This is a genomic window from Streptomyces sp. LARHCF249 (assembly GCF_052871255.1).
This window is the reverse complement of record NZ_JBIXJQ010000014.1, coordinates 1-57,671: the sequence shown is the minus strand read 5'-3', so window position 1 is coordinate 57,671 and position 57,671 is coordinate 1. Positions and strand designations below refer to the sequence as shown.

Below are 57,671 nucleotides of genomic sequence, written 5' to 3'. Positions count from 1 at the left end.
GCCCTTATCTAATTACTTGCCAACAAACTTCTCAGTCTTTCTTGGAGATATGACGATCATCTCGACCCCCTTTGGGAGCATAGTCGGGAGCGTTCGACTGCACGTCGGGCAAGTACCGGTCGGGTAGTCGATGTACAGAACTGCCTTCCTGACGCCAGGGTTCACGCGCATGAAGGCTGCGGCATGGGCTTCCACGTGGTCGAAGTTCGCCTTCACTCTGCCGGGAACATTAGGCACCAGATGTGATTGCCCATCGGGTCCACTCAGCATCGGAATCTGTTCATTCCCGAGATCGAGAATCCCAGCAGTTCGGCGGTCTCGATCCTTGGGTAGAAGATCCTTGATGAGGGGGCCAAGGTTCCTGGGCGTACGGCCGATGGGTCCTTCTTTATGGGCCAGGACCGTACCGAGAATACCGACTCCGACGAAGGTCGCAGAGTTCGTGTCGACGCCATTTTCAAGCAGCCAGTGATCGAATTCACCGCCATAGTCACATCCAGGTGTTCCGGCGCCGCCTTCACCTCGGCAATCGCTGTCCGCAACCCAGCCGAAGAAGGATGTGGCATGAACCACATTACTGATTGCTGCGTAGAAGATTTGATCTACTGCGTTGGACGTGGACGTGTCGTATCCGGATTTGTCCCAACCATGGCCCCAGCTCTGGTAACTGCCGTCGGATGCATCCTTGCCATCTCCCGGGACGCCACCGTCGTGACCCTCGTGGATCGACTTAGGGCGCTTATCGTTTGGAGCCTTGTCGTCCCGCGGGTCGTAGTGTCCGCCGCACAGGCCGAGCTGGCAATCCTTCTCCTGCATTCCGGTGGGGTCACTGAGGGTGACTGGATTGTTGCTCGAGTACGTATAGCCGTTGAGCGACTGTAGATTCTCGGGGTCTAGGAGGGGGTCGACGCTGATAAATTGGCCAAGCTTGGTGTCGTAGTCCCGGGCCCCAATGTGGGTGAGGCCGGTGGTCCTATCGATGTCTCCCCCGACGAATCCCTTCTGGCTCGGCCAGGCTGCAGGGGGCGTACCGCGTTCGGCGCCGTAGGGCAGCTGCTTACGGCGGTTGAAGGTAAGAGTAGACGCGCTGATTGACAGCGTGTTGGTGCCGTGGTGGTCGGCGATCAGGAAGCGGACGCGTCCGTCGGCGCTGGTCCGCATAGCAGTGCCGCCGGGCACGCTGACGTATCGGGTACCCGAAACGATCTTGGTGGCTTTGTCCAAGACAAGTTCCTGGCCACCAGGAAGGTACAGAGTTGTAGTGGTGGGCTCCCGCCTGAGGATGCGGGTGCCTGCAGTGTCGTACAGGAACGATGTGGTGACGCCCGCAGTGCTGGATGAGGAGAGTTTGCCCTCGGCATCCCAGACCAGAGACTGGGCGCTGCCTGCAGCCGGGGTCTTGGCCGTCAAGTTGCCGGTAGCGTCGTATCCGAGGGTGTCTGTGCCAGTTGCGCCACCTGTGGCGGTGACGCTGCGGACCGCGTGCGCCTGGGCCGCACCGGCGATGGTGGGGTAGGCGTAGGTACGGGTTGTGTCCGTGCTGACGGGGCCGGCCTTGTGTTGTTTCTCGGTGGCGCGTTGGCCGGTGTCGGTGAAGGTCCAGCTGGTCCAGTACGGATCGACACTGCCCAGAGCGGGCGTGCCGGCGCCGTTGACTGGCTTGGTGGCGCAGTTGTCCCCGGAGGTCCAAGCCTCGGTCAGTCGGCGTGCCCAGTCATAGGTGAAGCACTGGTCGTCCTTGATGGTGCTGTCGTTCTGGTTGTCCAGGATCCGCGTAATGTTTCCAGCCGGGTCGTAGGTGTATGCGATGTTTGAGAGCTCGGTGGGAGCAGCTGCCTGACGGTCTGTGACGGCAGAAACGCCGCGTCGGGTGACGCTGTCATAGGTGAGGGTCTGGGTGACCATCGAACCCAGGTTGCCGAGCTGCGCTTGTGCCAGGTCACCGAACGGGGTGTAGGCGGCGCCACGCAGATATGCCTGGTTGAGGTTGCTGTCGACGATGCCGAGCTGGTCCTGCGCGCCGTAGTGATTCGTGATGGTCTCGGCAGGGAGGGCAGTTGTGGCGTTGCTGTTGGTAGTGCTGTAGGCAGTGGTTGCCGGCAGACCGTTCGTCTGGCTGGACGTGGCCTGGATGGCGTATGTGCCAGCAAGCTGCTCCTCGCCTGCAACTGACGGAACGGCGACGGTTGTACCGGTCGGCTTGCCCCATGCGTCGTATGCCGTGACCGTACTTGTGTAGGCGTTGGTTCCGTCGTAGCGGATGGAGGACGCGGGCAGGCCCTTCCCACCCACGGCGGTGTCGTAGGTCCATTCGGCGAGCTTCGGTCCAGTGAGCGAACCTGCGCGCAGGGCGGTCTTGCGGCCCAGTTCGTCGTAGGTGGTGGCCAGGGTGGCGTTGCGCGCGTCTGTCGTGGTTTGGGGCCGTCCATCGGATCCGTAGAAGGTGGTGCTCTTGCCCCTATCTGGGTCCGTGCTCTGGGTCAGGCGTCCCCGCAGGTCGTAGGTGTTCGTCCAGGAGTTGCGCCCTGAGGTGTCGGTCAACTTGGCGAGCTTGCCAGCACGGTCGTACTCGTAGGTGTGTTTCTGGTACTGCGTTGCTGCAGCTCCGAGGACGGGGTTGCGATCCTTGTACTCCCGCCGCTCGATGACGCGGCCGCGAGCGTCACTGATGGCGAGGGTCGCAGTTCCGCCCTGCGGTGGAACGGCAGCCTGCCAGTCAGGGCCGTAAGTGTTGGTAGTGCGCCACTTTTCCGTGTTCAGGGACAAAAGGACGGAAGCGGTCGCACGGTCGCGCGTGTCGTAGTGGGTTTCTGTCGCGCTGGGTATCTGGTTGTGGGGAACAATCAGCATCGTGGTGCTGGTCGGCTGGCTATTGTAGTAAGGGGCGTTGGTCCGTACGACGCGTCCGTGATCGTCATAGAAGGTGTCTGTGACAACCCGGCCGGCGGTGCCGATGGCGTCGGACTGCGTCTGCCGCGGATGCAGCTGCGAGTCGTAGAACGTTACGACAGTGCCCCACGTGTTGTTTTCGTAGAGCCTCTTCTTTACGACGGTTGACGGAGCAGCCGCAGAGAGGTTGTACGTGTATGTGATGTTGGGCTGCTGGGAGGTGAGGCGGCCCGCGCTCCAACCCTTGACTAGCCGGCCGAGTGCGTCGTACTCAGAGGTAACGATGTGGCCATTCGGGTTAGTGCCAGTTAGTTCCAGCCCGCGGAGACCGTCGTAAGTGCTGGTAGTGGCGTGACCCTTGGGGTTGGTGACCTTCACGCTGGTCGGCTGGGAGCTGGCTGCCGGTGTGTACGCGGTGGTGGTGGTCTGCTGGTCCTGGCCCGTAGAGGTCAGCACTCGGCCGTACGCGTCGTAAGTGGCTTTGCCGGCGGTCTCCCAGACGAGCTGATTGGCGGCGTCCAGCTTGAATGCCTGCTCGGTCGTGGTGATGTTGGCCTGGCCCGCCTTCGGCGCGGTGCCGTTGGCCTGCCCGTCGTAGAAGATCCGACCGGCGCTGGTGGCGGAAGGGACGGATGGCGTGCTCGTGCATGGCTTGCTGGACGTGCTGGTGACCTGTCGTGGATAGGCGATTAGCCAGTTCGCTGTGTCAGGTGTCACGTACTGCGTGACTGTGCACGTGGCTTCGGTTGTGTTCGCCCCGTCGTGCCCTTCCGCCAGGACGAGGCCGTACGTCTCGTCATGGGTGCGCTGGGCGGTGCTGTTGCGCCAGGTGCCGTCGGCTAGCAGGGTGCCGGTCACGGTGGTGTCAGTTCCGGAGAAGCGGGCTGTCTTTGACTCGAGGGTGGCTGCCTCGGTGCCGGGCTCCTTGGGATCGGTGATGCCGACGACGGGCTGCGTGGCGTTGTCCTTGGACAACCATGGGATCTGGGTGCTCTTCTCGACTGCCGCACCGGTTTCGGAGCTGTAGGTGCGGGTCTCGGCAACCTTGCCGGTGAAGTCGCGCCGGTCGGTGACACCGTTGATCGTCGCCACTGTACGAGGGGTGTCGTTGGCGAGGATGTCACCGGCCATGCCTGTGTAGTAGTCGGTCTCGGTCCTGGTTCGGTTGGTGGTGCCCGTCAGCGTGCGGACGGTGCGGTAGCCCCGGAAGTCGCCCCAGGTGCGGTGCTTGTCGAGGGTGAATTCGGACTGGTCTCGACGCCAGTTCGGGGAGCCGGGGTAGACGTAGGTGGTGGTCTTGGAGGGTGAGCCCGTGCCGGAGGTGGTGTCGCTCTCCTCGATGCTGGCGACCAGGTACTTGTGGAAGTAGTCCTTGACCTCTTCGGCGCCTCCGTCGCGGGTCCACCAGGATGGGTAGCAGCGCTTGGTGTTGGTGTCGTCGGCTCCGGGCAGATTGCTGGGGCTGCATTCCTGGTCTGTGTAGGTGACGAGGGTTGTGCCGCCGGTCGCGTTGGTGATCTGTGTGATGCGTTGCTTGTTGATCGGCGGGCGGCCGTCGGCCTTGTCCACGCGGTTGGCCATGAGCTCGCCGGTGAAGACGGTCTTGTCGACGCCAGGGATGTCTGTGAGCGCGCCGGCCTTGGCGGTGCGCTGGACGGAGTTCAGCCACAGGGCGGGCTTGGTCGTGTCGCCGGTGGGCGGGTAGGACTGCGTCAGTGCCCAGTTGTCCACGCCGACGTGTCCGGTGCCCATCAGGGCGTAGGTGTCGATAGAGGTCAGGCGCTTGCTGGACCAAAATGTAGGCGAGCCTTGCAGGCACTGCTGGCCGGCCTTGCAGTCCAGGTGGACTGGGACGTCGGTCCAGTCGTTGGCGTGAGCCTCGTCAAGGATGCAGGTGGTAGCCATGCAGCGGTCGGAGACCCAGAAGTTGACCTGGCCGGCAGCCTTGGCGGTCGTGTATACCTGTCCGTCGCGCAGGCCGTAGGAGATCCGGCGCAGGGTGCTGTCGCGGGTGTAGGTGACCGGCGTGTCCAGTTGCTTGTTCTTGGCGTAGTAGCCGGTGTACTTGGTGTAGTACATGGCCATGGCATTGCCGTGGGGGTCGACGACGTAGTCGAGGTTCCATCGCCAGCCCTGCATCCGGCTGGAGGAGGCGAAGTCGGCCCCGCGGCCAGGCTCGCCTGCATGGTTTCCGAAGACCGGGACAGCGTTGACCGAGGACGTCTCCTCCTTGCCGGCGCTCCAGCCCGGAAGGCGGTTCTTCCCGAACCAGTACTGAGTGCCGTCGGTGGTGGTGATCCGCCAGTACTCGGAGTCCTCATCCCCGGAGTTGTTACCGACAGAATCGTAGATCCGCTCGACACGGGAGCCGTCGTCGTTCGCCAGTTTCCACAGGCCCTTGCCCGCGTCCCAGACCAGCTCGGTGCTCGAGCCGTTCAGTGACATCGTCGCGTTCTCGGACTTCCAACAGAGGTCTCCGACGACCTCGGTGTTGCTGGCGCCCTGCTTGTCGTTCTCACAGGATGCGTACTTGCGTTCAATGAACCCGGGGCTGTACTCCCAGCCCTCACCGACCCAGGACGACTGGTTGTTGGTGGAGCCGGTGCGGCCATCGACCGAGGAGGAGCTGTAGGAGAAGCCCACCTTAGGCGCGAAGCCGCCCGGCACCGGCGGAACCGTGATCGGAACGTTCCAGCCGAAGCCACCGGAGTTCCCGCCTGCCGACCACGAACCCGACGCAGCGAGCGAGGTCGCCTTGAAGGAGCCCTCAGGCCCGTCGGCGCTGGCCACAGCAGCCAAAACGGTCATGCCGCCTGCCGCAGAGGCGACGGCGGCCGGCTTCGCGTCCAGGGCTGGCGCGACATTCGTCAGGTCAACGTCGGCCGTGAGCCTCGCGGCGCTCTGATGGTTGTACGTCGGGACGGAAGAACTCTTAAGGCACTCGGGCTTCGAGGGCGTCGTCAGCACACAGGCCGGCAGCTGGACGAGGTGCAGCGATGAGGCCCAGTTCGCGCCGTAGGCGTCCCTGATCTTGGAGTAGTCGACCTCGACCTGCACCCGGCCGCCTGAGATGCGGCTGTCCTTGCGCTGCACGGACAGCAGGAGGCCGTCGATGCCGGCCTTCTGGGCCGTCTTGCGGTCCGCGACGGTGACCTTGACCCGATCCACGCCTGATGGGTCATTCGCTGCGTCGGACCGCAGGAAGAGCGAGACCTTCGCCGACTTGGTGACGCGTACCGGCAGATTCGCCTGCGCCTTGCTGTAGGGGGCGGCGTCGGCCAGCGGCGCGGCGGCCGACAGGGTCACCTCCGCCGAGCCGGCGGCGGGCCACGTCACCTTCGAGGGCTTCCAGGAGGGAGTCGCGGCCGGAGCTTTCTTGCCCTGCGGCTTGAGGTTCTTGCCCGAGACAGAAGGCGTCTTCTGGGTGCCGCGGGGCTTGTACTCAGCCGGCCCCGCCCAGGCAGGGCCGGTCAGTAGGGAGACGGACAGGGCGACGGCTGTCGCACCGACAGTTCCGGTACGGAGCCGACGCTTTCTGCGAAAGCGACCACCTCCGAACAATTCGGGCATCACGTCCGACCGGATGGACACAGTAACCCCCCAAGGGAATAAAAGACAGATAAAACCGCAGCCAACACGCCTTCAGGCTCTTCGCGCAAGACCCGACTTCGACACATCTGACCTGCGAAAACGCCATCGAGCGATCCGAAACGGATCATTCCGGCTGTCATGATCCCGACAGGAATGGCGTGCCGACAAGTCCGTCTATGCGGATGTGAATTCCTTCGCTTACGCTGCGCTGACTCACAGCCTTGACGTTTTTTCAGAGAGACCAAAAAAACTCATGAACCACCGAAGAGCCGGCGCAGGCCTGACCCGCCCGCTGGCCGCCCTTCTGGCCCTCGCCTTCCCGCTCACCGCCCTGAGCGTGATAACCACCCCCGAGACCGCCACAGCCACCGAACAGACCACCGACGGCACAGACGGCACGCCACAAGCCGCATCGGAGGCCAGGGCCTACAGCCTCGCCAAGACTTCGGGCCAGCGCGTCGAGATCATCGACCGCCGCACCGAGTACTCCGAGACGTACGCAAACCCCGATGGAAACCTGACTTTGCGGCAGTCCACGCTGCCCATCTGGTCACGCCACAAATCCGTGTGGCGCAAGACCGACCCCACGCTCACCCAGCAGGAGGACGGAACACTCGGCCCGACAGCTTCCTTCGGCATCGCTTTCTCCCAGGGTGGAGACGGCCCGCTGGTCGCGATGGACCGCGGCGGCAAGAAGCTGGCCTTGTCCTGGCCTGGCACGCTCCCAGAGCCGGTGGTGGGAGGGAACACCGCGCTCTACAAGTCAGTGCTGCCCGGCGTCGACCTCAAGCTGATAGCCGAGGTCAACGGCTTCGCCCAGCACCTCCTCGTCAACACCCCCGAGGCCGCTGCCAACCCGGCCCTGAAGACCATCAAACTCGCCGTCACCTCCGACGGCGTGACGCTCGACGAAGACCACAGCGACCGGCTCCTGGCCAAGGACGCTGAAGGCAACGTCGTCTTCAGCGCGCCCACCCCCAAGATGTGGGAGCAGCCCGCCGCCAGCGACCCCGCCGGAGCCGCAGCAGGCCCCTGTGGGCGCGGACGTCACAGGAAACACGCTCACGCTGACGCCCGACCCCGCGCTGTTGTCTTCGGCGACGCAGTTCCCGCTGGTCATCGACCCCATCTTCACTGGCGGCTACACCGAGAAGTGGGCCGTGGTGTACTCGGCCACCCCGAACGCCGACTACCCCTGGGGCTCCGGCTGGAACTCCGGCAACCCCTGGGACGAGCCACGCGTGGGCTACAACGGCAGCGGCGACACCCAGTCGTTCTTCGCCATGAACACCCACGGCCTCAAAGGCGCCACCATCCTCGACGCCACCTTCGCCGTCGAACAGACCCACTCCTGGGGCTGTGACGCCTCCGCGGCCGGCCCCACCGAGCTGTGGACCTCGCAGGACATCACCACCACCCCGACCTGGAACACCCGCGGCAACTACTGGGGCTACAAACTCGCCCAGGGCAACTTCGCCCACGGCAACCCGACCTACTGCCCGGGCGTGGAAGGCTACGATTTCAAGTCCGCAGCGCTTACCTCCTACGTCCAGGAGGGGTGGGACCCGCTCGTCTTCGGCCTGCGCGTCCCCAACTCCTACCTCGGCAACGTCAACAGCTTCAAGCGCCTGCGCAACAACCCCGTCCTCGAGGTCACCTACAACTTCCCGCCCGAGGTCACTGCTAGCGGAGCCTACGAAGGCAGCTGGTCCCCGTCAGGCGAGGGCAACAAGCCGGTGCCCTGCGGCGCCACCATCGGCAACAGCGGCCTGGCCCTGACAGCCACCCTCCTCGACAAGGACGGCGGCACCGTAAATCCCGAATTCGTCGTCACCACCGCCGCAGGCGCCGCCGTACCCGTCTCCTACATCACCAACGTGGCCAGCGGCGGCACAGCCACCGCCACAGTTCTCGCGAACAATCTGCCCACCGGCACCTACAAATGGAAGGTCCGAGCCAAGGACGGCGAAGGACCCGACAGCCCCTACACGGCCGACTGCCCCTTCAGCGTCGACAAGACCGGCCCCACCAGCCCCGTCACCGTCACCAAAGAAGACGGCAGCGCACTGACCACACATATCCAGCAGGCGCGTACCAAGCTCCGCCTGAAACTCAAGAACGCTGCCGGCGATCTGGCCGGCTTCTGCTGGGCCCTCGACCGTCCGGTGTCGGTCTCGAGCAGCGGTTGCACGGACGCCTGGGTCCCTCTAGCCGCAGGAGTCACCGAGACGGTCATCGAAATAGTCCCCACCGGCAACCCCCAGAGCAAGCTCCACGTCCTCGCCTACGACATGGCGGGCAACCACTCACCGGTCGACGGCGACGCCGACAGCACCGTAATCAAGACCGCCCCTGCTGCTTTCGTTTACGCCCCAGGCCAAAGCCCACTGATCAAGCGCGCCACCCACGATCTCCTCGGCGACCTCAACGGCGATGGCTACACCGACATGTACGCCACCAGCACCGACACCAACGCCGAACTCCGATTCCACGCCGGCGACGGCACCGGCAAGCTCACCCCCTATACGGTCGGCTTCAAGGGCTGGTCGGGAGCGCTCATCGCCCACGGCGGCGACTTCACCAACCTCACCAGCCCCACCGCGGCACCCGATGGCTACGAAGACTCTCTCGTGCGCCTCCCCGACGGCAAGCTCTACCTCTACCCCGGCACCGGCAGAGGCGGCGCCCTGTACTGGACCCGCCAGACAATCGCACCGCCCTCCGACCTCGGCCCCCAAGGCTGGAATCGCCTCCTGCAGATCGTCATGCCCGGAGACATAGACCAACGCGCCGACACCGGCTTCGCCCACGGCAACGACCTCGTCGTCCGCGTCTGCCTCGACGACGCCTGCACCGATTCACGCCTGCGCATCTACTCCGGCCGCACCGTATCGGGGGGAGCCGCCGACCAGACCGAGCCGTTCGACGTGCAGCAGGGCAACCACATCAGCCCAGGCACGCTGTGGAAGGACTACACCATTCTTGCCGCCAGCGACCAGAACCGCGACGGGATCCAGGACATCCTCGCCCGCAACAAGGCCGACGGAGTCGCCTACCTCTACCCCGGCAAGATCACGGACGGCAAATTCAGCCTCGGCGCACGCACCGTCTTCGGCAGCGGCGGCTGGCAGACCACCATCCGCCCCCTGATCACCTCAAACGGCAACGCCCAAGGCACAGTCATTAACAAGAGCGTCAACGACGACGGCACTACCATCTCCTACCGCGAGTTCCAGCCCAAAACGGGTGATGACCTCGCCGACCTCTGGGCCACCACGCCAGCCGACCCCAACCACACCGTCACCTACGACGACGGAACCGGCACGACCAAAACCACCACATGCCCAACCGGCTGCCTCCTCTTCTACCCAGGCACTCTGACCGGCCACAGGACACCGCTGAAGGTTAGCGACAGCCACTGGAGCACCACGAGCACCGGAATCTTCTAACACCCACCAGAGCAAATCGTGGCCCCCGAAATTATTCGGGGGCCACGTGCGTATGAGGCCGATGCTCTGACCTGGAGTCAATAGGGCGGGCCGACACGCTGTCGGCCAGGCATGGGCATGCTTCTGGCTGCGACGGTCCTCGTCGCAGCCATCACCCCCACCGCAACCATCCTGACTACCCTGGGTGCCATCGCTCTCGCCGTTCCATGCTGACCGTCCTCTTCGCTCCCCGGCCCCGCCTCCACCGCACGTGCACGGCGGCTACTTGCCATGGGCCGACGGAGCACCAACGACTTCCCCGGTACATCGCCATCGTGAGTGTCGCCAATCCGCTGGTTCTGCTCATGCTGGAAGACCCCTTCGTGGAAGGCGGCGTTCCCGTGATTGCGGACCTGGAAGCATGCCCAATCAGGGACCTCCACCGCATGTACAAGGACAAGCAGCGACGAGGCTGCAACTCCTTCCTGGTGCCGCCAAGCGACGCACCCAACCAACCTGGCCAGTCCTATGCGGCACCAGGAACGTCGCGGTCGACGCAACAGCGAGGAGGTGCTCTGCCGGTGCCGGCATTCCCCCTACCCCGATGATCAGAAGTTGAGAGGGTATGCCCGTACGTCTCGGAGCCGAGGAAGACGGAGTGCCCCGCATTGATCATCCTGGACGCGAACATCCTCAAAGGGACCTCTTTGCGCGGTCCCGCTGCGGACGTACTCCGCGCCATTCGGGCCGCAGACAGCGAGCGCGTGGCTACCCCGTGGATCGCCCTTGAGGAGGTCGCCGCCCAGCAGGCCATCATCTACAAGACGAAGCACGATGCTGCCGTAGAAGCCATGGACGGCCTCCGGAAGGCCACGCCCTGGGATCACGTCGCCCATCCGAAGAAGTGGTCACCCGAGCACGTACGCGAGCACTGGCGGGAGCGGTACGCATCCATCACGGAGGTCATCGAGACATCCCCCACCGCCTACCAGCAGGCCATGTTCCGGGAGACGAACCTGATCGCCCCGTGCAAGACGGTCAACAGCGGCAAGGACAAGATCGGGGCCCGCGATGCCGCGATCTGGCTGACGGCGGTCGAGTACGCGCGCGATCACCCGGAAGAGACGGTGTACTTCGTCAGCAACAACACGAACGACTTCGGCGACGGCACGTCGTATCCGGAGCCGATGGACATAGATATCGCCGGGATGGAGAGTCGGTTCTTCCTGTTCACCTCGCTCGATGGCGTGCTGACGAAGTTCGCCACGGAGGTGAAGGCTAGCGCTGAGGACGTGCAGGGGCTTCTGGACACCGAGGAGACCCGTACGGCGATCCTGGAGGCTGCTCGTGCCGCGTCTAAGCGCTTTCGGGTGGTTGAAGGCGCGCGGCTGACCCCGGCCTCGAATGGAGACGCCTACAGGCTGACGATGATGCGTACAGCGCACTGGGCTCCTACGGCCGTGGCGCTCGACCGGGTGCTGGAAGTGAGCGGCCGGGAGGTGGACGGCCATCACTGGTTCACGGCCTCGGTCCGGTGGCTGCTCAGGGAGACCAGGCACGTCGGTGATGAGGCGCTTGATGGGGCGTACGCCTGGGAGACCCGAGTCCTGCTGAGCACGGCAGCGGACAAGGCAGTCCTTGACTCCAAGCGCCCGGTCCCCATCACCCCGGAGGACATTCCAGGGCTTCCTGAAATGCCCAGCCTGGACGAGGCACTGTCGTTGTCCTCAACGCAAGTCCAGGCCTTGATGAACCGCCCCTCGATGAGGGCAGCCATGGCTCGCCTCGATGAAATGTCTGCAGCGCGCGTTGAGGCGTTGGTGGACACTCCATCGATGCGGATCGCCTTGGCCCGCCTTGGTGAGCTCATGGCACCCGACCTCTCGCACATCGAGGCTGCGCTCATCAGTGTCGCCCGCAGGGATCAAGCGGCTGCGGAGGGCCTGCGTCAGATCCCAATTCAGGCGCCTGACCAGAAGCCGTAAGCGCACTGCTTCTCGTCGGCGGCTTCGACGTCATCTGCGGTTCCACCTGTGGAATGCTGCCGAGGGTGCCTTCGTCGAGGTCACTCCGGTGTGTAGGCGGGATTGGAGGCGTGCGGCGGCGGGCGATTCACCGTAGGTGTGCGGTCTGCCGTCCGGCGTACTTCAGCGTGAGCGGCTGGGCAGCCAGTAGGGTGCGGGGGGTGAATACTTCCTCCGTGCTCCCGCGTTCGTTCCGGCTGCTTGTGACGGGTGGAGGCACTGGCGGTCACACCTACCCGGCCCTGACGGCGATCCGTACCTTGCAGGGCCGTCTCTCCGATTCGGGCAGCACGTTGGATGTCCTGTGGGTCGGGACGGCGGACGGTCTCGAGGCGCGTGTCGCGCCGGCGGAGGGGATCGTGTTCAAGACGGTGGCCACGGGGAAGATCCGTCGCTCGTCGAATCCGCTCAAGATGCTGTCCGCCGCGAACGTGAAGGACATGGCGCGGGTGCCGCTCGGTGTGGCGCAGGCCCGGTCGATCGTGTCCGGCTTCCAGCCGGATGTCGTCCTGGCGACGGGCGGGTACGTCGCGGTTCCGGCCGGGCTGGCCGCGCGGCTGTGCCGCGTTCCGCTGGTTCTGCACGAGCAGACCGTTCGGCTGGGCTTGGCCAACCGCAAGCTCGCGAGTTCGGCGACGCGGATCGCGGTGTCCTCGGAGTCCTCGCTGTCGCTTCTGCCGGCCGAGGTGCGTGGGCGTGCGGTCGTCACGGGGAACCCGGTGCGGCCGGAAGTGCTGGCCGGCCACCCGGACAAGGCGGTGGAGGTTCTGGCCCTGTACGGGTTCGACCGGCGTCTGCCGACGGTCTACGTCACCGGCGGGGCGCAGGGTGCCCAGCAGATCAACGGTGTTGTTCGGGACGTGCTGCCCTGGCTCCTGGCGCACGCGAATGTAATCCACCAGTGCGGTCCGGCGAACGTGGACGAACTTCGGGCGGCTGCCGCCGGGCTGGACCCGGTTCTCTCCGACCGTTACCACCTGACTGGGTTCCTGGGGTCGGAGCTCCCGGACGTGCTGGCGCTGGCCGACGTTGTGGTGTCGCGGAGCGGTGCCGGGACTCTGGCGGAGCTGACCGCGCTCGGCAAGCCCGCGGTGTTCATCCCGCTCGCCACGTCGGCGGGGAACGAGCAGGCCCACAACGCCAGCCACCTGGCGGACGCGGGGGCGGCACTCGCCCTGCTCGGCGAGGTCACCGGCCCTGCTCTGCAGAGCGCGGTCGGTCCGCTCCTGACCGACCCCGCCCGGCGGATGGTGATGGGGGAGCGGGCACGGATGCACGGGCGACCGGATGCGGCGGACAGGCTCGTGGACGTGGTGCTGGCCGCCGCATCCGCCTGAATCAGCCGGACTGCTGGCGTCGGCGTCCGGTGTGCAGGGCTGTGCCCGCCTCGATCACCACGGCGCAGTCGTTGAACGTGTTCTCGTCCTGGCCCATCGGGTCGGGAACGTCGCGGCCGGGGAGGTAGAGGCCCAGCTTGTGGGTGTTGTGGCCGTCGTCGATCGCGCGGAGCGTGTCGAGGACGGCGGCGTCCATCGCCAGGACGTCATCCGCCCACTCGAGGTCCTCCAGGGTGATTTGTCGTCCGCGGTGGTGGGTGAGGTCGAGTCCGAGCCTCCGGGCCGCGTTGATCATGGACGGGTTGGCGGGCTGGTCCTGCCATTTGCCGATCAGTCCGGCGGAGCGGACCGTCACCGCCGTCCCGCCCCTGCGGGTGAGCGCGACCTGCGCGAACGGGCTTCGGCAGTAGTTCCCCAGGCATACGGTCAGGAGCTTGCGCATCACGATCCTCCGACGGACTTGAGGGCCTGCCCGAGCGCGGTCACCACGAGGTCGATGTCCGCCTCGGTGAGGTGCTGGTGGAACGGCAGACTGAGGAGCTCGCCGCCTACCTGCTCGGTGGTCGGCAGGGAGCGGTGCCAGGCGGCGAACGCGGGCTGGGTGTGGTTGGGCGGGTAGTGGACGCCGACCCCGATGTCTTGGCCCCGGAGGGTGGCGAACACCTCGTCGCGCTGGGGGACGCGGACCTGGCACAGGTGCGGCACGGCGTGCTCCACGTCAACGTCGATGAGCGTCGCGCCGTCCAGTGGGGCGAGGGCGTCCCGGTAGGTCCGCCACAGGTTGCGGCGGGTGTCCTCGGCGGCCTGGAAGCCGTCGAGCTGGACCAGGCCGATGGCGGCGTTGATGCCGGAGAGCTGGTAGCGCAGGCCGAAGCCCTCCACGCGGTAGCTGGTGGTGTTCGCGCGCTCGCCCTGGGACTGGACCACGCCCACGAGCCGGATACGGCGGATCGTGTCGGCTTCTGCGGGTGTGCGGGGGATGACCATGCCGCCCTGGCCGCAGGTGAGGTTCTTGATCGGCCCGAACGAGAAACAGGTCAGTGCCCCGCTCGCCCCGACACGGCGGGTGCCGTGTCGGGAGCCGAACGCATGCGCCGCGTCCTCGATGACGACGACGCCTCGTTCGTCGAGTTCCTCCTGGATGGCGGAGAGGTCGACGGGACGGCCGCCGAACAGGACCGGCATAACGGCGGCCGTCCTGTCCGTGACGGCGTCCATGACGAGTTGGTCGCTGACGCACAAAGTGGCCGGGTCGATGTCGACGAAGTGCGGGGTGGCGCCGACGGCCAGGATGGCCTGCACGGTCGCGCAGAACGTCATGGACGGCACGATTACCTCGCGGCCGGGGCCGATCCCGGCGGCGAGCAGGGCGGTGTGGAGGGCTGCGGTGCCGGAGGCGACGGCCACGGCATCGGGGACGCCAAGGAAGTCGGCGATCCGCCGCTCGAACTCCTCGGTGACGTCGGTGTGTCCGTACTGCCCGCCCTCCAGGACCCGGGCGATTGCCTCGGTCTCCCGCCCGTACAGGTACGGGCCGGCGTTGCGCCGGGCATCGGGCCTCGCTGATGCGCTCACGGTCCTTCTCCCTCTACTGCGGCCGTGCGCTCAAGCTCGGCGACGTCGCCGACGGCCAGGGTCTCGATGTAGTTGGTCAGGAACACGCCGCTGCGGTAAGTGAGGCAGCTGTGGTCGACCGGCAGTCCGAACAGGCCGTTGACCATCTGGCCGACGAGGTCCGCTCCGGCCGCTTCGGTCAGGGGGAAACCGCCGGCGATCCGCAGATTCAGCTCGGTAATCGTGATCGCACCGTCGGCGCAGACGAATCCCTGCACGCAGCAGAGGCCGCGGGCGCCGACGGCGCCCAGCGTCTGCTCCACGAGGTCGCGCACGTTCGGGTCGTCGAACGTGGAGGACACCGCGGCTAGGCCTGCCTTGACCAGATCCCGGCGCCGCAGAATGACCGAGGCGCGTCCGGCCCGGTCGACCAGGCAGTCCGCCGTGAACTCGAAGCCGTAGATCCGCTCCTGCACGATGGGCTCCGGGACAAGCTCGCACAGAACGCGCGCGTGCTCCCGGCGGCGAACGAAGTGGACGTTCTGCGCGCCGTGACCGCGCCGGGGCTTGACGACCAGCTCGGCGCCGTCGGGAACCTGGTCGATCTCCTGCGGCTGCCAGGTGCGCGGGGTCGCGATGCCATGCTCAGTGAGCACCTCGTGGAAGAGGGCCTTGTCGGTGCAGGCGCGCACCGACAACGCGTCCGGGAGCCACAGGCGCACGCCGTCGGCGTCCAGTTGGGGCACCATCTGAGTCAAGGGCTCCAGGTCCGGCTCGATGCCGGCCACCAGCGCCTCCACGCCCAGTTCCCGGCACAGGCGGAAAACGGCGCTGGGGTAGTCGGGGGCGCTGGCGAGGGGGATGATCTGGGGCACTACGGAGGGCAGCAGGAAGCCGGGGGCGAGCCGGTTCGCGTCGGCCGCGATGACCGTGTGGCCCAGGCGGATGAGGCTGCGGGTCAGCCCGAAGCCCGGGTTGGCGCCGACACCGGTTACCAGGATCCTGCGCGGGGGGTGCTGGTCAGTGGGCATGGGCTACCTCCCCGGCGGTTGCGATCGCGTGCGTGGCGCGGGATGCGTACGGGGTGCGCGTCAGCGGAGCCCAGCGGTCGGGGTTGCGCCGGTACCAGTCGACGGTCTCGGCCAGGCCCTCGTCGAGGTCACGGACCGGCCTGAAGCCGAGAGCGGCGATCTTGTCCCAGAGCATCGAGTACCGCAGGTCGTTGGCCTGCCGGTCGGGAATGTAGGTCACCGAGTCCCAGTCCTTGCCGCACAAGGCCAGGAGCTTGGCGGTCAGGCCCCGGACGGTGAGGTCCGTGCCACCGCCCAGGTTGTAGATCTCGCCGGGCTTCCCGTCGCACAGCACGAGTTCGACTCCGGCGCAGTTGTCCTCGACGTGCAGCCAGTTCCGCACGTGCTGCCCCTGGCCGTGCAGGGTGACCTTCTCGCCCTGCAGGAGGCGGGTGGTGAAGAGGGGGATGACCTTCTCGGGGAACTGGTGGGGCCCGTAGTTGTTCGAGCTGCGCGTCACGCAGACTGGCAGGCCGTAGGTCTGGAAGTGGCTCAGGGCCACGAGGTCGCTGGCGGCCTTCGATGCCGCGTACGGGACGCCGGGCTGTACGGGGTCGTCCTCGCTCGCCGAACCTTCCGCGAGCGATCCGTACACCTCATCGGTCGAGACGTGAACGAACTTGGCGATCCCGCGGCGGCCGGCGGAAGCGGCGAGTGTCTGCGTACCCAGGACGTTCGTCGTGAGGAAGCTGTCGGCCGTGGTGAGGGAGCGGTCGACGTGTGATTCGGCGGCGAAGTGGACGACGGCCGTGTGCCGGGCCATGAGCTCGTCCACGAGCGGGCCGTCGAGGATGTTGCCGTGGACGAACGTCAGCCTCGGGTCGAGGAAGGCCTCCCCCAGGTTCTCGGGGTGGCCCGCGTAGGTGAGCGCATCCAGCACGGTCACCCGGGACACGTCGTCCCGGCGCAGGATGCGCCGGACGAAATGCGAACCGATGAAGCCGGCACCGCCGGTGACGAGGACTTCGTACATCTGACACCCACCTTGGTCGTGAACCGGGAAGAGACGGCGCATCCCCGCAGCTCCGGCGTGCGAGCCTCCGCCTGCATCCAGAGAACCGCCGGAGCCGATGCGCGCGGGAGGCGAACTAAGAGGGCGAACAACGCACATCCCGTTCCTCGAGCCACCCCCGCGTCCTAGGCTCAGATCCCGCACCCGCGGCATCCACGTCGCAGGACACCGGCTGGCATGAGGGGGCTCGGTGGCGCCCACGAAGGACCGCCAGGGCGATCCCAACAAGGATCTGGCCCGGCTCATCAAGCAGGCCCGCGCGAGCCATAAATCCCTGGCCGCGCAGATCAACAAGATCGGGGCTGCGGCCGGTGTTCCACTCAGGTACGAGCACACCAGCGTCGCCAGATGGGTGAATCTCGGAATGATCCCGCGCGGCCGCGTCCCCGAGTTCCTGGCCGCTGCGCTGGGCGAACGCCTCGGCAGAGCGGTGAGCGTAGACGAAATCGGCATGTACAGCAGGTCGGGCGGAAACCCTGACATGGGGTTGGATTTCGCCCGCGACCCCGTCGATGCGATCCGCGTCGCCGCCACCTACTGGAGAACCGTGGACCGCTCCCGCCGCCAGCTCATCAGCAACGGCTTCGCCATCGCCGCCTTCGCCACCCCCGTCACCCGCTGGCTGGCCAAGCCGACTGACGCCCCGACCGCGCACGAAGGCGGTCGGCAGGTCGGCCGCAGCGACCTCGACGAACTGTGGAAGGCCGCCGATGAAGCCCGTCTGTGGGACTCCCGCTTCGGCGGCGGAAACTGGAAGGCCAGCTCCGTCACCGAATGCCTGCGCCTGAGCGCCGCACCGCTGCTGACCGGCACCTACACCGAGAACATCGGGCGCGAGCTGTTCGCGGCGACCGCTGAGCTGTCCCGCGTTGTGGGCTGGTCAGCAGTCGACACCGGCCACCACGACGTCGCCCAGCGCCACTTCGTCCAGGCCCTGCGCCTGGCACGGGCAGCGGGCAACGTGGAAAGCGGCTGCTACGTGATGGCCACCATGGCCCTCCAGGCCTTCCTGCGCGGCTGCCCCGAACAGGCCGCCGACATGGCCGAAGGCGCCTACGAGCGCGGTCTCGGACACGCCGCACCCCGGGTACTCGCCTTCGCCAAGCTAGCCGAAGCCCGCGCCCACGGGCGCACCGGAAACGCCAAGGCGGCCAAGGCCGCACTCGGCCGTACCGAGGAGCTCCTCGACTCCATCCGGCCAGGCAGCCACGATCCAGAGCAGCTCGCCTACATGACCCACGCCCGCCTCGCCGCCGACGCCACCGAAGTACACCGCGATCTCAACGACCCCAAGGGCGCCTTCACCTGGAACGAGCTGGCCGAGCCCATGCCGGCGGACCGCTTCACCCGAGCCACCGGAATCCGCATGGCCGTCCTGGCCACAAGCCACATCCAGAACCGCGAACTCGAACGCGGCCTCACCGCCGCGAACACCTCGCTGCGCATCCTCAGCAACGTCCACTCCAGCCGTGCCCACAGTTACCTCCACGACGTCACACACGCCCTCGGACCCTGGAAGGGGCACCCCGAGGTTGCCGACCTCATCCAGCGCACGCGCACCGAGCTGCCCGCCGCAGCTTGATTCCGGCGGACAACGGCTGGTGGATCACACCCCACGGCGTGTGTCCGTGACGCTGCACGAAAGACCAGACCCTCGTCAGAGGACGGCCGCTCAACGCGTGGAGCCGTCGCCCGTGCGTCTACGCCACGAGGCGTAGGCCGTTCAGCCAGCGCGGGTGATATCCCTCAAGCCGAAATCGAACATACGCACATCGTCTCAGGGCTGGTGCCAGGACCGGCGTCAGGCATCACAAGATCTGCGACAGAGCCACGGGAACGATCCGGTCGGAGAGGGCAGGGTGATCCTGCACCCAGACGATGTGGATACCGGGGTGCAGGCTATCGAGTCCGCCGACCGGACCGGCCTTGGCAGAAAGGCCCGGACACGGGCAGTGCCGCTGGTCCCGCCGTGTCTGCCCGAACTGGCTGCCACCGGGCTGACCCCAGCGACAGCCACCAGTTAGCGAGCCGCGTAGGCGGCCTGGACCTCATCAGCGCGGCCAGTCCACCAGTTCAGCAGGTCCTCGTCCATCAAGAACATCTCGCCGAAGGCGGGGTCCTGGCGGTCGAGGTAGAACTCCAGCTGCCAGAAGTCGGTCAGCCGCTTCCACCACAACCGCGTCACGGCGTCGCCAAGGTCCCCCTCCGACAGATCGATCACGGACGGTAGCCAGCGCAGAAAGCGGCGACGCGGTCGAGATCAAAGACGCCACCCACCCCGAACTGCACCTGCGCAGTCCGCGCCACCTCCTCCCCGTACGGACGGCCCCCGAGCCGGTCCCAGTCCAGGACCGCCACGACCCTGCCGTCCTGGCGCAGCAGGTTGCGGTACTGGAAGTTGCCATGCGTCCACCCATAGGGCCCAGCCGGCACCTCACCCTCCGGCGGCGCACCTGCGTTCCGCGCGAGGAGACCGCGCCTGTCCTGCAGCGCCTCGGCGGCGGCCTTGTCGAAGACGGTCACCGGATGAGCCGGGAGGCGGCCCAGGAGAGCGGCAGCCGTTTGGTCGGCCTCGGCCACACCACGGACCTTCGCAGCCGGTGCCCCCTCCGGGACTGGACCGGGGCCGTGCCGGCGCAAGCCCTCATGCGGCCCGGGAGTCCAGCCGTGAAGAGGTCAGCCGCCGTCGACGTAGGAGCGTGCCGCGACCATCACGTCTTTGTAGCGTCCTTCTGCGATGACGGTGAGGGGGGCTTCGTCCTCGAGCTGCGGGTTCATGCCGATCATCCAGGCGCGGGCGGTGTAGAGGCTTTCGGCGTCCTGGATGAGTTGGAACACCTGCAGTGCAGCCCTCAGCCTGTCTTCGGCGTCCTGGCGCGGTGCGGAGTTTCCCAAGGCCCACTTTCCGACCTGCCGGGGATCGCTGATGTTGGTGATCCGGGCGGTCAGGCGCTGGCCGAGGTTGTCCTGCAGGAAGCGGGCGATGTCCGCGATGGACATGCGCACAGTGACGGCGTGGGCTCGCTCGGCACTGGCGGTGCTCTTGGGGTCTGCAGAGGCGTTGGCGGCTGTGGTGGGCATGGGTGTCTCCCTCGTGTTCCGGCTACGCGCTGGCGTTTGGGGCCTTTGGTCGCGTGTCGGGCTACGGGTGCAGGATCGTGCGCGGTCCGTTCAGCTGCGGCACAGGTGAGGGTGCGGAGTGGACAGGTCGCGGGGTGCGGTGACGCTTCGAAGTGATGGTCCGGCGGGAAGCGTGACCGCTGCGGACTTTGGGGCGCGGAGCGCCTCGGTTCAGTGTCGCTGCGTACCGGTCGCGGAGGATCCGGTGCAGGGAGGACTGAGGGGGTGCAAGCGATGCAGGAGGACGGTGTCGTGCCTGCTGCTCGGCCGGCTGCTCACGGGCAGGTTCTGTCGGGGCATGAGGAGTTGCGGGGGTGGGGCAATGCTCCTGGGCCGTAAGAGGCAACGGGTTGCCATCATGAATCCTCCTCAGTAGTCGATGAGTTAAGACTACCCAGAATCCACCTCTAACTCCACTACTTTTGCGCATACATGCCGTATGTGATGCGCCGTCAAGACAGGGGTGTCGCGGGCGGGTTCGTGGTTTTGACCTGCGGCTTTCAGCTCAACGGGCGCAGTGGCCTGTCAGAAGCCAGGCCGGATTTTCGTTCGTTCGGGCTATGGCCTTCAGTGGGGTTTAGAGGGGGATCCGGGGAGGTCAGGAGCAGGAGTGGCTCGGGCTTCGCGTCAGCGGATGGTGAGTCCGTACTCTTTCGCGACGGTGCGCAGGCCTTCGGTTTCAGGCCAGATGGGCTGCTGTTCGATTTCTTCCAGGTCGACGTCGCTGAAGATGGCCCAGCACTGGCGCATCCCGAAGCGGGATCGGTAGGCGATCCCGTGGATGAGGCGTCCCTGTTCGGGGGTGCGCTGGGTGATCGCCCAGGCTGCGATCTGCCGCGTGACCCTGCGGTTCGAACCGCGGATGTGTTCTCGTGTCAGCGTGGGGACTCCCAGTGCTGCCAGCTCGTCCTTGAGTTCTCGGGACAGGAGGTGCAGGGCTTCTTCGTCGTCGATGTTGAGGAACCGTGCTTCCTTCGTCGGCTGCAGGCGCACCAGGGTGTGGCGGGTGCGCCAGTCCCGGGGAAGGGTTCCGGGGGGCATGAAGTCGGGCGTTCCCCAGTCTTCGGCGATCAAGGCCTGCAGTTCGGGGTGGACGCGGAAGGGCTCCAGTGCCTCGGCGAAGCATCCGTCGAGTTCAGAGGAGCAGTACAGGGTGCCGTAGCCCACCAGGCTCCACAGGTTGCCGCCGGTGCGATTGTTGTCTGCCTTGCTGATCTTGTTGTACTTCAGGGGGTCTTTCGCTTTTCCTAAGTGCCACACACCGTGCTCGGGTGCCGCGATCAGCTGTAACCGGGTTGCCTCGTTCACGCGCCACTCCTCACGCCGGCGGGTTTGGGCGGATAGGCCCACCGGATCTCGCTCGACATCTTTCGCGTCCGCCGGCGGCGGGGTCTTCGCGGCGGATGTCCCTTGCTGTGGGCGGGATGGATTCTGCCCTGGGGGATCTTGTCTCGTGCAGCGTGGTGCTGGGATCGGCTTGAGGTTCTGGAGAAGCCAGGGCCGACCGGCACAGGTGCTGCCGAACGATCATTTTCTGCTGCCTGACAGGCGGAAACAGACCTCTTACTGATCCATCAGGGGGCGCACGAAGGACTTCGGGGGGCGCACACCATGTCACAGCTTCTCCAGATCCAGACTGAAGACTGCGACTCCCGCTTCTCCGGCCATGGCCAGGACGATGCCGTCGGACTGGTCGCAGTGCTGCGCGGAAAGGGTGTACACGGGGCTGCACGTGGCCAGTTGCAGGACGCAACGTGATGTTTGAGCGTCCCAGAACCTGATCGTTCCGTCCCGGGAGGCACTGGCGACCCAGTTCCGCGGCTCATCTGCCACGGTCGTCCAGGTGGCAAGGGCTTCGACAGCGTCTGCGTGTCCCTGCAGGGGCTCACCAAGCGGTTCGTAGGTGGTTAGGTCCCACAGCCGCACGCTGCCGTCATTTCCACCGCTGGCGAGGAACGCGGGCAGCTGGCTGGGCCGGGCATTGACGGCTATGGCCTTGATGGGGCCCTGACTGCAGGACAGGACACGCTCGGGTGCGCCGTACTGGCCGTCCCACACTTTCACCATCCCGTCGAAACTGCTGGAGGCGAACCAGGTGCTGCTGCCATCGGATGCTGCAGCCACGCTGGTGATACGGAACTGGTGGCGCCAATGGTGCACCTTCAGCCCGTTGTCCAGATCCCAGAGGCAGACCCTGCAGTCGTCGCCGCCGCTGATGACGATGCGCTGCCGGGTGTGGGTGACGGCAGCGGCGAGGGACCGGACGGGTCGAGAGTGCCCCGCAAGGGGCACCGCTGTGCGGGTGTGGCCGCTGCTCAGGGGGTTCCAGGTGAGGATGCTGTGGTCGGCTGCCGCCCACAAGAGCAGGGGCTGGCTGCCTGCGCCGGACGGCGTCCAGGCGAGGGCGGGGACCGCGGGTTCCTGGGCGGCGCACAGAGTGCTGAGGGTCGTTCCAGTACTTGTGTCCCACAGCTGTACCTTCGCGTCCGCGCGGCTGACGGCGACAGCAGGAAGGGTGTGCGAACGCGTGGTGAGTGCTGTGGTTACCACGGCAGGGGCGGTCTCGGCGGCGGAGAGGGCGCGCCGGAATGCCTCGGTGTCCCACACGCGTACGGTGTTGTCCCGTGCCGTGGAGGCGAGAATGCCTGCCCCTCGGGCGGGCGGCAGGGTAGACAGAGCGGTCACGGCATCGGTGTGGCCGGTGAGCCGGCCCCTCCACTGCTGGGCGTCGATGTCCCAGATGTCGATCGTGGACCCGGCGCCTGCTGCTGCCAGCAGGTTCGCGCCGTCGACGTGCACAGCCGCAAGAGCGATGACGGGTTCACCTGTTCCGGCCAGAGCGGCCTTCGGCCCCGCGCTCACGTCCACCAGCATGATGGAGCCGTCGCTGTGCCCGCAGGCGATCAGACCGGGCACCGTCGTGTTCGTCAGCGACCTGACCGGGGATCCGATGGGGTATTCGCGGAGTAACTCATGGCTGGCGATGTCCCATACATGCAGCGTTCCGCCTACCCCGACCAGCAACCTCCTATCGTCGGGATGGTCAGTGAGGGTGAGAGCGAACGCGGCGGGCTCAAGGGGGTGAGCGCTCATTTCGGCGAACTGCTGCGCCCCCACCTGGTCCCTCCACAGCGTGACAGCCCCCTCGCCATTGACCGCGATGGACGTCAGTACTTGTGCCTCGTCGCGAAAGCCTGCGATGTCGGACGTCCAGACGTGCCCTTGCCCCTTCATGTGATTGACCAGAACCCCCCAGTTCGTGTCCCACACCCGCACTGTGCCGTCTGTGCTTCCCGAGAGCAGTGCGCCGCCGCCCGCAGGGTGCGGCACGAAGCGGAGGCTGCGCACGGCTCCTTCATGGGCGGGAATCCGTTCTCCGACAGCGGTGCCGCTGCCCGCGTCGACGAGTTCGATGCTGCCTGACTCGTTGCCCAAAGCGAGCAGCACACCGCCGCCGGGCCCGTCGACCGCGGTCAGGGACAGACAGGTACGGCTCAGGGTGGCGAGCACGTTGGACGGGGGAGACCACTGCGACCAAAGGACCCTCAGCGGGGAGCCGGCGAATGACCGGGCCTCAGGCGGCAGCTGTGCATGCGGGATGCCGGGATGACGTTGAGCGGTGTACGCGAGGTGGAGGCTGGCACAGCGGGAGGCAGCATCGGCGGTCTTCACATAGGGCTCGACCGACGCCCAGGCGGTCAGCCACGGCCGCTCCGCGTCGCCGGCGTGGGGGAGAGCGAGAAGGCCGCGGATTCCGTCTCCAGCGAGCCAGGGCAGCACAGCAGGCGGCACATGCTCGTCATCCAAGGTGCGGCCCAGTGCGGCATGATGCGCCAGATACCGACTCAGATAAGGGTGCGGCACACGCGCGGAGTGATGCGCCGCGACCAAGCGCGCCAGCTCCGCCGCGATCCGCGCATGAGCCTCCTGCTCGTCGCCGCCTGGATCTCTCACCTGGTCGTCCGCTGCCATTCCTGAGCCCCCCGGCGTCCCCTGCGGCGACCGCGGATGCGGCCACTGGCGAAGAATGGCGGCCAGCTGCTCATGCGCTGGCCGATACACCACACGATCGTCCTCGGTGTCATGGGTGAGATACCCCGCCAGTCGGCTTTCCAGCAGCCGACGAATCTTCTCGTCTGCGTGATCGATACGCGCCTGCAACAGGCCCTCGGCCGCCGCCGGCCATACCTGCGCCCAAGGGATCCCCCGCCCCAGCCCGAACGCAGTGACACGCAACAGCGCCACCGCCTCCTGAACACTCACGCCGCTGTCGGCGACGTGCTCGAGATCCTCAGCGAACAAACCCACCGTGCCGCGGTCAAGCTGCGCAAACCACTGCGGGTCACGCAACAGGGCAAGCCCGTCCCTGCGCCGCAACTGCTCTGCCGCCAGGCGCGCATCGAGGAACGAACGCCTGACATGAGGTGCCACAGCCTGGGCCGCCCGGGCGACCTCCGCCGCGTCCCTGCCCCAGGGCGCCGCCGCCAGCAGAGCAGCGATGTATGCGGAGATGTCCGCCTCCACCCCGTCCGCGTCAGTTCGCGCTTCCCGCGCGCCGGGAAACGCGGTACGCAAGTCCTCCAGCAGCCCGGGCATGCTGGGGACCGCCGACGCCAGCTGCGTGCCGGGTCGGCTGCTGCGCACAGCGAGCAGCAGCCGAAGCCCCCGCTGTCCCGCCTGCCGTCCTGAAAGCGCCGGGCCCGCTGCCTGCTGGGCGGGTACGGACGCTCTGACGGAATCCTGCGCCCCGCGGGTGTAGGGGGCCAAAGGCTCAAGCACGTCGCGAATGCAGGCCGCCGGATCCAGGGATTCGTCGACACCGTCGATGACCACCGTGACCGTTTTCCCCCAACCGGCGGTGAAGAAGTTGCGCAGCCCTTCCTGCCACTGCCGCAGCGGATCGGCAGCAGGCCGTGAACGGTCCGGGGCACAGCCCAGGCGGCTGCCGATCGCCTCGATGAGACTCACCGGCCCACGATTGCGGGCGGACACCGCGACATGCACCGACCCTTCGGCGGGCACGCTGTCTTCGGGGGCCATGCGCACCGCCTGCGCATAGCGCGGGGACGCGCGGAAATCAGGATCGCTGAGTGTGACGGTGCGCGCCAGCAGGGCGGACTTTCCGCTCGCAGCGCTCCCGGTGACGATGAGTACTCCGGGGTCGTGGGAAGCGAAGTGGGCCAGCTGCCGGTTGAGGTCTTGACGGCCGGAGAAGTACCAACCTGGGTCATCGCTGCTGGCGCGGCCGCTGGCGCGGTCAAGCCAGTACTCCAGTTCGTCGTGTGTGGCCGCGACCTCTGCTCGGGCGGGAGCGACCACCTGCGGCTTGGGCCGGTACCCGGGGTTGGGCAGAGTGAGCGCCACCGCCCCCAGCTTGGAGTGGTAGACCAGGCGCGGGCCTGGCAGCTGGAGATCGCGCTCTGCGTTGAGCCGGCCGGTGGCCTCCTCGAGGGCACTCATGAACTCGCCGGCCGACAGATGGGAGCGCGTGATGCCTGCTGCATCCCGCAGCCAGGCGAACGCCATCTGCAAGATCGTGGCGAACTCGCGCCCCAGGACAGGCGAACGAGTTGCCGTCGTGGCCACGACGGTCATCGTGCCACTCGAGGTACGAGTACGCGAAAGATCGCGGATGAAGGACGTCAGCTCCACGTCAATGCCCCCGGACTCACAGGCATTGACGATGACCAGCACATGCCGGGCCTGTGAGTCGAGCGCTGCAATAACAAGCTCGTTCGTGGGCATGCCGGTTGCCTGTAGCCGGCTGTCGTCAGTGTCGGGCAGACGCAGGAAGTGCCTGCCCGACGGGCTGACCACGCCGTGCGAGGTGATGTACACGACCAATGGTTCGTCTTCGGCGGCGTCCCGGATGCCGGAGGTATGGAGGAAGCGCTCAACGTCATGGCGCTCCGCAGGCGAACGCAAGACGGTCTGCACGAAACCCGCCTCAGCCTGCCACCACCCGGTCACCACCAGCAGCTGTTCCTCGACGGCCTTGGCGAACTCGGGATCTCCGTCCTCGACCGTCACCATGACCAGCGAGCCCCGCCTGACCGACTCCGCGTCAGCCTCGCCCGCCTGCGGGCTGCCCCCGACCAGGCCGATGCGCCCGCGCTCCCCGTGCATTTTCCCTATTGTTCCAGCCATGAATCACCGCACGCCGGAACCCGAGAAAAACACCACCGCACCCCTCACCGCAGACATCACCCAGGACGCCGTAGTCATCGTCCCCGGCATCATGGGCAGCGAGCTCTATGACACCACCAGGCAAAAGACCATCTGGGGATTATCCGGCGTTGCCTGGCTCCTCAAGGCGTGGACACAGCCCAAAGGCCTGGAACCCCTGCGACTGACCGAGGACGAGCTGGAAGGCAAGACCGGCCGCATCAGAGCCACCCAGCTCATGCGCCACTCCTCATGGACGCCTTACCTCCAGGGCCTGGAGCCCTACACCAGCCTCATCAACACCGTCCGCGACTGCGTCGCCCACCCTGCGGCAATCATGCAATTCCCCTACGACTGGCGCCTGCCCGTCGCCGCCAACGGCCGGCTCCTGGCCGATGCCGCCCGCCGGCACCTGACCACCTGGCGCCAGCACGACGCCCACGATGCCGCCCGCCGCCACCGTGTCGACGAGCGACCCGCACGCCTCGTCTTCGTCGCCCACTCCATGGGCGGCCTCGTCACCCGAGCCGCCCTCGACCCCGCTCACGACAGTGACCTCGCCCAGGACACCCGAGCCGTCCTCACCCTCGGCACTCCGTTCTATGGTGCCGTGAAGGCCACCGCCATCCTCAACACCGGACGCGGCACCCCCGTGCCCCTCCCACACCGGCAGCTGCAGTCCATCTCCGCCACCATGCCGGGTCTGCACGACCTCCTGCCCCAGTACACCTGCCTCATCGACGGCGACGACATCCGCCACCTCACTGCCCAAGATGTCGCTGCCATCGGCGGAAACGCCAACCTCGCCCGCGCCGCAGAAGATTTCCACCGCCGACAAGCCCACCTGGCCCTGCCCGCCCACCGAGCCGTCGTGGGCACCCAGCAGAGCACCCTGCAGAGCCTGACGATCCACGCCGGGGTCGTCGAAGCGCATCACCACGGAGCCCGCCAGCACACCAACGGCGACTTCATCCGCGATCCGCGCGGGCGCCTGAAGTTCTACGACGTCAAGGGCGACGGAACCGTCTACAAGGAGTCAGCGGCCGTCGGCCCGGCCATCACGCCCCTGCCACTCCAGCACGGAGCCGTCGCCTCCGACCACATCGCGCTGAAAGCCGTCGCGGAAATCCTGCGCGACGACGAGCACCTCGGCCCGCCCCAGGGGACTCCTGGATGCGGCCTGGACGTCCCCGACCTCGTCGACGTCGGCACCCCCTGGACCATCACGCTCAGCGGCGTGGACTCCCTGGGCGGCGTCAGGTGCGAAGTCACCGACCTGAGCACGGGGTCCACCCAAAGGCTCCGCCTGGGTTGGGGCGACGGCGACATCATGGCTCGAGCTGTGGCCTACACACCGGGCCTGTACCGCGTGACCGTGCGCACCCTAGACGACCTCACCGTCACCCAGCTGGTCCTGGCCGCAGAATCGGAACCGAAAAGAGAGACGGCCTGACGCTGCCCCCTTCTCTATCCGACATCACGGCCGGACTTGCCCACTGACCGACACAGCGGGCGAGCCCGGCCGCCTCCTATACGCCGACACCCATGGCTGCCTCTCGTACACCTGATAAGGGTCAGCCTTGGTCAGGGACTGAAGGGACTCAGCTTTGGAAGCGATGTGCGGCTCGCGGGCGCCTGGGACTGCAGGCCCGCTCGACGCTGGCGCGCTCGACCGGTGCCCGCGCCCCATGACACGGGCACCTTCGACGTCAAGGTTCTAAATGCCGCAACGCGGTGCAGCGCTGGTCTGCACCATCGGTTGCCCGCAGCACAGCCGGCAGCCGGTGATCTCAGAAGGGGACCGGGCCTACCAGCCCGCTGTGGGCCGCCGGTTGGAACTGGGCATCGTACTCACCGGTCCGGTGAGCGACCGGTTCTGCAGTCACCACTACAACTCCCCACCACAGGTCAGCCCCGGATCCCGGGCAAGTCTGAGCCCGGTGGTGGTATGAAAGGTGGCCGCGTCCGAGGCCGATCGTCGCCGTTCGCCGTGCCTCGCCTGTGTGACGGCTCCGGAAGCGACCCACCGACCCGGCAGCTGGGCAAACAAGGGGGGAAACATCGGGGGAACCAAGAGGAGGAAATAAGGGGGTACGTAGGAGGGGGAAACAAGGGGGGAACTGCACAGGAGCCCTCCTCCGCGTTCGTACAGGTCAAGGCTCGTTCCTGCACCGGTGAGTTCTCAGACTTACATCTCTGGAGGGGGAAAGGGGTGCCTGGGCGGGGCTGGCCTGCGGGGGCCGGGACGGGTGGTTGGGCTTGCTTGTCTGTAGGCGAAGGTCGGGAGCTGAGCATGCTCAGGGGGCCAGGCTGCCCGGGGCGGTGCGGCGGCTGAGACAAGCTCCTCGGAGACCTTCAGAACGGATCCGTTGTCAGCCTCCTGCAGATGTTCATCGGCCTGCCCTGGACAAGCACCCGCCGCGACGCCGAGACGGCGCTGAAAAAACAGTCCGCCAGCAGCTGCGCGGCGAGCGCCGCCGCGCCACCCAGGACAGTTGGCTCGCGCCGATTCGCTCCACGGCCCGCACTTCTGGGCCTGGGTCGATCCGGTTTGGCCGGCCCGCGTTTCACCTCGGTACGGGGATGTTGCCGACGGCCGTGATTCCCGTCCGATGTGCGTAGAGCGTGAGATGCCGGCCGCTTCACCGCCTCGCCCGCTCGCGCCGGCGCCTGGCCGGTACGGCGACCACGATGGTCTCCTCACTCAGGAAGTGGTGCACGCCGCGGCGATCGAGACGCTGTTCTCGTAGAGGTGGTGCCGGGTGATTCGGCCCTCTTCGACGGTGAGGCGCAGCGCGAAGGGGCCCTCGAAGGACTTCCCCGTCGCGCGCACGGTCCCTGAGAGGTGGCCCATCAGGACGGCGTGGGTGCCGTCCACGAGGAACGTGTCGACGGAGGCCCGCGCGTCCTCGGCCACCGTGTGCACGGCCAGCTCCGTGAACTGGGCGGCGCATTCGACTCCGGTGGAGCGCGGCCGGATCCACGGGACGGCGGGGTTCTCGGCGAGCATCCAGTCGACGTCGTCCGCGAAGAGCGCGACGAGCCGCTCTACGTCCCCGGCCACCCGGGCGGCGAGGAACTCCTGGACGACGTGACGGGTAGTGTCAGCGATGGAACTCGCGGTGGCGTCAGTAGACTTGACGTGCATGGTGTGCTCCTTGGGTCTGCGATGCCGGAACCCTCGTCGGGGGTCTCATTGAGGTGCACCACACTGCCGCGGTAGGGGAGTGCAGTCGATTACGTCACGGGTAAAGGTTGCCGCCGCGGACCCCGGCGGGGGTGGGACCGTGGCCGTGGCGGGCGGTCTTGCCAACGTCCGGGCCGAGGAAGACGCCCACGTCACCGGTGCGGTGGTCGGCCCTACGTTGCACTGGTAGCCACTCCCTGGGTCAGGTGCTCGTCACTTCCCGGCCCGGCGGGACGGGGGCGAGTGCGCGGGGCCGCACGGCGCACCAATTCCAGGGCGCGACGGCTCACTACCTCATCAGCCGTGCGTGGCACCGCCGGAGGAGTGAGCCGGGCCGGACGGCCCGGCTCGTCGACCGTTTCCTGGAGGGCTGACGAATTACGTAGGCTCAGAGCTGCTGGGAAGTACCAGCGCCGAGTCCGTGTGAAGCGTGATGCGCACCGGTGTGAAGGTGGTGGCGTCCACCGGCGACTCACCGGTGCCGGGATTGCGGGCGTAGCGCGGGTGGGCGCCTCCGCTGATCTGCCAGCGTATGCGGTGGCCGGCGGGGAAGCGGTGGGCGGTGGAACTCATCGGCACAGTGACCTGCGAGGGCGCCTGTTCGGCGGTGCGGAGGCTGCCGAGCCCGTCACAGATGTTGATGGAGCGGCCTTGTGGGTCCACGTCGCACAGACGGGTGAAGACATCGGCGTTTCCGGTGTCCGTGGAGATGCTCAGCCGTGCGGAGACGGGGCCCAGGATGTCCATGGGCTCGGTCAGCGCTGGGCCGGTGAATGTCAGGACATCGTCTCGGGCCTCCAGGGTGCGGTTGTCCCGGGGGCCGGCGGTGCGGGAGAGCAGTGGGCCGCCGAGGGAGGGGGTGGGGTCGGCCGGGTCGTAGCGGAACGCCGTCACGGGTGCGGAGTCTGCGGGGGCCTGCTGGGTGAGATGCCTGCCGGGGATGGGGTACCACGAGGTGGCAGCCGTGGCCGGCGGCCAGTCGTCGAGGTCCCGCCAGGTGTTTTCGCCGCCGATGTGCACACGCACCGCGGTGGGACGCAGGCCGGAGGGATCGGCGTACAGGTGGGCGCGCAGCCAGGCGAGGCTCTCGGCGAATACCTCCGGCCATCCCTCCTGCAGGGCGGAAGTGTGCGTCCAGGGACCGACGAGCAGGGCGGTCTCACATCCGGCCTGGCGCAGCCGGTCATACTGCTCGAAGGTCTGGTCGGCCAGCGCGTCGTGCCATCCGGTGATCAGAGCTGTGGGCACGCGGAGCCGCTCCGCCGACTCCGCCAACGACGCGCCGTGCCAGTAGGCGTGCTTGGCGTCCGGGTGTGTCATCACGTCGTCCAACCAAGGCAGTTCGCTCCCGAGGGCTGACACGTACGCCCCACGCAGGGGCTGTGCGGTGGTGACGTCGCGCAGGCGGCGCTGGAGACGCAGCGTCGCCCTGAGGAACGGTGCCATGCCCTGGTGCTGGTAGTGCATGCCCACGCCCACGGCGAGGGCGTTCTCCAGGCGGAGCGCACCGTCTGCGTGGAACAGGGCGTAGGGATCGTGCAGCCCTACTTGCACCACCATTGCCTTCAGTTCTGGCGGTGGGTCCAAAGCGAGGGCCCACTGCACATAGCCCAGGTAACTGGGGCCGACGGTCCCCAGTGTTCCGTTGAACCAGGGTTGCTCGCGCAGCCAGGACACCGAGGCCTGGCCGTCGGCGGCCTCGTTGCGCCACAGGTCGAACACGCCGCCCGAACCGCCGGTGCCGCGGCAGCTCTGCAGGACCACGTGGAAGCCCTGTTCGGCGAAGAGCAGGCCGTACTGGGGTGACCACGGCAGGCCTCGGCCGTAAGGCGAGCGGACCAGGAGGGTGGGGAAGTCGCCCTGGTCGCGCGGAAAGTAGTGGTCAGTGATCAACGGGCTGCCGTCGGCGGCCGGCACCACCAGCCCCGGCTCCCATCCGACCTCGTGCCGTTTCGCCGGCAGACCTCGCCAGGTCGCCCTCATCACCCTGGAGGACAGTGGCGGCTTTCCGGCGGGTGGTACCCATACCGGTCTGGCCACGGCGTCGGGCGTGCGTGATGGCATCGTTCCCTCCTCTATTCTCGTACGATGTACGAGAATAGGGGATGCTTGGATGACCTACGCAAGAGCCATCGCTCTACAGTCAGGGAAGGAGAGCGAAACCGTGTCCAGTGACGGAAGGTCCAGTGCCGGGGGCGTCGATCCCGAAGAGCTCTGGCTGCGTCCCGGCGAGCCGCGCAGGGGCCGCAGGCCTTCCTTCAGTCGGGAGGCGATCACCGCAGCCGCCGTCGCCCTGGCGGACGCACAAGGGCTTGAGGTGGTCACCATGCGGCGGGTGGCCGCCGAGGTCGGCGCGGGCGTCATGTCGCTGTACAGCTACGCCCCCGACAAGGACACACTGCTGGAACTCATGGTCGACCACGTCAGCGGCGAACTCGCAGTCACGGACCCACCCAGCGGCGACTGGCGTGCCGATCTGAAGACCGTGGCCCGCCTGCAGCGCGCCCACATGCTGCGCCACCCCTGGCTGCCCGCCGCCTTGTCCACCCGCCGCGTTCCGGGCCCCAACACACTGGCTTTCCTGGAACACGTGCTCGCCGTCCTGCGACCCACCGGGCTGGACGGTGCGGCGAAGCTAGAGGTCTTCGCCCAGATCACCGCATTCGTGGCCGGCCACGTTGCCCATGAGATCACGCAGGCCGCAGTCTCACGATCACCGGACCGGGCCGCAGCCGAGGGCCGCTACCTCGCCGCTGTCGCCGCCGACGGCTGCCACCCGGAACTCGCCGAAGTCCTCTCCGCCCCCGGACGTCCCCTCACACCCGAGGCCACCTTCACCCGGTTCCTCAACCGCCTGATCGACGGCCTCGATACAGACTGATGCCACGCACCTGTGACTGCCGCCTCGCCCACGGCAACCTCCGAGGAACCCGGGCGCTCCTCGACTCCGCCCACATCCGCCGGATCGTCCTCTACGGCGTCGCCGACCTCCCCGGCCAGGAGTACCCGCCGCCGGGCCACGAGTACCCGCGCCCGTGAAGGCAGGCAGGGGGACCCGCGCCGCTCACGGCCTTGAGTCTCCCCGGCGGTCGGGGGTGGGCAGGGATGGCGGCGTCAGGCGGGTGATGATCTCTTCGTCCACTTCAAGGCCATTCAGGCCGACGGCTTCAAGACCCTCAAGGAATTGAAGGGAAGAAAGGCTGGCCGGCCCGGGTGCGGGCAGCCGTTGGCGGCTGCCCGCACCCGAGGGGGCCACGACATGTCCGGGATGATGACGGCCGAGGAGATGAAGCGTCGCCGTGGCGACCGCGAGCGCGGCTATGCGGAAGCGGATGGTCATGTGTGCCGCCTCGTCATCGAAGCGACCCGGCTCGGAGCCGATACCCAGCTGGCCCGGATGGCGAAGCTGGTCGAGGCGCGCAGAACCCCGCAGCCGAAGGCGCTGCAGGCGGCGCCGAAGTGCGATACCGCCCACGCTGTGGACGCCGCGCAGACGCATCCGCACCCGGTGCTATCTTCCTTCCAGTCCGGGTGGGGACGCCCCTGCTGGCCTTCCCGCTGCCAAGCCCTCCTATGGTCGTGAGGCGTGATCTCAGGCAACGTCCGTCGCGACCGTCAGGTAGGAGCGTTGCTGCGGGCAACGCTCCTCGCGGTGGTGCTTGCCCTCTTCGCGATGCACGTCCTGGCCTCACATCAGCCAGTCCACAGCGGCCACGCCGCGGCGTTCCCGGCCATCGACGCAGGTGAGAGAACTCAGCACGCTCACTCTCACGTCGCTCCCGCCGATGCCACCACAACACCGCACAGCCCGGACGGCGAATGCGACCACGGCGGAGTCGGAGAAAGCTGCCTGGCGCTGCTGTATATCGTCGCCGCCCTGTTCACGTTCGTTCTCAGGCGCGGAGGCGGCAACGGCGTCCTGCGCCGATGGGCAGCACGCACGGACTCCTGGACCAGCCGCACCGGCGACCCGCCGTGCCTTCACCGACTTTCGATCCTGCGCTGCTGAGAGCTGCACCAGCATGACGCCGCACCACTGGTGCCGGCGCGCTTCTGCCTGCTCTCACCCGCCAAGATCTGAAAGGCATTACCCGAGTGACCACCGTTCTCGAGCCCGAGCGCCGCCAGACTTCCGCCTCGAAACATCGCCGCCCCGCCTTCGACAGGAAGTCGCTCCCGGCTCGCTACAGCGGCCAGATGCTCTACTTCATGGGCGCCGCCCTCATTGCCGGCGCCGTCGTCCACTACCCGATCGATCCCTCGCTGTACGCGATCATCTGCGCGGTCGGCGCCGTAGTGTTCCTCCTCGGCACCATCGTCAACGAGTTCGTGCTGGCCGACGAGCGTCCGGCGGTGAGCCAGGCGTTCTCGCTGGTCGCGTTCTCCCTGCTGCTGTCCTTCGGTGTCGGCATGGTCGGCGGTGGCATCCAGCACTTCGAGCAGTTCCCCGAGCGCAGCGCCTGGATGACCCCCATCGGCCTGCTCATGTCGTACGTCGCGTTCGTCGCCAAGGACTCCAAGGGCCGCTGGCGGCACCTCCTCAGCCCGTTCGCGGCAGTCGTCGTCGTCATCTCGGCCCTCACGTGGCTGGGCATGATCTCCCTTGCCGGCACCATCAGCTCCGGCGGCGGCCACGACCACGGCTCCACGACGGGGACACCCGCGAAGCCGGACCAGGCTCCCGTTGAGCAGGCGCCTCCGTCGAAGGCACCTGCCGAGCCGGCCGAGGATGGCCACACGTCTCACAGCCACTGACCCCAAAGTCGCCCGCATAGCCGTTCGCGGGCCTCGAATGCGGCTTCCCTTGCGGGCGTGCAGTCGGTGAGCTGGTGATCCTCCCCAGCTCACTGCGGAGGCGGGCGTCCCTTGACCCATGACATGGCCCTACGGCGCAACGCCCCGTGTGGCCGCCCCGCGAAACTGTTCTCCAGGTGTCAGTGGCGGCCCGTACCCTGCCCGTCACGACACGGCCTGGATTTCAGTTCGCCTACTTGCAGCCGCTGTTCACGGACGTCAAGCGACTGCGCGGGGAGGACGCCTACCGGCAGCTGCCCCCGCCGCAGCCGTCGAGCAGCCTGGCAACGGACGACGCACCCCTGGGCACATACGCGCCGATTCCCCGACCTCGTCGCCGCCGCCGACCAGCTGCCGGACGGTCTGGTACTCGACGGGGAGCTCGTCGTCTGGGACCAGCAAGCGGGCCAGCTGTCGTTCGAGGGACTGCAGCGCCGAGCTGCCGCCCGCGGCCGCAGCGCGCGTTCGCTCGCAACGTCCCTGCCCGCCTTCTTCATCGCCTTCGACATCCTCCAGCAGGACAGAACCGAGCTGCTCAACTACCCCTACCGGCAACGCCGCGCCCGGTGAAGCTCGGACGACGTGACCATCACCTTGTGGGCCGAGACGGACGGCATCCGGAGCCGCCTGCGCACCTGGACGAAGGACCACGGCGAGGTACTCCACACCGGGCAGTGACCCGATCCACGAGACCTGCCGTGCCCCAGCCCTCGGTGAACCCGTCCCGGACGCAACACCCTCTCACGGGCGGCCGCGACCGCAGCGACATGCCGAGAAGACGGCCCCGGACCGCGTTCGCGACACGGCCGACTCCGCGCACGGGGACCTCCGTCACGGCTGGACACACCCGCCCAGCCAGGAGCTCGGTCAGCTCGTCTCTGGCCAGGGCGGGCGAGCCCGGAAGGGTCAACGGCGACGGCGCTTGACGAGCACTGTGATGCCGAGTCCGAGGCTCACGGCGACGACGGCGCCGAGTGCCGGCCACTGCCAGGAGAGGCCGGATTCCGCAACCGCAGATTCCGCCCGGCGTGGCGCCGCAGATGTTTGGTCGGCGCTGGGGGTGGGGGTCTTCGCGGGGGCTGGGGCGGCCAGGGGGTCGACGTCAGGGGCCCCCGGGTCTCCCGCGCGATCGAGTAGCACCATGCGGGGGCGGACGACTCCGTAGCCGACCCAGTCATTGCGCTTGGAGCCGTCGACGGGGGCGCCGGCGGTTTGGATGAGGACACGGGCCACCTGGTTCGCGGTCCAGTCGGGGTGCGCCGACCAGACGAGCGCAGCGGAAGCGGAGGCCAGACTGGTGGCGTACGAGGTACCTCCGTCTGCCACGCACCAGCCCTTGTTGTCGGTGCAGCGGAGCTGGACTTTGCTACCGAAGGCGGCCAGGTCCGTGGCGTGTCCGTAGGAGGACGACGGCAGGGGTTCACCAGTGAGGTCGACGGCTCCTACGCCGAAGACTCCCGGTAGGGCGGCGATGGGGTTGGCGGACTCATTGCCGTCCCCCTCATTTCCCATGGCGACGAAGACGAGCACGCCCTTGCTCTGGGCGTACTCGACAGCCGACCTGATCTTGTCCAGCGACCACCACCCGCCGATGGACAGGTTGATGATCTTGGCGCCGTTGTCGGCCGCGTACCGAACTCCCTTGGCGGATTCGCCGATCGCGGCGAAAGCCATGGGTGTGCCGATGCTGGTGCGGATGGGCATGACCTTGGCGCCGGGAGCGAGGCCCTGTGGGCCGCCTGCCGAGCCGTCGCCGACGATCGCTGCGGTCATGGTGGTCCCGTGCCCGACGAAGTCGTCGTGCGGCGGGTACTGCTGATCCGGGTGTTCGAGCGGTGGTTCCATGAATGACACGCCTGGAAGGACGGACTCGCTCCTCAGGCCTGGGACAAGTTTGACGCCGCTGTCGATGACGGCCACCGTGATGCCGGTGCCGTCTGCAACCTTCCACATCTCCTGGGCTTTCATGATCTTGAGGTAGCCCCGCGGGTCGGTGTCGGCGGCCGCCGGCATCACCGTGCCTGCGCTGACCGCCAACGCTGCGGCGATGACGCCCGCCGCCCTCCGCCACGACCCGTGTCGACGTATATGGCCTTGCATTTTCGCCCCTTTGTGTCCATGCGCTGCAATCTCGCGCGAACCCACCCCATCACACTGTCTATCCAGGGCAGCGCCTGACCTTCCGTTAACTCCAGCGCCAGCCTCACAGCGCAGCCCCGAGGAACCAGAGTGCGCGGGGGTATCGGAAGGCTTCCGACGGCAACAGTCCGTTCCTCCGCGGCCGTACGGTTCAGGACCGGCCGCGGGCGCCCCATCCGGCCCCGAGGCCGAACAAGCTCCTCACGCCGTCCGGCAGCCTCGGCGGCACGGAAATGGGGACCCGGAGGCGCCGCGCGGCCAGGACAGGGCGAACCAGGCATCTTCCTGGGCTTTGAGGCCCGATGAAGGCGGGGCCGGGCGCTGGCTTCCCACTGGGATGGTCGGCGCCCGGCCTGGTGTGGGAGTCAGCGGCGGCTTCCCGCAACGGCTGGGGCGAGGTCGACGCTGGTGGAGTGGAGCACTTCTGGGCTGTGGACCAGTGGCGGGTCGAAGGTCCGTAGCGGGAACTGGATGACCTTCGCGTCCTGTCCTTCCTCCTCTTCTTCTGCTTCCAAGGGGGCGATGAGTCCGTACTCGGTTGCGGCGCGGGGCCAGCTGTCGGGTGGAGTTCGGGGACGCGCACGCGGGCGCGGTGGGTGTCCTCGTCGGCGGTGGTGAGCCGGGGCCGGTGTACTTCGATGTCGGGAGCGGTCCTAACGTGCCGTCGACCACGCACTGGTCGGCCTACGACGGCCGGCACCGCCGCCCGCGCGCCGAGGCTCTCCGGGCGGGGTGCGCGTGCGGATGGCGCGGCGCCGCGGAGTATCCCCTGGATTGGGACGCGATCGGCGACCAGCCGCTGTACGAGGCGGACGTCGACCTCACCGGACCGCTCGCGGATTGGAACGCACACTTGTCTCTCGTCCGCGACAACGCGGTACCGCTGCCCGAGCCGCTGGCCGCCCTCCTGGTCGAGACCACCGAGCAGCTGACCGCCACGGCCACGGACGCGCCGTTGGCCGCGCTGCGCGCCGTCGGCGTGCTGGAGCGGATCGCCGCCCGCGTCGGGCGGGAGGCGGCTAAAGGTTGTTGCAGAAGGCTCAGTCTTGGGCATTTTGCCTGTATGGGTGGGGTGTTGCGGGCTGAGCCGGTGTGGGTGGAGACGTTCACGGGCTTGCGGATCGGCCGGTTCGCGAAGCTGGTGAAGGTGGTGCGGGAGCGGGGCGGGAACGGGCCCGGTGGTGGCCGGCCGTGGTGCCTGCCGCTGGCGGACCGAGTTCTGTTGGTGGCGGTGTACTACCGCACGAACCTCACGATGCGGCAGCTCGCCCCGTTGTTCGGGATCTCTTCGGCGACGGTCTGCCGGGTCATCCAGCGCCTCCGGCCGTTGCTCGCGCTGGAGCCGGCGCCGCGGCCCGTCGTGGACGTCGAGCGCTTGTGGATCGTGGACGGCACACTCATCCCGGTCCGCGACCGGCGGGTCGGCGCCTCCTCCCGCAACTACCGCTTCTCGGCAAACGTGCAGGTCATCATCGACGCCGACACCCGCCTGGTCGTCGCCTCGGCTCGGCCGGCCCCCGGGAACAAGGCCGATGCCCACGTCTGGCGGGAGTCGGACCTGCCGGCCGCAGCGGCCGGGACCACGGTCATCGCGGACGGTGCCTACCTGGGCACCGGGCTGATCGTCCCGCACCGCAGAAGGGCCGGACGGCCCCTCCTGCGCGGTCAGGAAGAGGACAACGCCGAACACCGCCGGGTCCGTGCCCGCGTCGAGCACACCTTCGCCCGCATGAAGAACTGGAAGATCCTCCGCGACTGCCGTCAGAAAGGAGACGGCCTCCACTACGCCGTCCAGGCCGTCGCCACCATGCACAACCTCGCCCTGGCAGGGTGAAACAGCAGGTCAAGCACCACTCCGGCCTGCCCGAGACGGAGCTTTTGCAACAACCTTTAGTCGCGTACAGGGGATCCGGCGTGGTTGATCAGCGGCGACCGGGAGCATGAAGGAGGCCCGTCGGTATCCCGCCGACGCGTCCAGCTAACACTCCACGGGTTCAGCGGCGGTACATGACGTACAGCTTGCCGTCGTGGTCGGCGGCTGCCGGCTCGTCCAGGAGTTTGATCGAATCAACTGGCATGACCCGACCGTAGGACCGCTGAACAGCGGAACAGGCAAGTCATCGAAGCGGAACCAAGATCGGCCAGTTGTCGCTTACTGGTCTTCCGATCCTGCCCGAGGGCCTGATCAGACCGTAAGGCTGCGTGTGGCTGGAGCGCGGCGAGAGCCTTGCCTCAGGTGCTGGCGTTGCCGTGGTTGTCGATCAGGGGAACGAGGACGCGGACACGTTCGTGAAGGTCGCCTACCCCCGTAGCCGGTACGCCGGCCAGGACCTGGTCGAGGCGGGCGAGGCGGGCGCGCGATGTCGAACGCAGCCGGGCAGCGGGGACACGGGCGAGGACATCCAGGGCTCGCTGAGCGGCATCCGCGGGCTGGGTGGGCGCCTCGGCCTGCGCGAGCACCAGGGTGGCCGCAGCCCACCCGGGGGTAGCCATGGCAGTGGACGCGATGGACGTTTCGGCAGCAGAGCGGGCGCGGTTGTGGTGGCCGAGGGCGATGGCGGACTCGGCCTGGTGGAGGGTGTACTCGGCGGCGTCGAACCCGAACCGGCCTGGGGCGAACCCCACGCGATCGGATTCGAGTTCGCGGGCGGCCGCGGCAAGCGCCGTGTCGGCCTCTTGCTCCCGGCCGAGACCTGCGAGGGAGGTCAGCTGCGCCCATGCGTGTGCCTGGGCCTTCGGTAGGCCGGCGGGGGCGTGTGCGACGGCCCGCTCGGCGTAGGCCAGGGCGTTCTCGTAGCGGTTCTCGGCGCGGGCGACCATGCTCTGCGCGCCCAGGGCCCAGGCGGTCAGCCGTGCGTCGTCGGTGCGGGTGCCGTAGGCGGTGGCGGTGGCCAGGTGGGCGCGGGCGCCGGTGTGGTCGTCGAGGTGGAAGGCGAGGTTGCCCATCAGGGCCGAGAGCCAGCCGACGTTGCGTTGCAGTCCGCCCGCGACCTGCTCGTGGACGTGGCCGGTGACCAGGCAATCGGTGAGCAGGCCGCGGGCGGCCCGTACCTCCTCGAACAGGAGGTACGGGGGATGCTTGGGGTACGTGAGGGCGTAGTGTTCGACGGCCGCGTCAGCCAGCTCGGCGACCTCAGCGCTGCCGTGGGGATCGGCGAGAAGGGCGAGCTGGAGGGATTCACGGACGGCCGGAAGGCCGGCGGCTGTGGTCATGTGCACCACCATTTCCCGTGCGCCAGCGCTGCACGTGTCGGTCTCGGGCCGACCGTACCGGATCACGGTGGACAACTCGCGCTCCGGAACGACTTGTTCGGGCAAGCCCAGGCCGAGCTGGGCGGGGGTGGCGCCGTAGGCGCGGCAGAGCATGGCGGTGTACTCGCGGTCGGGTCGCTCGCGCGGGTCGTGTTCCCACCGGCACAGCATCGGGTCGGACAGGCTTCGCGGTAACAGCCCGTCGGCGACGTACAGGGCCTTGACCTGGGTGATGGTCTCGGAGCGGGACCAGCCCAGTGCAAGCCGCCAGGCCTCCAGCTGTTGTACCTCGGGCAGCGCCCGGCGGATCTCGGCGGCGGTCTGTTCGGTGTCGAGGCGTTCGCGCTGGCAGCGCATCCGGATGCCGACTGCCTCTTTCTTGATGGTGGCGCGGCGTGAGCGGGTGATGGCGGCGGCCATGGGCACCCCCGGCGGGAGCGGGATATCGGGACAGCCACCGTAGCCCACCCCTGTGACAGGGCGACACCACTCCGTCACTGGCCGTCCGGCGCATTGCGAGAGCCCCGCAATGTCCCTTCGTCCCGGTGGCAATGACGGCGGGTCAGGTGCGGGCTGACTCTGATGAGGCGAGCCCGACCGGGCAGCGAATCCCGAGGACGAAGGGGGGTGACCCCGCCATGTCCTACGACCACTGATCACCCGCGTGTCCCCCGTGACGGGGCCCGGGCCCGGCCTCAACGCCGGGCCCGGGCTCCTGTGCCACCCCGCCCCGAGATCACCTGGAGACGCTCGTGCTGCCGGTGCTGACCTACGAACCCCTCGACCCCGCCACCGTCAACAACCCCTACCCGGTACTGGCCGCCCTGCGCGAGCAGGTCCCGGTGTCCTGGCACGACGGCATGTCCTCGTGGCTGGTCACCCGGTACGCCGACTGCACGGCCGTCCTGCGCGACCACACCGTCTTCGCCCGCGACCGGCGCCGCACCGGCGCCACCGTGCCCGAGGCGAGCCTGAGCGTGCAGTTGCTGGACCCGCCCGACCAGGCCGGCGTGCGCTCGCTCTTCATGAACGCCCTGCGCGCCCAGGACCTGCCCGCCCTGGAGGCCCGAGCCCGCGACCGCGCCGCCGGCATTCTGCGCGAGGCGGCCGAGCGGCCGTCGTTCGACGTGATGGCCGAGCTCGCCGCCCCGCTGTCCCTGTCGGTGGTCTGCGACCTGCTCGGCGTGGACGAGCCTCCGCTGGCCGAGTTCGCCGCCGCCTCCGACGCGATCATGCGCAGCATGGACGGCGGCCTCGACCCCGCCCTCGTCGAGCCCGGCCGCCGGGCCCGGGAGGAGCTGACCGCGCTGGTCGACTCATGGTTCGCCGACACCGGACGCCCGAGCGGGCTCCTGGCCCACGTACGCACCCGAACCCCGACCGGAGCCGACGAGACGGAGGAGCTGTTCATCCGCAACACCGCGCGGGTGATGTTCCAGGGCGGATACAGCACCATGACCGCCGCCCTCGGCAACGCCCTGCACACCCTCACCGAACATCCGGACGCCCAGGATCGGCTGCGTCGCGACGCGAGGGTGGTGCCCTGGGCGGCCGAGGAACTGGTCCGCTTCGACGGGCCCGTCCAGGGCACCAGCCGCACCGCCACCCACGACACCACGATCGCCGGCATCCCGATCCCGGCCGGTGACGCGGTCGTGCTGCTCTTCGCCGCCGCCAACCGCGACTCCGCCCGATTCCCCGATCCCGACCAGCTGTTCCTGGACCGCCGCGACAACCGGCACCTCGGCTACGGCTGGGGCACCCACTCCTGCATCGGCACCCGCGCCGCACAAGCAGCCCTGCGCGCCGCCCTCGACGCCCTGCGCACCTACTCCACGCCGCTCCGTCCGGCGGGCACCGCCCGCAGGCAGCCATCGGCCACGATGCGCACCTTCGCCGTCCTCCCCGCCACCCTCCACCCCTGACGGCGCACCGCCGCCCGCCCTTCTGCTCGGAGAACCCCTTGCGCATCCTGATCGGCAACCACATCGACCCCGCGATCCGCCCCCGTACGGACATGCGGGCCTGGACCCAGCGTCTGGGCTGGTTCGCCCGCCCCGGCGACGTCCTGATCCTGTGCACCGAACCCGACCCGGCCTTCCTCGACTACGCCTGCAGCCTCACCGGCACCAGTGCCAGCGAGATCACCGTCCTGACCGCTCCGCCCGGCCGCTACGGCGGAATGCTCCTGGACCCCGAATCGCTCACCGACCCCGCCTTCCTCGACCAGGTCCGCGCCGCGCTGCGCCCGGCCGGCGGCCCGCAGGCGGTCGGCGAAATCTTCGCCCTGTGGCCCTCAGCAGCCGTCGCCCGCTTCGCCGCGGCCCTGGGACTCGCCGACCGGATGCCCGGCGTGGCGTACTTCGCCCAAGGCGGCGGCGAGATCGGCAACAATAAGGCCAACTTCCGGGCCATCGCCGCCGCAGCCGGCGTCCCCACAGTTCCCGGGGAGGTCTGCCGCTCCCGCGAGGAAGCCGTCGCCGCCACGCACCGGCTCCTGGCCCAAGCAGAAGCGCTGGTCGTCCAACAGGCCCACAACGGGGCCGGCGTCGGCAACCAGATCCTCCTGGCCCAGGACAGCACCCTGGCCACCGACCACGTCGGCGCCCGCCACCTGCACCACCTCGCCCCCGGCCCGGCCGGCGTCCCCGCCTACTGGCAGGAGCGCTGGGACTGGGCGTCCGCCGACGGCCGCCACCCCGTGGTCGTCGCCGCGTTCGCCCCCGGTGCCCAGGCGGTGTACTCCGAGCACTACGCCGACGACTCCGGCACCTGCCCGACCGAGCAGGGCCGCCTGCACTACGTCGGCCGCCGCCTCTCCCACCAGACCGTCCCCCTCCAGGGCGCCGACCCGCTGCTCCACGCCCGCCTGGTCGACGGCGGCACCCGCCTCGCCGAGGCCTACCGCGGGCTCGGCTACCGCGGCCACCTGTCCGCCGACGCCATCACCACCCCCGACGGCCGCGTCTACTTCACCGAGGTCAACGCCCAGGTCTCCGGGAGCCTGCACATCTACCAGGTCATCGCCCACCGGATCGTCGACACCTCGGCCCGCCCGGCCCGCGCGGTCGTCGAATACCACGTCCCTCCGACCTGGCACGTCCCCGACGCGGACGCGTTCCACCAGGCCCTCGCCGACCTCGACCTGACCTGGAACCCGACCACCCGCACCGGGGTGATCGTCTCCATGCCGATCGCCGCCAGCCCGGACGGCGCGCAGTTCGTCTTCTGCCTCGCCTACGACCCCACGACCGGCCACGAGGAGCCCTTCGCCCGGCTCGACGCCCGCTTCGCCACCCGCCCCGCGGCCGCCTTCGACCCAGCCGACCACGTCGGCATCCCGGTCACCGCCTTCTCCTCCTGAACGGAGCCCGCACCATGACCACCACACCCCTGCCGCCCGCGGCCGCCCGCCTGAACCGCTCCCTGGACGCCGACCGGCTGGCCGCAGACCTCGCCCAGGTGACCGGACACACCTGGGACCTCCAGCAGGGCCGCGCCCCCGGCGGACTGCTCGGCGCCGTCACCGACATCGACTGGCGGGTCCTGCCGCTGATCGCCCCGAACGGCGATTCCGACCGCACCGACCCCGGCGGCCCCGGCCCCGACACCTACGCCCCCACCGGCTGGCTGGACCGCATGCCCTACCTCGCCGAGGTCCTCGCCGCCATCCCGGCCCCGCTGAACGCCGCCCGCCTCATGGCGCTCGGACCGGGCGCCGTCGGCGAGCGGCACTGCGATCCCAAGTACAGCCTGGCCCGCGGCTGCGCCCGCCTCCACATCCCCCTGACCACCAACCCCGACGCCATCCTCTACCTCGACGGCACCGAGCACACCTGGCAGCCCGGCGAGTTCTGGTACGGGGACTTCTCCCGCGAGCACGCCGTCCGCAACCTCGGCACCACCACCCGCGTCCACGCCGTCATCGACACGCTGTTCACCATCGAGCTCGCCGCGCTGTTCCCACCGGCCTGGCAGGAGCAGCTGGCAGCCGCCGACGTGCTCATCAACTACCTCACCCCGATGGGCCGGAGCATCCCCGCCGGCCTGCCCCGCACCCTTCACCTGCCGACCGGGTTCACCGACTTCAGCCGAGACCAGCCCCTCGACGGCGACCCGACGCCCGCCCACCTGGATCACGCCGCCGACCACCTCACGCTCACCACCGCCGAGCGGACCTTCGCGCTGCTGCCCGCCAGCCCGGGGGAGTGGCGGTTCAGCGCCTGGAGCGAGGCCCGCACCCTCGCCCCCACCCCGGACGGCGGAGCCGTCCTGCACGCCCGCCACGGCCGCACCCACACCCACCGCACGCTCACCGCCGCCACGGCCTGACCCGCGAGACGAGGAACCTACCCATGCCCCTGAGCAGCCACGACGACTTCACCCGCCTGCGCGAGATCATCGTCGGATCCGCCGTCAACTACACCGGCCACGACCGCGACGTCTCCTTCGAGCTGTTCCACCACGAGAACCTCACCGGCTTCCGCTCCGACTGGGCCTACCCCCGCCTCGTCGCCAACACCGACACCGCCGGCGCGACGCCGCAGCAGTGGGCGATCAACCGCCGCTACGCCGAAGAACTCGCCGAGGACGTCGAAGACCTCGCCCAGGTCCTGACCGACCTCGGGATCACCGTCCACCGGCCGATCCCCCTGCCCGCCGACCCGGCCCCGATCGCCGGCCTGGGCTGGAGCGCCCCGCCGGTCCCCGCCCTGAACATCCGCGACAACACCCTGATCCTCGGCGACGAGATCATCGAGACCCCGCCCGCGATCCGCGCCCGCTACCTGGAAACACGCCTGCTCGCCCAGGTGTTCACCGGCTACTGGCAGGCCGGCGCCCGCTGGACCACGATGCCCCGCCCCACCCTGACCGACGCCAGCTTCGACCTCTCCTACGCCCGCGACGCCACCACCACCCTGGGCGGGCCCACCGAGCCCATCGACGACCCGCAGACCAGCCCGTACGACGTCGGCTACGAGATGATGCTCGACGGCGCCCAGGTCCTGCGCCTCGGCAAGGACCTCGTGGTCAACATCGCCCAGGCCAACCACGCCCGCGGCGCCGACTGGCTGGAGCGCCACCTCGCCGGCCGCTACCGCATCCACCGCGTGTACCGCATGGCCGACAACCACATCGACTCCATGCTCCTCGCACTGCGCCCCGGGGTGTTCCTCGCCCGCCACGACGGCATCCGCGACATGCTCCCCGAACCGCTGCAGAGCTGGAGGTTCATCGTCCCGCCCCAGCCGGACACCGGCGCCTTCCCCGCCTACGGCGACGCCGACCTCGTCCTGACCAGCCCTTACATCGACCTCAACGTCCTCTCCGTCGACGAGGACACCGTCCTGGTGAACCAGGACTGCACCGGCCTGATCAAGACCCTCGAAGCCGAGAACTTCACCGTCGTCCCCGTACGACACCGCCACCGCAGGCTCTTCGGCGGCGGCTTCCACTGCTTCACCCTCGACACCCGCCGAGACGGCGCCTGCGAGGACTACCTCACGTGAACCGGCCCGTCCTGCTCCTGGAGGCGGCCGGCCCCGAGTCCGGGCACCTGGCCCGCACCGCGGCCGCCTCCGGCCACCCCGTCCACACCATCACCACCACCCAGGCCCTGGCCGGCTACAGCCCCGCCCTGCGTGACCTGCTGGCCGGCACCCACACCACCGACCTGGGCAACCCGCAGCAGGCCCTCGCCGACACCGTCGCCTACGCCCGGCGCATCAACGCCGCCGCCGTCCTGACCACGAACGAGTACCTCACCCCGCTGGCCGCACACACCTGCGCCCTGCTGGACCTGCCCGGCAACGACCCCGCTGGCGCGCACGCCGCCCGCGACAAGGCCGCCATGGCCGACGCCTTCACCACTGCAGGCGTCACCGCGCCCCGCACCCACACCCTCGCGACCCCGGCCACGCTCCGCGCCCGGTTCCTGCGGCCCGGCATGCGGCTCCCCGTCATCGTCAAGCCGGCCGACGCCGCCGGCTCCCAGGGCGTCACCGTCCTCGCCCGCCTCCAAGACGCCGACACCGCCTGGCAGCACGCCCACACCGCACCGGGCATGTACGCGACCACGGCGGGCCGTACGGTGCTGCTCCAGCAGTACATCCCGGGGCGCGAGTACAGCGTGGAGTCGTTCACCCAGCACGGTCGTACCACCCACCTGGCCATCACCACCAAGACCACCACCCGCGGCACCCACCGCGTCGAACTCGCCCACACCCTGCCGACCCAGCTACCGCCCGCGGTGGAACAGGCCATTTACCGAGAAGCGGCGAAGGCGGTCCGCGCCATCGGCATCCGCAACGGCGCCTCCCACACCGAAGTCATCGTCACCCCCACCGGCCGCCCCTACGTCATCGAGACCGCGGCACGCATCGGCGCCGGCCACATCGGCGAACTCCTCCACCACGCCCTCGGCATCAACCCCTGGACCACCCTCCTCGACATCGCCCTCGGCCGCCCCGCCCGCCTCACCCCCGCCCGCCGCCACCACGCCACCGTCCACTTCCTCACCAGCCCGGCCGCCGGCCGCCTCACCTCCGTCACCGGCCTGCCCCGGCCAGGACCGGACACCCCCCTCGTCCGGCTTCGCGCCCGCCCCGGCGACACGGTCGGACCCGCCCACACCAACGCCGGACGGATCGGCAGCTTCATCGTCGTCAGCCCCGACGCCCACACCACTCAGGCCCGCGCCGCCCAACTGCTCGACGACATCGACGTCCACGTTGAACCGCAGTCCGCCTGACCGCACAGGGAAGGGGGCGCCACCCGGCCCGGGCGGCGCCCCCTTCCTCATGGCCGTGGTCAGATCAGCGCTGCCAACTCCTCGGCCACCGCTCCGTAGGAGTCCTCGACGCCGGCCTCGTTGCCGAGCCGGTGACGCTCCAGGCGCAGCGCGCCGAGGTGGCGCACCTCGTACACATGCCGCCGCCACGCGGCGGCCTCGGTCTCCTCCGGGCGGCTGTAGGAGTCGAAGAATGCCACGCGCGCGTCCTGCTTGGCCCGGGCCATCCGCATCGTCCAGTCCGCTTCCGGGTCGCCCCACCAGGTGCGGTCCATGTCCAGGACACCGCAGATCGTCGGGACCGGGGCGGCCGCGAGCATCGTGTTCACCGTCCACAGGTCCCCGGTCAACAGCCGCGGCACCGAGACCTCGTCCAGGACCTGCGCACCGGCCTGGGCGGCGTCGGCGGCCTTGCGGAGGTCGGCCGCGTCCAGGCCGCAGCTCTCGACGTCCTGGGCGATCAGGTGCAGGGACGTGACGACGGCCTCGCTCCAACGGGCGTGTCCGGGGCCGGTGACCGGGCCGAACCAGAGCCCGGCGACGGCGTGCACGGCCGCCGTGATCTCTCCCATCTGCCGGAAGAACGCCCCGTGTGTCTCCTTCGGGTACGACCCGAGCAGTTCCGGCGCTGGGGTGCCGGGCAGGAAGGACTGGATCATCCAGTCCCGGCCGATGACGGCCTGGGTGAAGTCGGCCGCCAGGACCCGCGGCATCAGGTCGGCGATCGGGGCGAGCCACGGCACCGACGCGTACTCCGAGCGCATGAGCTCCTGCTCGGAGTGGAACTGCCTGTGCGGTTCGGGTGCCACACGCAGGACGATCGGCTCCTCGCGGCCGGCCAGGTCGATGCGGTAGGTGGTGTTGTACATGCCGCCGCCCAGCTCTGTCGCGGAACGGACCTCGGTGCCGGGCCCGAAGGCGCGTCGGGCGACCGCCAGGATCTGGCGTTCGGTCAGGCCCTGCTGAAAGGCGTTGGCGGACCGCTCGATGACGTGGAGTTCCACGGGGCTTCCTTCCGGGCTGTGAGGACTTCGGGGAACCGGGCTGGGTCTGTCGGTTCAGGCCCTGCGGCTACGGGGCCGGCCATTGCGTTCCAGCACGACACCGAGCTGCGAGGGCTGCATCGCGGCGGCGATGCCGATGGCCCGGCGGTTGGCGTTCGGGCTGGTGGCGTCGGCCGCTGCGATGTGACGTTCGCGGGACAGGGTCAGGTGGGCGATGAGTCGGCTCAGCAGGCTAGTGGAGGCGATGAGCTCGTCGAAGTCCTCGGCCTTGGGGTCGATGACGGCAGGGCTGTTCGTGAGGCCGTCGTACAGGGCGAGGGCGATGTCGTCGGGGAGGTCGACGGTCTGGGACCCGCCGGAGGCGCCGGGCAGGTCGAAGGTGATGCGCGTGGTCAAGGGGTACCTCCACGAGAGGGTGTTTACGAAAAGCTACACCCGTAGGAATTACTACACAAGGGTTTTGGGGTCCCCTCAGGACTGAATGCCCGTGGAGTGTCAACCTCAACAAGCCACGCGGGAACAGGAAAAGCACCGGCCAGCGAGACATGCCACCGCCCCCATGCCCGGTGGCCCCGCGGACACCACGGCGCTTCCTGCCGGATCTCGACCGCACAAAATCTTTACGCACCCCTAACCCGGAAAAGCATCCTCGCGGCAGAGCCAGGTTGGCTCCCGGAGTAGTCCGGGAAAGCGGCAGCGGCGGACACTGGACCGCCCCGTGCGCCGCGCCACGCCGCTACCGCTTCTGACAGACGCCCGCAGGACGCGGCAGATACGGTCGCGGGCCCTCACCCGTCGCGGGCGTAGCCGCCACAGCCGTCCCATCCGAACCGCGCTACGCCCTCCACATCCGTATAGATGCGTCACATTCGTGTAGAGGCGCTGGACTACAGCGCATACCTCAACACCCTGCCCGCTCCGCCACCCGCTCCGTACGGACCACCGCCGGCAACCCTGAGGAGGCCGGCACCACAGGCAAGGCGTCCACTGCTCAACGAACGCTGACCCCTGTCGGTTCGGACCTTAACCCGGCCTTGACGATCGCCGGTCCGCTGCCTGTACATAGCCGCTCCCGTGATCGGGACGACCTTGCTGTTGGGCCGCTTCCGGCGGGTGGTCCTGTTGTACGACCGGCGAGGAGGCGTTCATGCCGGAGTGCGGAGACGGCTTTGGGACGCCCAACGTCGTGACACCCCGGCCGTAACGTTTACTCATTGTAATCAATCAGTGCCAAGCGATAGCTTCTCGTCACTGTCCGTCAAAAGACGGGTGAGTCATAGGAGGTACCGTGTTCCGGCACAGCACGCCCAAAATCGCTGCGGTGATCGTGTCCGCGCTGAGTGTCCTGCTTCTGCAGGCCACCTCCGCCCAGGCGGAGACGCGTGTCCATGTCCGCAACGGGTCGTTCACCGACCCGCACGTAACCGAGAACAGCTACCGCACGTTCGGAGTGGGTAACGGCATCGACGGCTGGACCGTCACCCAGGGCAGCGTCGACCTGCTGGGGTCCGGCTTCGCCCAGCGGGACGGCTACGTCCAGGCCGTGGACCTCAACGGCGATGGCCGCGGCGCGATCCGCACGCAGATCGACACCACGCCCCGCCACCGGGTCTACGTGCACTTCAAGGCGACCGCCAGCGCGGACCCCCGAAAGATCTGCACCGGCTCCAACATCCCCGAGGCGCTGCTGCGCGTCCAGGGCGAGGACGGCAAGGGTGCCTTCGAGAGCCTGGGCAAGCCCGACGCCAACGCCGTGGCGCACTGGCAGGACTACACCTTCGAGTACACCGCGACCCGGGAGAACGGGTTCGTGACGTTCTCTTCGGTCAACGACTCCGCGTGTGGGCCCTGGATCACGGACGTCCGGGTGTACGAGTCCGACCGGCCCGAAGGCATCCCGATCCACTGAAGCGCCGGGGCCCGCTCCACGGGCCCCGGCCGGTCCGCTGCCGGACGCACGCGCAGGAGACGGCCCGGTGGTATTGCCCAGACCACTGGGCCCCAGACCCCTGGCCGCACACGCCTCATCGGCACGGGCTAGCCGCGCCCTAACCGGGCACGCCCCGGGCCCGGGGGCCGGATAAGGACGTCGTAGAAACGGTGTCTAAGCCGGTGTGGTGATCCGCATGATTGGAGCCTTCGTCAAGTATCAATTGCCGCAACGAATGGTGCCGGAGTTCGCCGTTCGTTTCTGTACCGCAGGGATCCTGGACACCAAGGCTGGAGAGAACGATGACGAATCCATTTGGCGGGTTTGACGGCGAAGAGCCCGAAGAGGATCGATCGCAGTCGCCGGACTCGGGCAGCGAGTCGTGGGGTAGCGACGACTCCCAGCCCGACCGCGACGATCGGAGTACTTCGGACACCGACAACTCCTACCAGGGAGACTCGAGCGAGGAACCGTGGAACGACGGCGGCTCTCCGTCTGGAGGGGACGACCAAAGCACCGACAGCGGCAGCTCTGGCGGCGGCTCCACGGACTCCGGGAAGAATTCACCCGAGTGGGAAATCGTCACGATGAGCGGCGTGGACAACGTGCCGGCAGGGTACGTCGCCCTCTACGACGACAGCGACTTCAATCAGGATGAATACTCCAGGGAGTCCACGGGCGGCCAGGTACTCCTGACTAGGGTCAGCATTCCGAGCCTCAAGGCAATCGGGTTCAACGATCGGGCCTCGTCGGTGAAGAACGGGGCTGCGTACGCGGCAATCCTCTTCGCCGATGTCGACTATCAGGGGACGAGGCTCCTCGTGCCGTCCGGCGAAGGCAAGCCCAACTTGTTCACGTCCGCTCAAGGGGACTCCTACAGGGAGCGTTTCAACGACACCGTCTCGTCCGTAAGGATCAACACCAACTAAGTTTGACTCCGTCGGGAATCTAGGGGGTGGTCGAGGTCACGCCATAAGAAACGATGTCTTATCCGACGCGACACCACCGCAAGGGAGTTGGCCGCGCGCTCGGCACCTTCTACGCCGGGGCCCCGCTCTGCGGAGGAGGCGGCTGCGATCGGCGCCCGGGTGTTCGTGTGCGTTCATGCGCGCATCATCCTCGAAGGTCGGACGTCACCGATTGACGGGGCAGTCGTAGGCGCCGTTCGCCTTGTAGGTGGGCGAGCCGCCCCGTGCCCAGTCGGCGCAGCTCGGCACGCGCCAGCCACGAGACTTGCCGACCAGCGGCTCGGTGCCGGAACCCGGCCGGTCGTAGTTCAGACCCGTGCAGGAGCTGCCCGGCTCCATGCCGAGGTCGTTGCAGTCGTTGCTGATCTTCTGGGCGCCCAGGTCGTACGGGGAGCTGGACTTGTTGCCCTTCTCGGCGGCGATCCAGAAGTTGTACGCCACTCTGGTTTCGACCCGCTCGCCCGCGGCTGCCTGGGACCATCCGGTGGGTGAGTGTGCGCCTTGAACCGCGGTGAGAGGTCTCGCCCCGTGCCGGCACCGCAGGAGCAGACGATGGAACCGACGACACGATGCCGCCCTTCGGCGGACCCGTTCCCATTGAAGGTCATCTTCTGCGGCTTTTGCCGGGCCACTGCGGCCACTGGTGGAGTGCGGACTCTCAGCGCTGACGGGGAATTCTTGTCGGTGACCTGGCACATCTCTGCCTGCCCGCACCATGCAGCCGATCTCATCCTCGCCGAGGACAACTGACGGCTGTGTCTGCGGCGAACCGCCGCGACATAAGTCTGACCTTTCAAGGCGGCCGCCGCTTCGGGCGGGAATTCCCTCGGAGCTCGGATCGGACTGACTCACCTCTTGCCCCACACGGGACAGTAGCGACTGCAACGCGCCCACCCGTTCCCGGCAACACAAGGGGTGCAACATCGACCCCGTTGCACCCCTGACCTGCATAAAAGGTTGTGCAACGCGCCCCTGCGAGGCGTGTTACGCGGCGCCTTGGGCCTACCTATGCCCAGCGCATCCCGACCTTGGACAGCTGCTCCACCACCTCGGCGTCAGCGTTGCGGCCCGGCGGCGCTCACCGGCCCGGGAATGTGCTGACGATGGCTTGTACCTGGCCGGCCATCAGCTGCCCAGCTATGAGTGATACGTGCCGGACAGCCTCCACACCATCTGGTTCGGTTCACTGGAGGCTGATGGGGCCGTGTACCGCTGGACATGTTCCGGCTGGACCATGGTCACGTCCTGGGCACCGACTAGCTAGTCGAGTGGCACTGCGCTGTACTGCCGAGCATCATGAAAAAATGGATGCCAGTGAACCCGGTGCGCGCCCGGTGGAGCTGCCGGTCGAGTCCTGGCTGGTCATCGACTCTGCGATGGGTGCCGAGACCAGCGTGGCAGGCCAGATGGGCGACGAGGCAGGGGTTGTCGAACTCGGCCTCAGTGTCCGCCGTGCAGGCTGGAATGCGCTGCCGGACTGGCCGTCTGACCCGCAGGGGTTCACCAGCTGGCCCGAGCCTGGCCGGCAGGTCACGATCGCACTGAGCGCATCTCAGTGGTCGCTGGTTTTGGCTGTGTTGGACCGGTGGGCAGACGTCTGTGACAGCCTTGACGATCCCGAGCAGGCTGAGGAGGCAAAGCGCTACCGGGCCATCGCAGAACACCTCCGTAGTGATCTCGATTCGACGCCTTGACTGCGTGTCAGCAGGCTCGAAAGCCGCCTTTGCGGCGGCGACTGACAGCTGCCGCAAAAACGCGTGTCTGGTCGTTTCGCCGAAACGTATCCCGGGTCATGTTCCTGTGAGGGAGCTTCGATGCGTGCGCGACGTATATACCGGCTGCTGCTGATAGGCGTGATCCTGGCGCTGCCTCTCAGCAGCACAGCAGTGTGGGCCGAGCCGTTCCCGCCAGCGCAGCGCGCCACTCAAGCGGAAGCCGCTCCCGCCAAACCTGCGGAACGGGTAGGGGCCACCGTCGGGCCGGCGAGGATGGTCCCGTCAGGCATTCGGGCGGTACGCGACTGTCCAGCGGTTTCGCGGTTCACAGCATGCGACACAATACCTGCCTTCATCGATGTCGTAGATCGGGACAAACTAGGTGGCAAGGTCATAGGGGGAGTCTTCTTCGATATCACCCTCGGCTACCATACTGAGTCTTTCAGTAATCGCTACCGTGCCTCGGTGCACGTCAAGGTCACCAAAGCCTTCGGCCTCACCGCCGGCACGGTGACCACTCTCACGGCCACCTGCACGACGCCCTGCAAATCCTCTGGATCAGCCACTGGCCCCACCGCCTCTGTTGGGCAGGACTGGGACGGCATGCTGTTCTTCGAGGACGCTGTCGTGAAAGACGAGACCCACATCAACGTGGCCACCATCGTGATGGCGCCTGCCAATCCAGCGTTCGAGGGCCAGAAAGGTGGCTCGGGCCGGGCTGCCGCTGAGATCCGGTGCGACGACACCTTCCGCCGTAAGAATCCAGGCTGCGTTGTCCGTCACTTCATCCCGACCATGACTGAGATGGCCCAGCTGCCCACAATCGCCGCCAGCATCCGCTCCATCCAGCAGCGCGGCGGCGTCGGAGTGCCCAACCAGCCGCTGAAAGCCCTCACCCGGATAACCGACGAAGCGCGAATTGAAAAGAACCGCCAGGCCGTTTGCGGCCGCTCCGTCGTTGGCCCGGCTCCCAAGGGCATGCAATGCGACGAGTACCCATTCGCTTCCACGCTCAATGGCGGCACGGCCACGCCGAAGGATGCACGAGGGGTGGCGTGGGTACCCGCGGAGGAGAACGCAGCGCAAGGCGGCCTCCTTGGCGGCTTCTACGCCAAGAACCGTGTTCTGAATGGTGATCACTTTTACGTGCGGGTGTGAGCAGGGCTGGCGTTGTGGCCGGTGGCGGGAGGCAGGTGCTGCCTCCCTTGTCCGTCTGGCGGTTGACGACGCTCATCACGCCCACCTCATCCCGACCTTGGACAGCTGCTCCACCCGCTCCGGTGTCAGGGTGGCGGCCCGGCGGCGCTGGTTGTCGACCCAGGTCCCGAGCTTCAGCGGGACGTCCCGCCGCGCCTGGCCGTCGCCGCCGAGGGTGATGGTCTCGACGTGCTTGCGGGGCACCGTGAGGTGCCCCTCGCGCTCGAAGAACTGGGTGGCGGCGGCGAAGTGCATCGCCCACTTGTCTGCCTGGCTGGTGCGCGGCTTCGGCTTCTCGTCCTCGCTGGCGGGCTCGATGCCGAGGACCTGTTCGCACATCCACTGCTGTACCCCGGTGAGCTGGTCCCAGCCGAGCCGGACGGACGTCACCCACCGGCCTGGCGCACGACCTCGCCCGCCGTGGTCGGCAGCGGCTCGCCAGCGTCCAGGTGCAGCCGGACGAGGTGGAAGCAGCGCTGCCACGTCACCGGCCAGCTCCTCCGCGCTGCGGACCGCCACCCTCGTCTTTCCGGACCCGGTTGCCATGATTACCTGCGTCCGCAGCCCCCGCTCAGGCACAAGCGATCGTGCAGGCAACTCAAGGGCATGCCGGACCGCATCAATGGCTTCGCGTTGGGTGGTTTCGCGCTGATCAGCGCGGGTCGCGGTCGACATATCCGTCCGTCTTCTCCTGGGCCTGGTGGAAGAGGCGCGATGTGGTCACCTGGGCTGCTCGTTCCCGGCCTGCTTGCGGCGGCGCCTGTGTTCGCGTTGGGCTTGGGCGCGGGCGCATTCGCGGGTGCAGTACTTGATGCCGGTCGTGCGGTTCTGTCCGTATTCGGCGCGGCCGCGTTGGCGGACGAAGGGGCTGCGGCAGGTTTCGTTCGCGCACTGCCGGACGGTCGCTTCCTCGGCGAGGTGGTTGTACAGCTGCAGAAAGGCGACGGAGAGGAGCGAGGGGCTGCGCTCGGTCAGGCTACCGAGGCCGACGCTGAAGGGTGCGAGGGCGCTGCGCAGGGCGCCTCGCAGGTGCGCGAGCCGCAGGGACAGGGTGATGTCGCGCAGGTGGTCGAGGTCGCGTGGATAGATCTCGTCCTGGTGGGCGTTGTCGGCCCGTGCCAGTGCGAGGTGTTCTTCGGAGACTTCCGTCTCGACGAGTTCGTCGAGACCTCCTTCGCGGCGGCAGGCTAGCCATGTCGAGATCGCCCGCTGGGCTTCGCTGATGTGGACCTCGATGAGGTCGCCGTGCAGGGACCAAGGGCCGAACCGTGGATGCTCGCGGTCGTCGAGCTCCCGGAGCCGTTCGAGTTCGGGCAGGTCCCAGCTTCCCGAGTTGATGCTGCCTCCGAGGTGCCCGTAGGTGCGCATCCAGCCGGCCACGGTGACCAGGTCAGCGGGTTCCACCGCCATCAGTTCCCGGATGTAGAAGTCCTCGGGCAGGCAGCTCCTCTCCTGCGGAGGGGAGAGGGGGCCGCCGATGTCCCAGACGATCCATTCGCCGTCCGCGCGGGCGCCGGCCAGCGGGGTCATCTCTGGCGCCGGGACAGGAGTACCTGGCCAGAGAGTAGGACGAAACCGTGGGTCAACGTATGCCGCCATGCAGGGCATCATAGCCCCGAGGAGAGATACGAAAACCTGGAGTCTCGTACCACGCTCGCGGAACTGTCGGAATGAGGAGACGAAGTGACGCACTGGCAGGAACGAAAAACCCTCGGAGAAGCTCACGAACAGCGAGTGGCCGCCGCACTGCGCCAGCACGGCTGGACCGTCCAGGAGTGCGGCCAGGGAACCTACCCACCCGCCATCCAGCACGCGCTCCGTCACACCCGCTCCGCGCTCCGCCAGTTCCCCGACCTCATCGCAGCCCGCGGACCAGAACTGATCACCATCGACGCCAAGGACCGCATGCCCAGTACCGATAGCGACCGGTACGCGATCAGCACGGCCACGCTGAACGCCGGCCTCCTGTTCACGGCGACCCACGCCCCCACCCCGCTGTACTACGTCTTCGGCGACATGAAGGTCCTCACTCCTGCGGAGATCCAGCACTACACCGCGCATACCCGTGCCCACAGAAGCGGGGCCTGGGCCCTGGTCTCCACAAGCCGCGCCCATGCATTCAAGGCGGTCTTTGGGCTTCCCACGGAACTGGTTGCCTGACGCGGCTCAATGACCGGTGGCTGGTCCTGGCCGACGACGGCAGGTCGCCGCTGTCGCCTGTGTGCCCGGCCGCCAGGTCCGCTCGAGGCAAATGCCGAGGGCGCTGGTGTCCGACACTCCTGGCCGACGGATGTTTTTCCCCGCTTTGCATGGCCCGCGGCCAGAGACTGTAATGGGATGTGGGGCCCGTTCGGAGCCATCACATCGCCTCGATACGAGCCGTGCCGGATAGGCAGCAAGCGTGGTTGTGCCTGTCGTTCCGGCGCGGTGGAGTTGTGAGAAGGGTGAAGCAATGCAGCACCCACACGCCTCACGAACAAAGATCGCGCTCGTCGCTGCCGCTGTTCTGGCAGGAGCGCTTGTTCCTGTCACTGTCACTCCTGCGGCAGCCCGCCCGGCACGCTGCGACAGCCTGGTACAGGGCTTCTACGACCGATCACCTTTGACTGGCGGTGTTGCCCCGGGCCTGTGGAACTACAGGCTTGCCCAGGCAACGCACTGCCTCATCAACGCCGAGCGCGCCAAAGTGGGGGCGCCACCGCTGATGACCGGCGAGCAGACGGGTGGCCCTCTCATCAACGCTGCGGATGCCCACGCCCGGGCTGCTGTGACGCTCAAATGGTGGGGGGAGAACAAGGACTCTCACACGAATCCACAAACTGGATCAACGCCGGAGAGCCGCATCAGAGGAGAGGGATTCTGTGCGCAGGGCCGGACTTGGGCCGTGTACGAGATCACCCACACCGGCTGGGGCGGCAACGGGACTCCCAGGGAGGCAGTGAAGGCATGGATGGCCAGCAAGGGAGACCATCCTAAGATCATCAAGGATCCGGCCCTGACCTGGATCGGCGTGTCGGTGGTGCCAGGAGCGGCTGATCCGGCTGGCAACGGTTGGCGCGATGCAGCAACCTCCGTCGTGACCTTCGGATACTGCAGGCAATAGCAGGTCCCGCTCGGGTGGCGAGATCCTCTGATCGAGCCACTCAACGGTCCTTCGGGTAGGGGAGCGCAAGGCAGTGGGAGCTCTGTCACGCGTTGGTCGTTGCCAGCCGATCTCGCCTAAGGGTGGGGACTACCGGCCTCACCGCTTCGTTGCTCGCCAGACCGCTCATGCCCAGTCGTGCGATCTCTCGGTTTCGGGACAGTGGTGTGAGAGACAGTGGGCTTTGGTGTGTTGCTGCTGGTCGGGTGCTGTTTCGGGGTGTGGGGTCACTGTCATGGACGTGAGAGATCGGTGGGGGATTGCTGTCCTTGGCGTTTATCGCACCAGGGGTGACACTGTCTCAGTTTCGTGAGTTCTGATCCGCTGGCTGGTGGGTGGTTGGTGTGATCGAGGGGTGGATCAGGAGGAACGGCTCCAGTCGCTGACCGGGTCGGACGTTGCTTTGCCGGCCGAGTCGGTTCGGGCGTTGCGGGGGCCGGTGGTGTGCCGGCTGCTGGGTCTGTGCCGGGAGGGGAAGCTCACCACCGGGCATGTGAGGTCGGCGGCGGATGCGTTGGGAGTGCGAAACGCGCGGTGTGGCGGTGGCTGGCTGCTGCCGAACAGGACAAGGCCGCGGCTACGGCGCCGGGGGAGAGGACCAGGTACTACGGGCGGTTCACGGTCACCCCGGAGGTTCGGGCGTTGCTCGGCTTGTGGAGGGGGAACGTTGCTGCTGTTCATCGTGAGCTGACTGCCCGCGCGGCTAGGGGTGAGGGGGAGCCGCCGCCGTCGATCCCGACGCTGCATCGCGCGATCCGGCGTGATCTGACAGCGGGGGAGCGGGCGGGGCTGACGGGTGGGGAGCGTGAGGCCCGCAAGCATAGGAGTACTCCGATGAACCACCCTTCTGACGCAGTCACCGCATTGCGACATCAATGAACTCCAGCCTCCCCTGGCCGTTGGAGCCGTCCCGGTAGCCGGCGGGGCTGACTGCGCAGCTTCACTGATCCTCGACAACGAGGCCCGGTCCCGCACCGAAGCGCCATGATCCCCTGGTTCCAGAATCAATCTGGCCTCTAAAATGAAGCACCGAGGCGACCGGGCCTCTCACGCCCGGATCCTCCAGGCTTCTCTTCATCCGCTGACAGGAATCGGCATACCGATGACAGTGGACTTCTCATCAGCACACTGGCACAGCCGCGGCGAAGTCCAGCCCCTCTCCCGTCACCCCCGGGACCGATCCCTGCTGCTGGCCGCCCGCAGAGCGGGCTGGTCCTGGAGGCGGAGCCGAAAGGGCCCGGGTGGGGGAGCGGAGCGGACCCGCCCAACGAGCCGGAGGCCCAAACCCCGTGAAACAGGGTCACTCAGGCCTGCGGAGCAGGCCGTTCGGGGTGGAGCGAAGCGGAACCCCGAACAGTCCGGA

Annotated in this window: 44 protein-coding genes and 1 pseudogene; 22 read left to right on the top strand and 23 right to left on the bottom strand. The window is 68.0% G+C overall.

From position 1 onward, the window contains the following. Positions 1–12: 12 nt before the first annotated feature. Positions 13–6,459, bottom strand: coding sequence for an RHS repeat-associated core domain-containing protein (locus ACIPUC_RS31740; protein ID WP_446593840.1), 6,447 nt, complete (start codon positions 6,457–6,459; stop codon positions 13–15). 784 nt (positions 6,460–7,243) lie between these two features. Then, positions 7,244–7,399, bottom strand: a complete 156-nt coding sequence (locus tag ACIPUC_RS31735; RefSeq protein WP_446593839.1) for a hypothetical protein — start codon at positions 7,397–7,399, stop codon at positions 7,244–7,246. Between the two features lie 115 nt (positions 7,400–7,514). On the opposite strand from ACIPUC_RS31735, the gene ACIPUC_RS31730 reads away from it, so the two are divergent. The 3 genes from ACIPUC_RS31730 to ACIPUC_RS31720 all read left to right on the top strand — a co-directional run bounded on the left by ACIPUC_RS31730 (position 7,515) and on the right by ACIPUC_RS31720 (position 13,269). Beyond that, complete coding sequence (locus tag ACIPUC_RS31730) at positions 7,515–9,929, top strand: hypothetical protein (protein WP_446593838.1); 2,415 nt, start codon at positions 7,515–7,517, stop codon at positions 9,927–9,929. 647 nt (positions 9,930–10,576) lie between these two features. Continuing rightward, positions 10,577–11,893 (top strand): PIN domain-containing protein, encoded by a 1,317-nt coding sequence (locus ACIPUC_RS31725; protein WP_446593837.1) that lies wholly within the window; start codon positions 10,577–10,579, stop codon positions 11,891–11,893. 215 nt (positions 11,894–12,108) lie between these two features. Then, a complete protein-coding gene (locus tag ACIPUC_RS31720) occupies positions 12,109–13,269 on the top strand; it encodes a UDP-N-acetylglucosamine--N-acetylmuramyl-(pentapeptide) pyrophosphoryl-undecaprenol N-acetylglucosamine transferase (protein ID WP_446593836.1) in 1,161 nt (386 codons plus the stop codon). A gap of 1 nt (position 13,270) precedes the next feature. Here ACIPUC_RS31720 and ACIPUC_RS31715 read toward each other — a convergent pair whose 3' ends face one another. Genes ACIPUC_RS31715 through ACIPUC_RS31700 form a run of 4 tightly spaced genes read right to left on the bottom strand, consistent with a single transcriptional unit; the run spans position 13,271 to position 16,866 of the window. Beyond that, positions 13,271–13,711, bottom strand: coding sequence for an arsenate reductase/protein-tyrosine-phosphatase family protein (locus tag ACIPUC_RS31715; protein WP_446593835.1), 441 nt, complete (start codon positions 13,709–13,711; stop codon positions 13,271–13,273). Beyond that, positions 13,711–14,844 carry a DegT/DnrJ/EryC1/StrS family aminotransferase gene (locus ACIPUC_RS31710; RefSeq protein WP_446593834.1) on the bottom strand — a complete coding sequence of 378 codons (1,134 nt, stop codon included), beginning with the start codon at positions 14,842–14,844 and terminating at the stop codon, positions 13,711–13,713. The genes ACIPUC_RS31715 and ACIPUC_RS31710 overlap by 1 nt, the downstream gene beginning before the upstream one ends. Further along, complete coding sequence (locus tag ACIPUC_RS31705) at positions 14,841–15,854, bottom strand: ATP-grasp domain-containing protein (protein WP_446593833.1); 1,014 nt, start codon at positions 15,852–15,854, stop codon at positions 14,841–14,843. Before ACIPUC_RS31705 ends, ACIPUC_RS31710 begins: the two co-directional genes overlap by 4 nt. Further along, entirely contained in the window at positions 15,844–16,866 is a 1,023-nt protein-coding gene (locus ACIPUC_RS31700; protein WP_446593832.1) for a dTDP-glucose 4,6-dehydratase, read from the bottom strand. The genes ACIPUC_RS31705 and ACIPUC_RS31700 overlap by 11 nt, the downstream gene beginning before the upstream one ends. 229 nt (positions 16,867–17,095) lie before the next feature. Here ACIPUC_RS31700 and ACIPUC_RS31695 point away from each other — a divergent pair, with 229 nt between their 5' ends. Continuing rightward, positions 17,096–18,487: a sporulation protein gene (locus ACIPUC_RS31695; RefSeq protein ID WP_446593831.1), complete on the top strand. Its 1,392-nt coding sequence runs from the start codon at positions 17,096–17,098 to the stop codon at positions 18,485–18,487. A gap of 438 nt (positions 18,488–18,925) precedes the next feature. Here the strand turns inward: ACIPUC_RS31695 and ACIPUC_RS31690 are convergent, their stop codons facing one another. From ACIPUC_RS31690 to ACIPUC_RS31670, 5 genes are all read right to left on the bottom strand, one after another. Then, positions 18,926–19,126: a hypothetical protein gene (locus ACIPUC_RS31690; protein ID WP_446593830.1), complete on the bottom strand. Its 201-nt coding sequence runs from the start codon at positions 19,124–19,126 to the stop codon at positions 18,926–18,928. After that, positions 19,123–19,485, bottom strand: coding sequence for a phosphotransferase (locus ACIPUC_RS31685; RefSeq protein WP_446593829.1), 363 nt, complete (start codon positions 19,483–19,485; stop codon positions 19,123–19,125). The genes ACIPUC_RS31690 and ACIPUC_RS31685 overlap by 4 nt, the downstream gene beginning before the upstream one ends. A 96-nt stretch (positions 19,486–19,581) precedes the next feature. Next, positions 19,582–19,986 carry an XRE family transcriptional regulator gene (locus tag ACIPUC_RS31680; RefSeq protein WP_257559838.1) on the bottom strand — a complete coding sequence of 135 codons (405 nt, stop codon included), beginning with the start codon at positions 19,984–19,986 and terminating at the stop codon, positions 19,582–19,584. 666 nt (positions 19,987–20,652) lie between these two features. Further along, on the bottom strand, positions 20,653–21,333 hold the full coding sequence (locus ACIPUC_RS31675; RefSeq protein ID WP_446593828.1) for an RES family NAD+ phosphorylase: 681 nt from the start codon (positions 21,331–21,333) through the stop codon (positions 20,653–20,655). Positions 21,334–21,639: 306 nt separating this feature from the next. Further along, entirely contained in the window at positions 21,640–26,151 is a 4,512-nt protein-coding gene (locus ACIPUC_RS31670) for a hypothetical protein (protein ID WP_446593827.1), read from the bottom strand. 19 nt (positions 26,152–26,170) lie between these two features. Between ACIPUC_RS31670 and ACIPUC_RS31665 the strand changes: the two genes are divergently transcribed. Then, positions 26,171–27,643, top strand: coding sequence for a lipase family alpha/beta hydrolase (locus ACIPUC_RS31665; protein WP_446593826.1), 1,473 nt, complete (start codon positions 26,171–26,173; stop codon positions 27,641–27,643). Positions 27,644–28,894: 1,251 nt separating this feature from the next. Here ACIPUC_RS31665 and ACIPUC_RS31660 read toward each other — a convergent pair. The 3 genes from ACIPUC_RS31660 to ACIPUC_RS31650 all read right to left on the bottom strand — a co-directional run bounded on the left by ACIPUC_RS31660 (position 28,895) and on the right by ACIPUC_RS31650 (position 31,360). Continuing rightward, on the bottom strand, positions 28,895–29,338 hold the full coding sequence (locus ACIPUC_RS31660; protein WP_446593825.1) for a nuclear transport factor 2 family protein: 444 nt from the start codon (positions 29,336–29,338) through the stop codon (positions 28,895–28,897). 94 nt (positions 29,339–29,432) lie between these two features. After that, on the bottom strand, positions 29,433–29,561 hold the full coding sequence (locus tag ACIPUC_RS31655; protein WP_446593951.1) for a hypothetical protein: 129 nt from the start codon (positions 29,559–29,561) through the stop codon (positions 29,433–29,435). A gap of 194 nt (positions 29,562–29,755) precedes the next feature. Then, positions 29,756–31,360, bottom strand: coding sequence for a CocE/NonD family hydrolase (locus tag ACIPUC_RS31650; RefSeq protein ID WP_446593824.1), 1,605 nt, complete (start codon positions 31,358–31,360; stop codon positions 29,756–29,758). 181 nt (positions 31,361–31,541) lie between these two features. Here ACIPUC_RS31650 and ACIPUC_RS31645 point away from each other — a divergent pair, with 181 nt between their 5' ends. Together ACIPUC_RS31645 and ACIPUC_RS31640 are read left to right on the top strand one after the other, a co-directional pair. Continuing rightward, positions 31,542–32,258, top strand: coding sequence for a TetR/AcrR family transcriptional regulator C-terminal domain-containing protein (locus tag ACIPUC_RS31645; protein ID WP_446593823.1), 717 nt, complete (start codon positions 31,542–31,544; stop codon positions 32,256–32,258). Then, a complete protein-coding gene (locus ACIPUC_RS31640) occupies positions 32,258–32,416 on the top strand; it encodes a hypothetical protein (RefSeq protein ID WP_446593822.1) in 159 nt (52 codons plus the stop codon). The genes ACIPUC_RS31645 and ACIPUC_RS31640 overlap by 1 nt, the downstream gene beginning before the upstream one ends. A gap of 25 nt (positions 32,417–32,441) precedes the next feature. Here the strand turns inward: ACIPUC_RS31640 and ACIPUC_RS31635 are convergent, their stop codons facing one another. Next, on the bottom strand, positions 32,442–32,882 hold the full coding sequence (locus ACIPUC_RS31635; RefSeq protein WP_446593950.1) for a hypothetical protein: 441 nt from the start codon (positions 32,880–32,882) through the stop codon (positions 32,442–32,444). Between the two features lie 81 nt (positions 32,883–32,963). On the opposite strand from ACIPUC_RS31635, the gene ACIPUC_RS31630 reads away from it, so the two are divergent. The 3 genes from ACIPUC_RS31630 to ACIPUC_RS31620 all read left to right on the top strand — a co-directional run bounded on the left by ACIPUC_RS31630 (position 32,964) and on the right by ACIPUC_RS31620 (position 34,741). Beyond that, positions 32,964–33,386 (top strand): DUF6153 family protein, encoded by a 423-nt coding sequence (locus tag ACIPUC_RS31630; protein WP_446593821.1) that lies wholly within the window; start codon positions 32,964–32,966, stop codon positions 33,384–33,386. A gap of 86 nt (positions 33,387–33,472) precedes the next feature. After that, a complete protein-coding gene (locus tag ACIPUC_RS31625; protein ID WP_446593820.1) occupies positions 33,473–34,132 on the top strand; it encodes a hypothetical protein in 660 nt (219 codons plus the stop codon). A gap of 123 nt (positions 34,133–34,255) precedes the next feature. Further along, complete coding sequence (locus ACIPUC_RS31620) at positions 34,256–34,741, top strand: ATP-dependent DNA ligase (protein ID WP_446593946.1); 486 nt, start codon at positions 34,256–34,258, stop codon at positions 34,739–34,741. A gap of 336 nt (positions 34,742–35,077) precedes the next feature. Here the strand turns inward: ACIPUC_RS31620 and ACIPUC_RS31615 are convergent, their stop codons facing one another. Continuing rightward, positions 35,078–36,208, bottom strand: coding sequence for a S8 family serine peptidase (locus ACIPUC_RS31615; protein WP_446593819.1), 1,131 nt, complete (start codon positions 36,206–36,208; stop codon positions 35,078–35,080). A 1,165-nt stretch (positions 36,209–37,373) separates the two neighbouring features. Between ACIPUC_RS31615 and ACIPUC_RS31610 the strand changes: the two genes are divergently transcribed. After that, complete coding sequence (locus ACIPUC_RS31610) at positions 37,374–38,144, top strand: transposase (RefSeq protein WP_446593945.1); 771 nt, start codon at positions 37,374–37,376, stop codon at positions 38,142–38,144. 398 nt (positions 38,145–38,542) lie between these two features. Here ACIPUC_RS31610 and ACIPUC_RS31605 read toward each other — a convergent pair whose 3' ends face one another. Next, positions 38,543–39,982, bottom strand: coding sequence for a Twin-arginine translocation pathway signal (locus tag ACIPUC_RS31605; protein ID WP_446593818.1), 1,440 nt, complete (start codon positions 39,980–39,982; stop codon positions 38,543–38,545). Positions 39,983–40,314: 332 nt separating this feature from the next. Here ACIPUC_RS31605 and ACIPUC_RS31600 point away from each other — a divergent pair, with 332 nt between their 5' ends. Genes ACIPUC_RS31600 through ACIPUC_RS31580 form a run of 5 tightly spaced genes read left to right on the top strand, consistent with a single transcriptional unit; the run spans position 40,315 to position 46,313 of the window. Continuing rightward, complete coding sequence (locus ACIPUC_RS31600; protein WP_446593817.1) at positions 40,315–41,487, top strand: cytochrome P450; 1,173 nt, start codon at positions 40,315–40,317, stop codon at positions 41,485–41,487. 38 nt (positions 41,488–41,525) lie between these two features. Then, positions 41,526–42,926 (top strand): preATP grasp domain-containing protein, encoded by a 1,401-nt coding sequence (locus tag ACIPUC_RS31595; RefSeq protein ID WP_446593816.1) that lies wholly within the window; start codon positions 41,526–41,528, stop codon positions 42,924–42,926. Positions 42,927–42,940: 14 nt separating this feature from the next. After that, positions 42,941–43,894: an aspartyl/asparaginyl beta-hydroxylase domain-containing protein gene (locus ACIPUC_RS31590; protein WP_446593815.1), complete on the top strand. Its 954-nt coding sequence runs from the start codon at positions 42,941–42,943 to the stop codon at positions 43,892–43,894. Positions 43,895–43,917: 23 nt separating this feature from the next. Next, complete coding sequence (locus ACIPUC_RS31585; protein WP_446593814.1) at positions 43,918–45,072, top strand: glycine amidinotransferase; 1,155 nt, start codon at positions 43,918–43,920, stop codon at positions 45,070–45,072. Further along, complete coding sequence (locus ACIPUC_RS31580) at positions 45,069–46,313, top strand: ATP-grasp domain-containing protein (protein WP_446593813.1); 1,245 nt, start codon at positions 45,069–45,071, stop codon at positions 46,311–46,313. The genes ACIPUC_RS31585 and ACIPUC_RS31580 overlap by 4 nt, the downstream gene beginning before the upstream one ends. A gap of 59 nt (positions 46,314–46,372) precedes the next feature. Here the strand turns inward: ACIPUC_RS31580 and ACIPUC_RS31575 are convergent, their stop codons facing one another. Together ACIPUC_RS31575 and ACIPUC_RS31570 are read right to left on the bottom strand one after the other, a co-directional pair. Beyond that, complete coding sequence (locus ACIPUC_RS31575) at positions 46,373–47,356, bottom strand: phosphotransferase family protein (protein ID WP_446593812.1); 984 nt, start codon at positions 47,354–47,356, stop codon at positions 46,373–46,375. Between the two features lie 54 nt (positions 47,357–47,410). After that, the gene (locus ACIPUC_RS31570; RefSeq protein ID WP_446593811.1) at positions 47,411–47,752 is read right to left on the bottom strand and encodes a hypothetical protein; all 342 of its coding nucleotides are present in this window, start codon (positions 47,750–47,752) and stop codon (positions 47,411–47,413) included. A 931-nt stretch (positions 47,753–48,683) separates the two neighbouring features. Here ACIPUC_RS31570 and ACIPUC_RS31565 point away from each other — a divergent pair. After that, complete coding sequence (locus ACIPUC_RS31565) at positions 48,684–49,265, top strand: DUF642 domain-containing protein (protein ID WP_446593810.1); 582 nt, start codon at positions 48,684–48,686, stop codon at positions 49,263–49,265. Between the two features lie 323 nt (positions 49,266–49,588). Further along, on the top strand, positions 49,589–50,215 hold the full coding sequence (locus tag ACIPUC_RS31560) for a hypothetical protein (protein ID WP_446593809.1): 627 nt from the start codon (positions 49,589–49,591) through the stop codon (positions 50,213–50,215). A gap of 204 nt (positions 50,216–50,419) precedes the next feature. Here ACIPUC_RS31560 and ACIPUC_RS31555 read toward each other — a convergent pair whose 3' ends face one another. Then, positions 50,420–50,695, bottom strand: coding sequence for a hypothetical protein (locus tag ACIPUC_RS31555; protein WP_446593808.1), 276 nt, complete (start codon positions 50,693–50,695; stop codon positions 50,420–50,422). 863 nt (positions 50,696–51,558) lie between these two features. Between ACIPUC_RS31555 and ACIPUC_RS31550 the strand changes: the two genes are divergently transcribed. Continuing rightward, positions 51,559–51,948, top strand: coding sequence for a hypothetical protein (locus tag ACIPUC_RS31550; protein WP_446593807.1), 390 nt, complete (start codon positions 51,559–51,561; stop codon positions 51,946–51,948). A 486-nt stretch (positions 51,949–52,434) separates the two neighbouring features. After that, positions 52,435–53,127, top strand: a complete 693-nt coding sequence (locus tag ACIPUC_RS31545; protein ID WP_446593806.1) for a NucA/NucB deoxyribonuclease domain-containing protein — start codon at positions 52,435–52,437, stop codon at positions 53,125–53,127. 75 nt (positions 53,128–53,202) lie between these two features. On the opposite strand, the gene ACIPUC_RS31540 is transcribed toward ACIPUC_RS31545, so the two are convergent. The 3 genes and pseudogenes from ACIPUC_RS31540 to ACIPUC_RS31530 form a co-directional block, all read right to left on the bottom strand. Continuing rightward, positions 53,203–53,556, bottom strand: a complete 354-nt coding sequence (locus ACIPUC_RS31540) for a helicase associated domain-containing protein (RefSeq protein ID WP_446593944.1) — start codon at positions 53,554–53,556, stop codon at positions 53,203–53,205. 159 nt (positions 53,557–53,715) lie between these two features. Beyond that, positions 53,716–53,841 (bottom strand): annotated as a pseudogene (locus ACIPUC_RS31535) (hypothetical protein); the annotation flags it as partial. A gap of 45 nt (positions 53,842–53,886) precedes the next feature. After that, complete coding sequence (locus tag ACIPUC_RS31530; protein WP_446593805.1) at positions 53,887–54,696, bottom strand: hypothetical protein; 810 nt, start codon at positions 54,694–54,696, stop codon at positions 53,887–53,889. A gap of 153 nt (positions 54,697–54,849) precedes the next feature. Here ACIPUC_RS31530 and ACIPUC_RS31525 point away from each other — a divergent pair, with 153 nt between their 5' ends. Both ACIPUC_RS31525 and ACIPUC_RS31520 read left to right on the top strand, forming a co-directional pair. Further along, positions 54,850–55,326 carry a hypothetical protein gene (locus ACIPUC_RS31525; protein WP_446593804.1) on the top strand — a complete coding sequence of 159 codons (477 nt, stop codon included), beginning with the start codon at positions 54,850–54,852 and terminating at the stop codon, positions 55,324–55,326. Between the two features lie 292 nt (positions 55,327–55,618). Further along, entirely contained in the window at positions 55,619–56,269 is a 651-nt protein-coding gene (locus tag ACIPUC_RS31520; RefSeq protein WP_446593803.1) for a CAP domain-containing protein, read from the top strand. Positions 56,270–57,671: the final 1,402 nt, after the last annotated feature.

Excerpts from the sequence above, each read along its gene's own strand:
- ACIPUC_RS31740 (WP_446593840.1), bottom strand. The coding sequence starts at position 6,459 with ATGCCCGAATTGTTCGGAGGTGGTCGCTTTCGCAGAAAGCGTCGGCTC.
- ACIPUC_RS31715 (WP_446593835.1), bottom strand. The coding sequence starts at position 13,711 with ATGCGCAAGCTCCTGACCGTATGCCTGGGGAACTACTGCCGAAGCCCG.
- ACIPUC_RS31705 (WP_446593833.1), bottom strand. The coding sequence starts at position 15,854 with ATGCCCACTGACCAGCACCCCCCGCGCAGGATCCTGGTAACCGGTGTC.
- ACIPUC_RS31700 (WP_446593832.1), bottom strand. The coding sequence starts at position 16,866 with ATGTACGAAGTCCTCGTCACCGGCGGTGCCGGCTTCATCGGTTCGCAT.
- ACIPUC_RS31680 (WP_257559838.1), bottom strand. The coding sequence starts at position 19,986 with ATGCCCACCACAGCCGCCAACGCCTCTGCAGACCCCAAGAGCACCGCC.
- ACIPUC_RS31670 (WP_446593827.1), bottom strand. The coding sequence starts at position 26,151 with ATGCACGGGGAGCGCGGGCGCATCGGCCTGGTCGGGGGCAGCCCGCAG.
- ACIPUC_RS31665 (WP_446593826.1), top strand. The coding sequence starts at position 26,171 with ATGAATCACCGCACGCCGGAACCCGAGAAAAACACCACCGCACCCCTC.
- ACIPUC_RS31660 (WP_446593825.1), bottom strand. The coding sequence starts at position 29,338 with ATGCACGTCAAGTCTACTGACGCCACCGCGAGTTCCATCGCTGACACT.
- ACIPUC_RS31650 (WP_446593824.1), bottom strand. The coding sequence starts at position 31,360 with ATGAGGGCGACCTGGCGAGGTCTGCCGGCGAAACGGCACGAGGTCGGA.
- ACIPUC_RS31640 (WP_446593822.1), top strand. The coding sequence starts at position 32,258 with ATGCCACGCACCTGTGACTGCCGCCTCGCCCACGGCAACCTCCGAGGA.
- ACIPUC_RS31620 (WP_446593946.1), top strand. The coding sequence starts at position 34,256 with ATGGCCCTACGGCGCAACGCCCCGTGTGGCCGCCCCGCGAAACTGTTC.
- ACIPUC_RS31610 (WP_446593945.1), top strand. The coding sequence starts at position 37,374 with ATGGGTGGGGTGTTGCGGGCTGAGCCGGTGTGGGTGGAGACGTTCACG.
- ACIPUC_RS31605 (WP_446593818.1), bottom strand. The coding sequence starts at position 39,982 with ATGGCCGCCGCCATCACCCGCTCACGCCGCGCCACCATCAAGAAAGAG.
- ACIPUC_RS31590 (WP_446593815.1), top strand. The coding sequence starts at position 42,941 with ATGACCACCACACCCCTGCCGCCCGCGGCCGCCCGCCTGAACCGCTCC.
- ACIPUC_RS31585 (WP_446593814.1), top strand. The coding sequence starts at position 43,918 with ATGCCCCTGAGCAGCCACGACGACTTCACCCGCCTGCGCGAGATCATC.
- ACIPUC_RS31560 (WP_446593809.1), top strand. The coding sequence starts at position 49,589 with ATGACGAATCCATTTGGCGGGTTTGACGGCGAAGAGCCCGAAGAGGAT.
- ACIPUC_RS31550 (WP_446593807.1), top strand. The coding sequence starts at position 51,559 with ATGGATGCCAGTGAACCCGGTGCGCGCCCGGTGGAGCTGCCGGTCGAG.
- ACIPUC_RS31530 (WP_446593805.1), bottom strand. The coding sequence starts at position 54,696 with ATGACCCCGCTGGCCGGCGCCCGCGCGGACGGCGAATGGATCGTCTGG.
- ACIPUC_RS31520 (WP_446593803.1), top strand. The coding sequence starts at position 55,619 with ATGCAGCACCCACACGCCTCACGAACAAAGATCGCGCTCGTCGCTGCC.